General features: G+C 56.9%; 56 protein-coding genes, 1 tRNA gene and 1 riboswitch (1 of these 58 cut by a window edge). Of the genes, 33 read left to right on the plus strand and 24 right to left on the minus strand.

All coding sequences use genetic code 11. The features are described 5' to 3' along the window. The coding region (locus tag JAO32_RS11235; protein WP_334240357.1) for a dihydropteroate synthase at positions 1–268 on the minus strand (268 nt) is incomplete at its 3' end. Continuing rightward, positions 265–1,371 carry a homocysteine S-methyltransferase family protein gene (locus JAO32_RS11240; protein WP_334240358.1) on the minus strand — a complete coding sequence of 369 codons (1,107 nt, stop codon included), beginning with the start codon at positions 1,369–1,371 and terminating at the stop codon, positions 265–267. The genes JAO32_RS11235 and JAO32_RS11240, both read right to left, overlap by 4 nt. Positions 1,372–1,517: 146 nt before the next feature. Between JAO32_RS11240 and JAO32_RS11245 the strand changes: the two genes are divergently transcribed. The 3 genes from JAO32_RS11245 to JAO32_RS11255 all read left to right on the plus strand — a co-directional run bounded on the left by JAO32_RS11245 (position 1,518) and on the right by JAO32_RS11255 (position 3,925). Further along, positions 1,518–1,901: a hypothetical protein gene (locus JAO32_RS11245; RefSeq protein WP_334240360.1), complete on the plus strand. Its 384-nt coding sequence runs from the start codon at positions 1,518–1,520 to the stop codon at positions 1,899–1,901. Between the two features lie 190 nt (positions 1,902–2,091). Beyond that, a riboswitch (SAM riboswitch) is annotated at positions 2,092–2,194 on the plus strand. A gap of 155 nt (positions 2,195–2,349) precedes the next feature. Next, positions 2,350–3,642 carry a threonine synthase gene (gene thrC / locus JAO32_RS11250; RefSeq protein ID WP_334240362.1) on the plus strand — a complete coding sequence of 431 codons (1,293 nt, stop codon included), beginning with the start codon at positions 2,350–2,352 and terminating at the stop codon, positions 3,640–3,642. 1 nt (position 3,643) lies between these two features. After that, positions 3,644–3,925 (plus strand): MoaD/ThiS family protein, encoded by a 282-nt coding sequence (locus JAO32_RS11255; RefSeq protein WP_334240364.1) that lies wholly within the window; start codon positions 3,644–3,646, stop codon positions 3,923–3,925. Between the two features lie 70 nt (positions 3,926–3,995). On the opposite strand, the gene JAO32_RS11260 is transcribed toward JAO32_RS11255, so the two are convergent. Further along, positions 3,996–4,145, minus strand: coding sequence for a DUF3309 family protein (locus JAO32_RS11260; protein ID WP_083345151.1), 150 nt, complete (start codon positions 4,143–4,145; stop codon positions 3,996–3,998). 192 nt (positions 4,146–4,337) lie between these two features. Between JAO32_RS11260 and JAO32_RS11265 the strand changes: the two genes are divergently transcribed. Further along, positions 4,338–4,481 (plus strand): hypothetical protein, encoded by a 144-nt coding sequence (locus tag JAO32_RS11265; RefSeq protein WP_156785087.1) that lies wholly within the window; start codon positions 4,338–4,340, stop codon positions 4,479–4,481. A 63-nt stretch (positions 4,482–4,544) separates the two neighbouring features. On the opposite strand, the gene lon is transcribed toward JAO32_RS11265, so the two are convergent. Then, positions 4,545–6,971: an endopeptidase La gene (gene lon, locus JAO32_RS11270; protein WP_334240369.1), complete on the minus strand. Its 2,427-nt coding sequence runs from the start codon at positions 6,969–6,971 to the stop codon at positions 4,545–4,547. A gap of 159 nt (positions 6,972–7,130) precedes the next feature. Further along, positions 7,131–8,411, minus strand: a complete 1,281-nt coding sequence (gene clpX / locus JAO32_RS11275; RefSeq protein WP_334240372.1) for an ATP-dependent Clp protease ATP-binding subunit ClpX — start codon at positions 8,409–8,411, stop codon at positions 7,131–7,133. A 253-nt stretch (positions 8,412–8,664) separates the two neighbouring features. Between clpX and JAO32_RS11280 the strand changes: the two genes are divergently transcribed. Both JAO32_RS11280 and JAO32_RS11285 read left to right on the plus strand, forming a co-directional pair. Then, positions 8,665–9,129: a nuclear transport factor 2 family protein gene (locus JAO32_RS11280; protein WP_334240374.1), complete on the plus strand. Its 465-nt coding sequence runs from the start codon at positions 8,665–8,667 to the stop codon at positions 9,127–9,129. Positions 9,130–9,154: 25 nt separating this feature from the next. Next, complete coding sequence (locus tag JAO32_RS11285) at positions 9,155–9,775, plus strand: FMN-binding negative transcriptional regulator (protein ID WP_334240376.1); 621 nt, start codon at positions 9,155–9,157, stop codon at positions 9,773–9,775. 44 nt (positions 9,776–9,819) lie between these two features. Here the strand turns inward: JAO32_RS11285 and clpP are convergent, their stop codons facing one another. The 3 genes from clpP to JAO32_RS11300 form a co-directional block, all read right to left on the minus strand. Then, positions 9,820–10,416: an ATP-dependent Clp endopeptidase proteolytic subunit ClpP gene (clpP, locus tag JAO32_RS11290; RefSeq protein ID WP_047488661.1), complete on the minus strand. Its 597-nt coding sequence runs from the start codon at positions 10,414–10,416 to the stop codon at positions 9,820–9,822. 162 nt (positions 10,417–10,578) lie between these two features. Further along, positions 10,579–11,943 (minus strand): trigger factor, encoded by a 1,365-nt coding sequence (tig, locus tag JAO32_RS11295; RefSeq protein WP_334240381.1) that lies wholly within the window; start codon positions 11,941–11,943, stop codon positions 10,579–10,581. Between the two features lie 143 nt (positions 11,944–12,086). Next, positions 12,087–13,184 (minus strand): hypothetical protein, encoded by a 1,098-nt coding sequence (locus tag JAO32_RS11300; protein ID WP_334240383.1) that lies wholly within the window; start codon positions 13,182–13,184, stop codon positions 12,087–12,089. A gap of 90 nt (positions 13,185–13,274) precedes the next feature. Between JAO32_RS11300 and JAO32_RS11305 the strand changes: the two genes are divergently transcribed. The 7 genes from JAO32_RS11305 (at position 13,275) to JAO32_RS11335 (ending at position 18,961) form a co-directional block, all read left to right on the plus strand. Continuing rightward, positions 13,275–14,006 (plus strand): uracil-DNA glycosylase, encoded by a 732-nt coding sequence (locus tag JAO32_RS11305; protein ID WP_334240385.1) that lies wholly within the window; start codon positions 13,275–13,277, stop codon positions 14,004–14,006. 128 nt (positions 14,007–14,134) lie between these two features. Next, positions 14,135–14,497, plus strand: a complete 363-nt coding sequence (locus JAO32_RS11310) for a YtxH domain-containing protein (protein ID WP_334240387.1) — start codon at positions 14,135–14,137, stop codon at positions 14,495–14,497. A gap of 117 nt (positions 14,498–14,614) precedes the next feature. Continuing rightward, positions 14,615–14,824, plus strand: a complete 210-nt coding sequence (locus JAO32_RS11315) for a hypothetical protein (RefSeq protein WP_334240389.1) — start codon at positions 14,615–14,617, stop codon at positions 14,822–14,824. Further along, positions 14,763–15,710: a sulfate adenylyltransferase subunit CysD gene (gene cysD, locus JAO32_RS11320; RefSeq protein WP_334240391.1), complete on the plus strand. Its 948-nt coding sequence runs from the start codon at positions 14,763–14,765 to the stop codon at positions 15,708–15,710. Before JAO32_RS11315 ends, cysD begins: the two co-directional genes overlap by 62 nt. A 1-nt stretch (position 15,711) precedes the next feature. Further along, positions 15,712–17,301, plus strand: a complete 1,590-nt coding sequence (gene cysN, locus JAO32_RS11325; RefSeq protein WP_334240393.1) for a sulfate adenylyltransferase subunit CysN — start codon at positions 15,712–15,714, stop codon at positions 17,299–17,301. Continuing rightward, positions 17,301–18,131 carry a phosphoadenylyl-sulfate reductase gene (locus tag JAO32_RS11330; protein ID WP_334240395.1) on the plus strand — a complete coding sequence of 277 codons (831 nt, stop codon included), beginning with the start codon at positions 17,301–17,303 and terminating at the stop codon, positions 18,129–18,131. Before cysN ends, JAO32_RS11330 begins: the two co-directional genes overlap by 1 nt. Positions 18,132–18,199: 68 nt before the next feature. Next, positions 18,200–18,961, plus strand: coding sequence for a sulfite exporter TauE/SafE family protein (locus tag JAO32_RS11335; RefSeq protein WP_334240397.1), 762 nt, complete (start codon positions 18,200–18,202; stop codon positions 18,959–18,961). A gap of 88 nt (positions 18,962–19,049) precedes the next feature. Here the strand turns inward: JAO32_RS11335 and JAO32_RS11340 are convergent, their stop codons facing one another. Beyond that, positions 19,050–19,643, minus strand: coding sequence for a hypothetical protein (locus JAO32_RS11340; protein WP_334240399.1), 594 nt, complete (start codon positions 19,641–19,643; stop codon positions 19,050–19,052). A gap of 97 nt (positions 19,644–19,740) precedes the next feature. Between JAO32_RS11340 and JAO32_RS11345 the strand changes: the two genes are divergently transcribed. After that, positions 19,741–20,718 carry a glycosyltransferase family 2 protein gene (locus JAO32_RS11345; RefSeq protein WP_334240401.1) on the plus strand — a complete coding sequence of 326 codons (978 nt, stop codon included), beginning with the start codon at positions 19,741–19,743 and terminating at the stop codon, positions 20,716–20,718. 65 nt (positions 20,719–20,783) lie between these two features. Here the strand turns inward: JAO32_RS11345 and JAO32_RS11350 are convergent, their stop codons facing one another. Both JAO32_RS11350 and JAO32_RS11355 read right to left on the minus strand, forming a co-directional pair. After that, positions 20,784–23,363, minus strand: coding sequence for a TonB-dependent receptor (locus JAO32_RS11350; protein WP_334240403.1), 2,580 nt, complete (start codon positions 23,361–23,363; stop codon positions 20,784–20,786). Positions 23,364–23,453: 90 nt separating this feature from the next. Next, complete coding sequence (locus JAO32_RS11355) at positions 23,454–23,816, minus strand: hypothetical protein (protein WP_334240406.1); 363 nt, start codon at positions 23,814–23,816, stop codon at positions 23,454–23,456. Between the two features lie 81 nt (positions 23,817–23,897). On the opposite strand from JAO32_RS11355, the gene JAO32_RS11360 reads away from it, so the two are divergent. Genes JAO32_RS11360 through JAO32_RS11370 form a run of 3 tightly spaced genes read left to right on the plus strand, consistent with a single transcriptional unit; the run spans position 23,898 to position 26,943 of the window. Beyond that, a complete protein-coding gene (locus JAO32_RS11360; RefSeq protein ID WP_334240408.1) occupies positions 23,898–25,319 on the plus strand; it encodes a hemolysin family protein in 1,422 nt (473 codons plus the stop codon). Continuing rightward, entirely contained in the window at positions 25,316–26,266 is a 951-nt protein-coding gene (locus JAO32_RS11365) for an ABC transporter permease (protein WP_334240410.1), read from the plus strand. The genes JAO32_RS11360 and JAO32_RS11365 overlap by 4 nt, the downstream gene beginning before the upstream one ends. A gap of 26 nt (positions 26,267–26,292) precedes the next feature. Further along, complete coding sequence (locus JAO32_RS11370; protein ID WP_334240412.1) at positions 26,293–26,943, plus strand: hypothetical protein; 651 nt, start codon at positions 26,293–26,295, stop codon at positions 26,941–26,943. 5 nt (positions 26,944–26,948) lie between these two features. Here JAO32_RS11370 and JAO32_RS11375 read toward each other — a convergent pair whose 3' ends face one another. Continuing rightward, on the minus strand, positions 26,949–27,419 hold the full coding sequence (locus JAO32_RS11375; RefSeq protein ID WP_334240414.1) for a metallophosphoesterase family protein: 471 nt from the start codon (positions 27,417–27,419) through the stop codon (positions 26,949–26,951). A gap of 97 nt (positions 27,420–27,516) precedes the next feature. On the opposite strand from JAO32_RS11375, the gene JAO32_RS11380 reads away from it, so the two are divergent. The 4 genes from JAO32_RS11380 to secA all read left to right on the plus strand — a co-directional run bounded on the left by JAO32_RS11380 (position 27,517) and on the right by secA (position 32,774). Beyond that, positions 27,517–28,458 (plus strand): tyrosine recombinase, encoded by a 942-nt coding sequence (locus JAO32_RS11380; protein WP_334240416.1) that lies wholly within the window; start codon positions 27,517–27,519, stop codon positions 28,456–28,458. Further along, positions 28,455–29,444 carry a tyrosine recombinase XerC gene (locus tag JAO32_RS11385; protein ID WP_334240418.1) on the plus strand — a complete coding sequence of 330 codons (990 nt, stop codon included), beginning with the start codon at positions 28,455–28,457 and terminating at the stop codon, positions 29,442–29,444. Before JAO32_RS11380 ends, JAO32_RS11385 begins: the two co-directional genes overlap by 4 nt. Before the next feature lie 55 nt (positions 29,445–29,499). Further along, a complete protein-coding gene (locus JAO32_RS11390) occupies positions 29,500–29,796 on the plus strand; it encodes a hypothetical protein (RefSeq protein ID WP_334240420.1) in 297 nt (98 codons plus the stop codon). 95 nt (positions 29,797–29,891) lie between these two features. Further along, positions 29,892–32,774: a preprotein translocase subunit SecA gene (gene secA / locus JAO32_RS11395; protein WP_334240422.1), complete on the plus strand. Its 2,883-nt coding sequence runs from the start codon at positions 29,892–29,894 to the stop codon at positions 32,772–32,774. A gap of 84 nt (positions 32,775–32,858) precedes the next feature. Here secA and JAO32_RS11400 read toward each other — a convergent pair whose 3' ends face one another. The 4 genes from JAO32_RS11400 to JAO32_RS11415 all read right to left on the minus strand — a co-directional run bounded on the left by JAO32_RS11400 (position 32,859) and on the right by JAO32_RS11415 (position 36,030). After that, entirely contained in the window at positions 32,859–33,647 is a 789-nt protein-coding gene (locus tag JAO32_RS11400; RefSeq protein ID WP_334240424.1) for a hypothetical protein, read from the minus strand. 520 nt (positions 33,648–34,167) lie between these two features. Continuing rightward, positions 34,168–35,007, minus strand: coding sequence for a hypothetical protein (locus JAO32_RS11405; protein ID WP_334240426.1), 840 nt, complete (start codon positions 35,005–35,007; stop codon positions 34,168–34,170). An 80-nt stretch (positions 35,008–35,087) separates the two neighbouring features. Continuing rightward, positions 35,088–35,348: an anti-sigma factor family protein gene (locus JAO32_RS11410; protein ID WP_334240428.1), complete on the minus strand. Its 261-nt coding sequence runs from the start codon at positions 35,346–35,348 to the stop codon at positions 35,088–35,090. 52 nt (positions 35,349–35,400) lie between these two features. Beyond that, entirely contained in the window at positions 35,401–36,030 is a 630-nt protein-coding gene (locus tag JAO32_RS11415; protein ID WP_334240432.1) for an RNA polymerase sigma factor, read from the minus strand. 141 nt (positions 36,031–36,171) lie between these two features. Here JAO32_RS11415 and JAO32_RS11420 point away from each other — a divergent pair. The 4 genes from JAO32_RS11420 to JAO32_RS11435 all read left to right on the plus strand — a co-directional run bounded on the left by JAO32_RS11420 (position 36,172) and on the right by JAO32_RS11435 (position 40,853). Then, positions 36,172–36,263: transfer RNA gene (locus tag JAO32_RS11420), tRNA-Ser, on the plus strand. Between the two features lie 314 nt (positions 36,264–36,577). Then, a complete protein-coding gene (gnd, locus tag JAO32_RS11425; RefSeq protein ID WP_334240434.1) occupies positions 36,578–37,594 on the plus strand; it encodes a phosphogluconate dehydrogenase (NAD(+)-dependent, decarboxylating) in 1,017 nt (338 codons plus the stop codon). A gap of 73 nt (positions 37,595–37,667) precedes the next feature. Continuing rightward, positions 37,668–39,203, plus strand: a complete 1,536-nt coding sequence (locus tag JAO32_RS11430; protein ID WP_334240437.1) for an APC family permease — start codon at positions 37,668–37,670, stop codon at positions 39,201–39,203. Positions 39,204–39,233: 30 nt separating this feature from the next. Next, positions 39,234–40,853: an amino acid permease gene (locus JAO32_RS11435; protein ID WP_334240439.1), complete on the plus strand. Its 1,620-nt coding sequence runs from the start codon at positions 39,234–39,236 to the stop codon at positions 40,851–40,853. A 54-nt stretch (positions 40,854–40,907) separates the two neighbouring features. On the opposite strand, the gene nth is transcribed toward JAO32_RS11435, so the two are convergent. Both nth and JAO32_RS11445 read right to left on the minus strand, forming a co-directional pair. Next, a complete protein-coding gene (nth, locus tag JAO32_RS11440) occupies positions 40,908–41,675 on the minus strand; it encodes an endonuclease III (protein ID WP_334240441.1) in 768 nt (255 codons plus the stop codon). 100 nt (positions 41,676–41,775) lie between these two features. Continuing rightward, positions 41,776–42,588, minus strand: a complete 813-nt coding sequence (locus tag JAO32_RS11445) for a chlorite dismutase family protein (protein WP_334240443.1) — start codon at positions 42,586–42,588, stop codon at positions 41,776–41,778. Positions 42,589–42,660: 72 nt separating this feature from the next. Between JAO32_RS11445 and JAO32_RS11450 the strand changes: the two genes are divergently transcribed. Then, positions 42,661–43,302, plus strand: coding sequence for a DedA family protein (locus JAO32_RS11450; RefSeq protein ID WP_334240445.1), 642 nt, complete (start codon positions 42,661–42,663; stop codon positions 43,300–43,302). A 5-nt stretch (positions 43,303–43,307) separates the two neighbouring features. After that, complete coding sequence (locus tag JAO32_RS11455) at positions 43,308–43,736, plus strand: secondary thiamine-phosphate synthase enzyme YjbQ (RefSeq protein ID WP_334240448.1); 429 nt, start codon at positions 43,308–43,310, stop codon at positions 43,734–43,736. Here JAO32_RS11455 and JAO32_RS11460 read toward each other — a convergent pair. Genes JAO32_RS11460 through JAO32_RS11470 form a run of 3 tightly spaced genes read right to left on the minus strand, consistent with a single transcriptional unit; the run spans position 43,705 to position 45,617 of the window. After that, positions 43,705–44,577: a flagellar motor protein MotB gene (locus JAO32_RS11460; RefSeq protein WP_334240450.1), complete on the minus strand. Its 873-nt coding sequence runs from the start codon at positions 44,575–44,577 to the stop codon at positions 43,705–43,707. The two genes, JAO32_RS11455 and JAO32_RS11460, sit on opposite strands and share 32 nt — an antisense overlap. 2 nt (positions 44,578–44,579) lie before the next feature. Further along, positions 44,580–45,341 carry a flagellar motor protein gene (locus tag JAO32_RS11465; protein ID WP_334240453.1) on the minus strand — a complete coding sequence of 254 codons (762 nt, stop codon included), beginning with the start codon at positions 45,339–45,341 and terminating at the stop codon, positions 44,580–44,582. Positions 45,342–45,365: 24 nt separating this feature from the next. Further along, complete coding sequence (locus JAO32_RS11470; RefSeq protein ID WP_334240454.1) at positions 45,366–45,617, minus strand: flagellar FlbD family protein; 252 nt, start codon at positions 45,615–45,617, stop codon at positions 45,366–45,368. Between the two features lie 220 nt (positions 45,618–45,837). Between JAO32_RS11470 and JAO32_RS11475 the strand changes: the two genes are divergently transcribed. From JAO32_RS11475 to JAO32_RS11495, 5 genes are all read left to right on the plus strand, one after another. Beyond that, on the plus strand, positions 45,838–47,037 hold the full coding sequence (locus tag JAO32_RS11475; RefSeq protein ID WP_334240456.1) for a flagellin N-terminal helical domain-containing protein: 1,200 nt from the start codon (positions 45,838–45,840) through the stop codon (positions 47,035–47,037). A 121-nt stretch (positions 47,038–47,158) separates the two neighbouring features. Continuing rightward, positions 47,159–48,520 (plus strand): flagellar filament capping protein FliD, encoded by a 1,362-nt coding sequence (fliD, locus tag JAO32_RS11480; protein WP_334240458.1) that lies wholly within the window; start codon positions 47,159–47,161, stop codon positions 48,518–48,520. Positions 48,521–48,534: 14 nt separating this feature from the next. Beyond that, on the plus strand, positions 48,535–48,999 hold the full coding sequence (fliS, locus tag JAO32_RS11485) for a flagellar export chaperone FliS (protein WP_334240460.1): 465 nt from the start codon (positions 48,535–48,537) through the stop codon (positions 48,997–48,999). Between the two features lie 305 nt (positions 49,000–49,304). Beyond that, positions 49,305–49,703: a hypothetical protein gene (locus JAO32_RS11490; RefSeq protein ID WP_334240462.1), complete on the plus strand. Its 399-nt coding sequence runs from the start codon at positions 49,305–49,307 to the stop codon at positions 49,701–49,703. A gap of 127 nt (positions 49,704–49,830) precedes the next feature. Next, the gene (locus JAO32_RS11495; protein WP_334240464.1) at positions 49,831–51,411 is read left to right on the plus strand and encodes a UbiD family decarboxylase; all 1,581 of its coding nucleotides are present in this window, start codon (positions 49,831–49,833) and stop codon (positions 51,409–51,411) included. Between the two features lie 213 nt (positions 51,412–51,624). Here the strand turns inward: JAO32_RS11495 and JAO32_RS11500 are convergent, their stop codons facing one another. Further along, entirely contained in the window at positions 51,625–54,111 is a 2,487-nt protein-coding gene (locus JAO32_RS11500) for an ATP-dependent Clp protease ATP-binding subunit (protein ID WP_334240466.1), read from the minus strand. A 338-nt stretch (positions 54,112–54,449) separates the two neighbouring features. Continuing rightward, positions 54,450–55,151: an ABC transporter ATP-binding protein gene (locus JAO32_RS11505; RefSeq protein WP_334240468.1), complete on the minus strand. Its 702-nt coding sequence runs from the start codon at positions 55,149–55,151 to the stop codon at positions 54,450–54,452. Positions 55,152–55,185: 34 nt separating this feature from the next. On the opposite strand from JAO32_RS11505, the gene JAO32_RS11510 reads away from it, so the two are divergent. Continuing rightward, the gene (locus JAO32_RS11510) at positions 55,186–55,452 is read left to right on the plus strand and encodes a hypothetical protein (RefSeq protein ID WP_334240470.1); all 267 of its coding nucleotides are present in this window, start codon (positions 55,186–55,188) and stop codon (positions 55,450–55,452) included. Positions 55,453–55,482: 30 nt separating this feature from the next. Here JAO32_RS11510 and JAO32_RS11515 read toward each other — a convergent pair whose 3' ends face one another. Further along, positions 55,483–56,092, minus strand: partial view of a Gfo/Idh/MocA family protein gene (locus tag JAO32_RS11515; RefSeq protein WP_334240472.1) — the end only. It continues 746 nt past the right edge of the window; only the last 610 of its 1,356 coding nucleotides appear in the window; the start codon falls outside the window, past its right edge — the gene reads right to left on this strand; its stop codon occupies positions 55,483–55,485.

The following is a 56,092-nucleotide window of genomic DNA, read 5'->3' on the forward strand; positions in this document are numbered from 1 at the left end:
GCTCGCTGGCAAGGAGTTGCAGGAAGCGAGTCATGGCTGCGACGCCGTCGATCATGCCTTCGTCCATGCAGATATCGATGACGTTGGCGCCGTTCTCTACCTGCTGGCGTGCGATGGCTACGCCTTCTTCGTACTTGCCTTCCTTGATCAGCTTCGCGAACTTCGGCGAACCGGCAACGTTGGTGCGTTCGCCGAGCATGATGAAAACACCAGGCTGTTGCGTGAATGGTTGCGATCCAGAGAGGCGCAGGGGACGTTGTTCGATCATTGTGCGCCTGCCAGTTCCAATGCGTATTCACGCGGGTACTTGCCGTCGAGGGCTTTCGCAATGGCGGCGATGTGTTCCGGTGTGTTGCCGCAGCATCCGCCTGCAATGTTGATGAGGCCGTTCTTTGCGAAGTCTCCGAGAAAGCGCGCCATATCTTCCGGCTCCAGATCGAAGCCGGTGGGCGACAGGGGATTTGGCAGCCCAGCATTCGGATAAGCGCTGATGGCGGTGTGTGCCTTAGCCGCGAGTTCGCTGAGGAACGGGAACATCAGATCCGGGCCGATAGAGCAGTTCAGACCCACGGACAGTGGGTTTACGTGGCTTACGGCATTCCAGAATGCTTCTACGGTCTGCGCGGAGATCATCGTCTCGCCACCGCGGCCTACTGCTGCGGAGATCATTACGGGGAGTTCGACTTTGTCTTCGTCAAAGACTTCGCGGATGGCCACGAGTGCGGCCTTCGCATTGAGTGAATCGAAGATCGTTTCCACGAGCAGAGTGTCAACTTTGCCCGCAATCAGGGCTCGCGTCTGCAGCTTGTACGCTTCGCGGACCTGATCGAAGGTGACGACGCGAAAGCCGGGATCGTCGGCGTCCGGAGAGTTGGAAAGCGAGACTGTCAGTGGTCCGATGGCACCTGCAACGAAACGCTGACGGCCTGTATCGCTGGCCACATTGTCAGCCCATTCACGGCACTGCAGCGCGGAGACTTCGTTGATCTCCCATGCGAGATCGTTGAGGAACTTATTTTCAAGGATCTGTTGATAAAACTCAGGATCCTTACGGCCGCCGTGTTCGCGCGGATCGTCCACGAAGAATTCGCTCTGGGCGATGCCGGTAGCGGAAAACGTATTCGTTTCTACAATGTCTGCGCCTGCAACCAGGAAGCGGCGATGGATGTCGCAGATCATCTTCGGCTGCGTGAGTGAGAAGAGGTCGCCGTTATTCAGCAGGTCTTTCGGGGCATCTTTAAAGCGTTCACCGCGCATGTCGGCTTCCGTCATCCCGTAGGTACGGATGGTAGTGCCCATGGCGCCATCAATGATGGCGATGCGCTCCTGAAGGACTTTACGCAATGGATGCTGGTTGCTGCTGGAAAACATGGTAAGGATTCGATGATACCGGAGTGCAAAGGGACGCGTATGTGGGCCTTTCGTTTCTGGCAGCGGCTTTGTACACTGAAGCTGCACCGTCGCTGGACGCATCTTCTCGTCGCGTAAGGAGGCGAGCGGGGCAATGTTATTTCGATATGCCGCTGATTCCTGAAACTCCGACCAAAAATATTCTGCATATCTGCTCGCGTGAGACGTTACGTCCCCTGCGTGACCAGATTCTTCGACTTTCGGGTTTTGACGTGGATTCCACGCTTTCTACCGCAGAAGGTCTTTCCATGTTCTGGAGCAAGCAGTACGATCTGGTGCTAATCGATGTCGAGGGAGAGCAGAAGATAAAGGCTGCCGAAGCAATGTGCTCCGAAATCAAGACAGGGCAGCCGGAGCAGATTGTGGCATTCGTTTGCAATTGGCGTGTTGCGGTGATGACCGATTGCCCGGACGAAATCCTTCGCACGGAGTTTGATCCGCAACGGTTTGTATCGGGTGTTCGCACGATCCTGTCTCACTCTGAGAAGTAGGCGGCTCACTCCCAACCTCACTGGAGTTGCCGAACTGATGATTCCGCGTCTGTAAAGAACGGAACTGCTTCAGTATCAAGCCTTTTGAATCAATAGGCGGAAATAGATCTACGTCCTTGGTTGCACAGTGCCCGGCGCATTGATATAAAGAAGCAACATCCTTTTCTGCAATGGCATCACGCAGATTCGGATTTCATGAAGAGTGGCTGAGGGACGAGCCCTGCGACGCCACGACAACCGGACGAAGCTGTACCGGTGTCAACTCTCTCCTGGGGAACCGGGGAACATGAGATTCGGGATACAGCTTCTCCGCACCTTGGTCGGACCAGCAGTATGACCGTCTAATCAGACTTCCTTCCGCGCGGCGTCGTCCATCGCCATGGAACGCGCCAAATCCAAAGAGAGCGTCGCATGCAGTGTCTTTCTTCCACACTTGGAAGAGGGTTCTATGTCGTCTGCGTGTACACCGTATGAGCTTTACTCGAAGGAATCGGGCAAGAGCTATGGCAACCAGCCGCTGAGCATCTGCGACGAGTCGTTTACTCCGCTGGAAGTGCGCTACGACCTTGAGGCTGCAAAGCCGCTGTTCACGAAGAAGATTGTCGAAGCAGGCCCGGATAACATGTGGCGTTATCGTTCACTGCTACCCATTCCTGAGGGATTTGAGCCTGATCTGCCGGTTGGATTCACGCCGCTGGTGCGCGCGAAGAACCTGGGTAAACGCCTTGGTTCACAGAACCTGTATGTGAAGAACGATGCCGTATGCTTTCCCACGCTGAGCTTTAAGGATCGCGTGGTGGCCGTTGCCTTGGCGAATGCACGCGCGTTTGGCTTTGACGTGGTCGGCTGTTCATCCACGGGCAATCTGGCGAACTCAGTGGCAGCGCAGTCGGCACGGCTTGGCATGAAGGCTTGCATCCTGGTTCCTGCTGATCTTGAGCCTGCAAAGATTCTGAACACGCTGATCTACGGTGCGCGTCTGGTGCGCATTGACGGCAACTATGACCACGTAAATCGTCTGTGCAGCCTGATTGCCGACCAGTACAACTGGGGCTTTGTAAACGTGAATCTGCGTCCTTACTACGCAGAGGGTTCGAAGTCGGTGGGCTTTGAAATCGCTGAGCAGCTGGGTTGGAAGCTTCCGGATAACGTTGTGGTTCCGATGGCCGGTGGATCGCTGATCCGCAAGATCAAGAAGGCGTTTGATGAGTTGGTCTACCTTGGCCTGGTGGAGAAGAAGCATGTCCGCTTCTTTGGTGCACAGGCAACAGGATGCTCGCCTATTGCGCAGGCCGTGAAGAACAACACAGAGACGATCACACCGCAGAAGCCTTCGACGATTGCGCGTTCGTTGGCGATTGGTAATCCTGCGGATGGTCCATTTGCATCGCGCATGATTCGCGAGACAGGTGGATGGGCTGAGGATGTTTCTGACATCGAAGTCGTCAGCGGCATCCAGGAGCTTGCAGAGACAGAAGGCATCTTTACGGAGACAGCAGGTGGCGTTACGACTGCTGTAACCGCGAAGCTGATTGCGCAGGGACGTATTGCGGCAGATGAACTGACTGTCGTCTGCATCACGGGCAACGGCCTGAAGACGACCGATTGCGTTGCAGATCGCTTTACGCTGGGCCGTGCGGTGCGTCCGCGCCTTGCGGACTTTGAAGAGTACATCAATGAGCTGGACGGAGTTGCTGCATCTGCTGCAGAGCCGGAACTGGCGCTTGCAGGAGGAAACTAAGTTGGCAATTCGAGTAATGCTTCCAGCCGCCTTTGCGCGGCATACAGAAGGAACCAAGCAGGTGCAGTCTGAGGCAGCCACGCTGCCCGCGCTGGTGGATGATCTGGGAGCGAAGTTTCCGGAGCTGGGCGCGCACATCAAGGACGAAGACGGCACGCTGCGTAAATTCATCAACGTGTATGTGAACGATGAAGACATCCGCTTCCTGGGCGGTGACACGTACCAGTTTCAGGATCGCGATGAAGTTATGTTCATCCCTTCCATCGCTGGTGGCTGCAGGTAGCATCTCTTTCTTCAGACAGAAACGGGAGCCATTGGGCTCCCGTTTTCTTTTTGGGCAACTTGCGTCGGACTTAGACGCCGTGCATCAGCAGGACGATCAGAACAATGATGGCCAGCAGACCGAGTCCGCCGCTAGGATAGTAGCCCCAACCACGGCTATAGGGAAGGATGGGGGAGGTGCCGAATGCGAGCAGAAGAAGAATGATGAGAAGAATCAACATGGGGGAAGTCTCCTTTCAAAATCGTGTGCGCAAGTTGCGCGACAGGAGACTAGATGCGTGGCGATTTGATTTGCGTTTGCTGGCAGCATGCAATTTGATTTTGTGAACATGGCAGACAACCACAACGATTCCTTCTGCCTCTATTGCAGGTGTCAACTCCGTGAATGATATGCGGGGTAAGGAAAGGGGCTTATGTTTCTTGCGATTGCAGGTGTTCTGTTTTTGATCTGGCTGTTGGGCGAAATCTTCACGCATGGTGCGAGTCTGGCGATTCATATCCTGGCCATTGTGTGGGTGATTTCGTTGATTGGTGGCCTGTTTAGCAGCAAGAAGTGATGCGGCGAGAGACATAGAAAAGGGGCCGACATTCGTCGGCCCCTTTCTGATTGCTGTTCCTGATTACTGCCGCGCTTCCGTAGCAGGGTGAAGCGTGTTTGGTGGAGGCATCTTCGGATTGAGTGCTTCCGGCTTCTCGTCTTCCAGCTTGGGCAATGCGCCTTCCAGGGCAAGCTTCAGGACGTCGTCCATTTCCGCGACGAAGTGCAGCTTCATCTCATCCTTGATGAGTTGAGGCAGCTCGGCGTAGTCCTTTTCGTTGTCCTTTGGCATGACGGCTTCACGGATACCCGCACGATGGGCTGCCAGCAGCTTCTCTTTCAATCCACCGATCGGCAACACCTTACCGCGCAGCGTGACTTCGCCGGTCATGGCGATGTCGCGACGTACAGGAATCATGGTCAGCGCAGAGGTGAGCGCCGTGGCCAGCGTGATGCCAGCGGACGGGCCATCCTTGGGGATAGCGCCTTCCGGAACGTGTACGTGGATGTCGATGTTGCGATAGAAGTCCTTGGGTAGGCCGAGGTGCTGCGCACGCGAACGTACGTAGCTTAGCGCAGCCTGAGCCGACTCCTGCATCACATCGCCAAGCTGGCCGGTGGTGGTCAGCTTGCCCTTACCATCCAGAACCTGTACTTCGGTCTGTAGGATGCTGCCGCCTACTTCTGTCCACGCCAGGCCGGTGACGAGACCGACTTCGCTCTTCTCCTGCATGAACGAATCGCGGAACTTCTGTGGGCCGAGGTAGTCGGCGATATTCTCCGCAGTGATGGATTCCTTCTTGTGCTTTGTGCCTTCCTTCACCACGCGACGGACCGCCTTGCGGCAGACGTTGCCAATCTCGCGTTCCAGATTACGGACGCCAGCCTCGCGGGTATAGCTGCGGATAAGCTCCTTCAGCCCCTCTTCCGTGAACTCGATGTTGTCCGCCGTCAGGCCGGTGGCTTCCATCTGCTTCTTCACCAGGTAGTGCTTGGCAATCTCCAGCTTTTCGACCTCTGTGTAGCCGTGCAGACGCAAAATCTCCATACGGTCCTGCAGCGGGCCGGGGATCGTATGCAGCACGTTTGCGGTGGCTACAAAAAGTACCTGCGACAGGTCATATTCCACGTCGAGGTAGTGGTCCTGGAATGTGGCGTTCTGCTCTGGATCAAGAACTTCAAGCAGCGCCGCGGACGGATCACCACGGAAGTCGCTGGCCATCTTGTCGACCTCGTCGAGCATGATGACGGGATTCTTCGTTCCAGCTTTCTTCATCGACTGGATGATCTGGCCGGGCAGGGAACCGATGTACGTACGACGATGACCGCGGATCTCGGCTTCATCGCGCACGCCGCCAAGGGACATGCGGACGAACTTGCGTCCGGTGGCCTTGGCAATGCTCATGCCGAGCGATGTCTTACCGACGCCCGGAGGTCCGACGAAGCACAGAATCGAGCCCTTAGGATTCTTCACTAACTGTCGTACTGCGAGGAATTCAAGGATGCGGTCCTTGATCTTCGGCAGACCGTAGTGGTCTTCGTTCAGGATGGTCTCCGCGTGTTCAATGTTGCGGATGTCCTTGGACTTCTTCTTCCACGGCACGGCCAGCAGCCAGTCCAGATAGTTGCGGCTGACAGTGGACTCTGCCGACATGGGTGGCATGGCTTCCAGCTTCTTCAACTCCTGGATGGCCTTGTCAAAGGCTTCCTTCGGCATGCCGGCGGCTTCAATCTTCTTTTTCAGCTCGTCCCACTCGGATTTTTCGCCGCGGCCCAGTTCCTTCTGGATGGCCTTGATCTTCTCGTTGAGGTAGTACTCTTTCTGCGCGCGCTCCATCTGCCGCTTCACGCGCGATTGCACGGTGCGATCCATGTTGAGCTTTTCAATTGCGATGTCGAGTACGTCGGCGATCTTGGAGAGGCGCTGCGCGGGGTCGAAGAGATCGAGCAGTTCCTGCTTCTCTTCAATGGAGAGCTGCAGGTTTGCTGCGATAACGTCTGCCAGCTTGGTGGGATCATCCGTGCGGACGCTGGCCACCATCGTCTCGTAATTGAGGCTCTGCTGCAGCTTCAGATGTTGCTCAAAGCGCTGTTGAACAAGCTGCATCAACTGCTCAATCTGCGGCGTGACAACGAGTTCTGTCTTACCGGTGCGCACCGTCGCGACGAAGAAACCGTCCTCGTCGTTCAGTTCCATGGTGCGTGCGCGTTCTACGCCTTCCACCAGGACCTTGATATTGCCGTCCGGCATCTTCACGGACTGCACAATATTGCCGATGGTGCCGGTCTCGTAGATGTCGTCAGAGGTGGGTTCGTCGATGCTAGCGTCGTGCTGCGTGGCGAGGAAGATTTTGCGGTCGCCCGTGAGTGCTTCATCCAGCGCACGTACGCTGGATTCGCGACCTACGACAAACGGGGTCATCATGTGGGGAAAGATGACCATGTCGCGGATGGGCATCATAGGGAGCTTACGTATTTCGCCGTGGGGCTGTTCAGTCTGTTTCGGCATGGGTCTCCCTCATTAGACGTTGCAACACCGCGCAGGATGCGCGTGTATGGGACGCTTCCGGTGATTGTACTGCCTTTGTGGTGTGCAAGTTCGCGCAGGAAATCACATACAAAACAGAACGCGGCGACCGATGTGGTCGCCGCGTTCTGTTTTTAGAAATCAGCCAGCTTTTTCAAGCGGGAGGGGCAGAGCGACGGTACGGTTCTTCACCATTTCAGCCGTAATCTCCAGTTCCTTCACCTTCTTGTTCGTGGGAACGGTGTACATCAGGTCCAGCATCAGCTCTTCCAGAATCATGCGCAGACCGCGTGCGCCCACCTTGCGGTTCAGAGCCTCATGCGCAATGGCCTGTGCGGCTTCCGGGGTCCAGGTGACCTTGACACCTTCAAACTCGAATAGCTTTGCGTATTGCTTCAAAATGGCGTTGCGCGGACGGGTCAGGATGTCGATCAGCGCTGCTTCATCCAGTTCGTCCAGAATGCCCAGTACAGGCAGACGGCCAACAAACTCAGGGATCAGGCCATACTTCAGCAGATCCTGCGGTTCTGCCTGGCGTAGCATTTCTGTATCGCGCTGCGGACGGATCGGAGTAACTTCTGCTTCCTTGCCTTCGACCGTTGTCTTGAAGCCAAGCGCCTTCTTGCCAATACGGCGTGCGATTACCTTTTCCAGACCGACGAATGCGCCACCGCAGATGAACAGGATGTTCGTCGTATCGACGATGGTGAACTCCTGGTGTGGATGCTTACGGCCACCCTGCGGCGGAACGTTGGCAACGGTACCTTCCAGCATCTTCAGCAGCGCCTGCTGCACGCCTTCGCCGCTGACGTCACGGGTGATGGATGGGTTCTCGTCCTTGCGGCCAATCTTGTCGATTTCGTCGATGTAGATGATGCCCTGCTGCGCGCGGGTAACATCGCCGTCGGCAGCCTGCAGGAGCTTCAGGATGATGTTCTCTACGTCCTCACCCACGTAACCAGCTTCAGTCAGCGTGGTGGCGTCGACGATTGCAAAGGGAACATCCAGCATCTTGGCCAGCGTCTGTGCCAGCAGGGTTTTACCGCTGCCGGTAGGGCCAACAAGGAGAATGTTCGACTTGGCAAGCTCGACATCGTTACCGCGTGTGCGGTTCATCTGGATGCGCTTGTAGTGGTTGTAGACCGCTACAGCGAGCTTCTTCTTGGTGAGATCCTGGCCGATGACGTACTCATCGAGAAATGCCTTCACCTCATGCGGCTTCGGCAGATGGGCCGGGGCCGATCCAGGCGTGGTCTCCGCGCGGTCATCTTCCAGAATGGAGTTGCAAACAGCAACGCACTCGTCGCAGATGTACGCACGCGGGTAATCCGATGGGGAAGAGATCAGCTTCGCTACTGCATCCTGCGACTTGTGGCAGAACGAGCACCGTAGCGAGTCGTCAGTACCCTTGGAAGTCTTCATCGAGTCGAGAACTCCTTGCCAGGGGAAATAGCACCTGACAGAAATTCAGTTTACACCCCGTCCACAAAGCGCGCGGGGGCCTCATTTACCTGTCCTGACGCCATTTCGAACGAGAAATCCACACATTTCCGGTAGCTTAGGCACCAGAAACCGTAGTGAATCCTCGGCATGGGAGCCGGCGTCCAATAAAAGTGCCCGGAACCAAACTACGTCATTTCACGTATCTGTCCGGGTGCATAAGAGGTCGAAGAAATTGAAGCGAATCAAGGGACTACTTGCTGTTCTGATGTTGACCGCCGTAACCAGCGCCCACGCGGTGCCGCGCGTTGGTGACGATGCGGTGGTGAAGCAGCTTGTCGATAACTTCCTGAAGGCAGAGCAGAGCTACGATGCGACGTCACTGGCGCGCATGATTAGCGAAAGTTACGTGGAAGTATCGCCTGCAGGCGAAGTGGATGAACATGATCGCTTTTTGAGCTTCTACGCGCCCGAAAAGAAGACAGATTGGCCTCCCATGTCCACCAGCGACATTAGCGTGCGCATGTTTGGCGATACTGCGATTGAGATTGTGAAGTTCACGTACCAGATGCCGCAGCCGGACGGTGGTACTCGTTCCATGGAGATGCGCGGTTCATTTATTGCGCAGCGAGAGAACGGTACCTGGAAGCTGTTGGGCGCACATTACACGGGTATTCGGACACCGCATTCGAAGTCGTAACCACCGCACTTCGTATAGTGAATACATGTATTTACCGCCCCATTTTGAGATGCGGGATCTGCCTGCAATCCATGAGGCCATGGAAGCAGTCGGTCTTGCGAACCTGGTGACGTGGAATGGGACGGAGCTGCTTGCGACGCCGTTGCCATTGATTCTTGTGGGCGACGAGGGCGAGTTTGGAACGCTCTACGGGCATCTGGCGAAGGCAAATCTGCAAGGAAGCGCTCCGGTAGTCGGAGAAGCTCTCGCACTGTTTTCTGGAGTGGACGCTTACATTACGCCAAGTTGGTATGCCACCAAGCAGGAGACGGGCAAGGTGGTGCCCACCTGGAATTACGAAACCATTCATGCCTACGGTGCGCCGGAGTTTTTTCAGGACGAGGCGCGTCTGCTGGATCTGGTGACGCGGCTGACGCAACACCATGAAAGCAGGATCGGTGGCGAGTGGCAGGTGAGTGATGCACCTGAGGATTTCATCCGCAGCCAGTTGCGCGGCATTGTTGGTTTCCGTATGGCGATTACACGGCTGCAGGGGAAGCGCAAAATGAGTCAGAATCGTCCACTTGCTGACCGCGAGGGCGTAGCCGCAGGGTTGCGGCAACAGGGCAGGGATGATGTTGCTGACTTTATTCCTTTGAGCAAATAAGAAGGCCCGGCAATTGCCGGGCCTCTTCGTTTCTGCGATCTAAACTACGACCGCGGACGCGTGATGATGTCGTCGATCAAGCCGTAGTCCTTGGCCTGATCCGCGCCCATGGTGAAGTCACGGTCGGTATCGCGTTCGATCTGGTCGAAGCTCTGGCCGGTGTGCTCCGCCATGATCTTGTTCATGCGCTCGCGCAGACGCAGAATCTCGCGTGCGTGAATGTCGATCTCAGTGGCCTGACCCTGAATGCCGTGACCCATGATCAGCGGCTGATGGATGAGGATGCGCGAGTTCGGCAGAGCGAAACGCTTACCCTTCTTACCAGCCATCAGCAGAAAGGCGCCCATGCTGGCGGCCTGGCCGATGCACAGCGTGGAAACATCGTTCTTGATGTACTGCATGGTGTCGTAGATGGCCATGCCTGCGCTGACCGATCCACCCGGAGAGTTGATGTAAAGCTGGATGTCCTTTTCCGGATCTTCACCGGACAGGAAGAGCAACTGCGCAATGATCAGGTTTGCAACGTTGTCATCGATCGGAGTTCCCAGAAAGATGATGTTGTCGCGCAGCAGACGGCTGTAAATGTCATAGGAGCGTTCGCCCCGGCTCGTCTGCTCGAGCACCATTGGAATCAGACCCATTATCTCCTCGTTTCCGTTGTTGCTCTTGATGCTTCGCGAGTCACATCGACTCACGCTTCGCCGCATTTCGCTGCGTGCCAAAATGCGTGTCCATAGAATAACGGCTTTAGCCGCTGAGGGAATCTTCCCGCAGTTGCTAAAGCCGTTTTCTTTTAAATCAGGTTAAGCCAGCTTTTCGTACAGAGCGGTCGCAGTGGCTTCGCGACGCATCTGCTCACGCATACGCTGCAGCGAACCATCCTGCGTCATCTGCTGACGAAGAACGTCCTGCGGCTGACGCGTCTGGAAGCTGAGGATCATCAGCTCGCGCTCCACGTCGTCTTCCTTCACCTGCACATTGGTCGCTTCTGCGATCTTGTCCAGGATGAGCGATGCCTTCACTTCCTTGATGGCTTCATCACGCTGTGCAGCGCGCAGGCTGTTGAAGTCCAGCTGCTGCATCTGCTCACGCGTCATGCCCTGCTGGGCAAGTGCGCGCAGGCCGCGATCCAGGCGAACGTCGATCTGCTGCTGGATGAACGCTTCGGGAACGGGGAAGGTGAACTTCTCAACCAGGGCGTCAACCAGCTTGCCCTTGTCTTCGTTCTCCGCATTCTGCTTCTTGCCTGCCGTTGCGTTCTCACGAAGGCCGGTCAGGAAGGCATCCCAGGTCTCGTAATCGCCAAGCTGCTTCGCGAATTCGTCGTTCTTCTCAGGGTAGACCTTGCGCTTGATGGACTTCAGCGTGACGCTGTAGTCGATCGTGAGGCCAGCCAGGCGAACATCGCCGAAGTCGCTGGGGTAGTTCACTTCCAGCTCAAACTCCGCGCCGACCTTCTTGCCGCGCAGGGCATCGCTGAAAGCGGGCAGGGTGTTCTTGCCGCCGATCTCCACCAGAACGTCTTCGCCGTCGATCTCGTCGGCTTCCTGCACGGTGGTGTCGCCTTCAGGCTTGCGGCGAACGCCCTTGAAGCTGATCTCGGCCCAGTCACCATCGACCAGTTCACGATCCTCTTCCACCGGCTCGATGGTGGCGTGTGCGTCGAGAACGCGATCCAGCTCGATATCGAATTCCTGCTCAGTCAGCTCAGGAGAGGACTTGCTGACAGTCACCGTCTCGTATCCGCTGATAGCGAAGCCGGGCATGACTTCAAACTGTGCACGGAAGCGCAGCGGCTGGCCTTCGTTCAGGTTCAGCTCAACGATCTGCGGCTGAGAAACGGGACTCAGACCCTTGGACTCCATCTCGGTGCGGAAACGATCCTGCACCAGCATGTCCATGACTTCCTGGCGGAGCTCACGGGCAAAGCGGTTGCGGATGGTCGCCTCAGGCACTTTGCCCGGACGGAAGCCGGGGATGCGGGCGAGCTTCTGGTAACGCTTCACCACTTTGCCGAAGGCCTTGTCCACATCGTTGGCCGGAACTTCGACGCTGATTTCCTTGGTCAGCTCGGGGTTCAGCGCGGGGCCATGGGTGTGGTTGTGACCGGCGTGATCGTGGTCATGCGTGTGCTGTTCTGCCGTCTCCACGGGGGTGGTCTCGGCCACTGCTTCTACTGTCTCGTTCGGAGTCAAAATCGGTGCCTTCTGGATGAGTCTCTGCGGCGTGCTGCGGCGGTGTGGCCGCGTGCGGATTTGCCGTCATCCATCATGGTACGGACAGTGACGAAGAGGGTCAAACGCGGTTGCGTTTAATTGCTTGTTGGGGAGTAAGAATTGTTCGGCGCCACCTGAATTCTCAGGTGCCACTGTAGGGTTTCGCCCGGTCCTACGACCGTCCTGGCTCCGTCTGGCCCCTCAGTGCTAAAGGTTACGGAAACCGCATTCCCATCCTGAGGGACATCCACCCGGAAATTCCGAATGCTGGGCGTAAGCGCCATCAACCGTAAGGTGTACGCGTCCGCCAGGTTGTGGAGCCGCAGCTCAGGGCCAGCGCTCAAATAGGAGTACTTCAGGCCTTGCCACGTCCGATGGAAATTCGGCGTAGCGAGTGAAATTTCCGAGGCTTTGTCTGCAATTTCAGCAGTTTCCGGCGGGGTAATGTGCAGGCTGCTCAGCCCCTTTGCAGGAATGGCAAACTGCGCTGTCCAGGAAAGCACCATCGACTTTGCTTCGCCAGAGGCATTTTTTGCTGTGATCGAAAGGTCGTAGCCGCGGTCCGAGATGGTTGCCGACACTTTCGTCTGAACACCGGACGGAGGTGGCGCAATCCCGTCCGGGCCTGGCGCCGGAGCGGCCGCGAAATCGCCACTGGCACCGGCGCCGCCAGGTGTCATGTCATTGCGGGCGTCCTGGGCTGGCTGAGTACCCAGAATTTCCTGCCCCTCGGAGGCACCCGTCACGGGGAAGACCTTCAAGGAAATAGGTGAGTATTTCAACGATGCTTTGGGCGCTCCCGTGTTGGGCTGCAACATCGGCCCCATGGAAGTAATGGGGGTTCCCACAAGCAGATCCTGCGGATCGCGCCCCGGAAGATCCAGTGACAGCTGCAGAATCCCCATGCCTACACCGGGCATTACCGTAAGACCAACGAACTGTGGTGTGACTCCGGAAGCGGGTGAGATGCGGTGGACTTCTATGACGTCCTGTCCGCCGGGACGGGGTAACACTGCGTTATCCGGGGGGACTTCAACGGTGCTGAGTTTGTGAAGTCTTCCATGCAGATGCGCTACCCAGACAATGCCGAGGACACCGAGTACAACCGCAAGGATTAGAGCTGTCAAAAGGCCGGAACTGGCCAGGCTAAATCGCTTTTTGCGCTTTCGTTCGCCGCCGTAGGAACTGCTCACAGTATTCCTTTGCTCTGGGGATGCGCCGCGTTTCTTGAAGGCTCCGGACGCGGGCGTGTCACCAATCACGCTACCATCATGTGGTCTGCCATGCCATCCAAGCTCCAGAAGCCCGTACGTTCCAGCCGTTCCGCTGCCGCCGATTTCACCGTTTTGAATGAACAGATTGTTTCCTGCGCACGCTGCCCTCGTTTGCGGGAATACTGCACCGCGTTAGGCGAAACGAAACGACGCGCTTACATGGACTGGGATTACTGGGCGCGCCCGGTGCCTGGGTTTGGTGACGCGAATGCGCGCGTTCTGATTGTGGGACTTGCGCCGGGAGCGCATGGAGCGAATCGCACGGGACGCCCGTTTACCGGCGATGGCGCGGGTTATTTCATGTATCCCGTGCTGTATGAGACGGGATTCGCCACTCAGCCAGATGCAACATCGCGGAACGACGGTTTGAAGCTCCGCGGATGCAGAATCTGTTCGATCTGCCGTTGCGCGCCACCAGGAGACAAGCCGACGCCGCAGGAGATTCGCAATTGTGCGCCATTTCTGGCAACAGAGATTCAGACGTTGCGTAAATTACGCGTCGTTGTGGCTCTTGGACGGATTGCGTTTGATGGCTATCTGAACTTTCTGATCGCGCAGGGAGTCATCACGTCACGTCGCGAGTATGGCTTTGCTCATGGTGCGGAACACAAGCTGCCGAATGGCATTACATTGCTTGCCAGTTATCATCCTTCGCTTCGCAACACGAATACCGGAAGGCTGGATAAGGCGATGTTCACGCGCATTTTTGTGCGTGCACGCGAGCTTGCGGGGCTTTCATGATCCGTTGCCAGAACAACCTGTGCCATCGGTTGTTCATCACACGATAAAGGAACGGATATTCACGAATTTTGCTGCAATCGGATGTGTGCAGTGCAGCAGACAAAAAGGGAAGAGAGGCACTTTCGACCATGAACAATAAGAGTTTCTGGGCAGCCTTCATCACCGGTCTTACTGTGGGCGCAGTGGTGGCCTTGGTATACGCGCCGCATGACGGGAAGACCACGCGTAAAAAGATTGGCCGCGCGTACGACGATGCGGAAGATGCATTGGAAGATGCGACAGACTATGTGAAGGACAGGGCAGAGCGGCTGTCCAAAGAAGCATCGCACGCCTACAAGAAGGGCGTGAAGCAGCTGGATCAGGTGTATTCCAAGGCATCCGACGCATTGAACGATGTCTACGGGGAGGCGAAGGAACGGCTCGCGTCAGCCGCAGATGCGGCGATTGATGGTGTCGAATCCGCGTCGAAGAAGGTTCGCGCCCTGGTGTAGTTCCTGTTGATTTAACGCAAGTGCAATCGAGCCCATCGCTTCGGCGGGGCTCGATTGCTTTTGAATCGATTCGGACTCTCTGTTAATCTCATAGATACGCATGCGCGCTTGTTGTCAATGCCGCAACTGTTGTCCGGCCTGCCCCGTGGCCGTGTGTTGTCGCGCGCGATAGATTTCCCCTTCTCGCTGGAACGCATCACCCCCACACTCAAAGCACTGAATCGCACGGTTTCGCCGCGCATATTTCTTGTCACACAGGAATTCAATGGGAACAGCTTCACTGGTATCGCCACAGGCTTCCGCACCACCGCAATCGCCGCGGCTTAGTCATCTGCGCTTATTGGAGGCGGAAAGCATTCACATCCTGCGTGAAGTAGCCGCAGAGTTTGAAAAGCCGGTCATGCTGTACTCCATCGGTAAGGATTCGTCGGTCATGCTGCGGTTGGCGCAGAAGGCGTTCTATCCCGGTCCCATCCCTTTCCCCTTACTGCACATCGATACCGGTTACAAGTTTCACGAGATGCTTGAGTTTCGCGACAACATGGCGAAGAGCATTGGTGCAGAGTTGCTGGTTTGGCGCAATGAGCCTGCATTGGCTGCTGGAACAAATCCCATCGTGTTGGATACCAAACGCTGCTGCGGTCTGTTGAAGACGCAGGCATTGCTGGATGGCCTGAGCCACTATGGCTTCACGGCGGCTTTTGGCGGTGCTCGTCGTGATGAAGAGAAGTCTCGCGCCAAGGAACGCATTTATTCGTTCCGCGATAAGGCTGGTCAGTGGGACCCGAAGAACCAGCGGCCCGAGCTTTGGAACCTGTACAACTCGCGCATTCATCCGGGCGAAAGCATTCGCGTGTTCCCGCTCAGCAACTGGACAGAGATGGATGTGTGGCAGTACATCCACGAAGAAAACATTCCAGTGGTAGACCTGTACTTCGCGAAAGAGCGTCCCATGTATGTGCGTGGCGATGCGCTGCTGCCCATTGAGCAGGACTTCGTTGCACGACCGGGTGAGAAGCCGCAGATGGTGAAGTGCCGCCTGCGTTCGCTGGGTTGCAGCCCATGCACTGGTGCCATTCGCAGCGAGGCTGACACGATCCCTAAGATCATCGAAGAGATTCTCGGCTTTAAATCGTCGGAACGCGCAAATCGCGTGATTGACCACGATCAGGAAGGTTCCATGGAGATCAAGAAGCGCGAGGGGTATTTCTAAAATGAGCGCTCAGAATAACCTCGTGGAATTGGCTGCCAACGGTGCACCTGCTGGTGAGCCAGAAGTCTGGAATGAAAACGTGGCTGTGTATACGCCACTGAAAGGCCATACACCGGAGCCTGAGCCGGTAGTGGTATCACCGTCATTTGCTGAGAACTTCAACGTAGAAGACTACCTGGCAGAAGAACGTGGCAAGGATTTGCTGCGTTTCTCCACTGCAGGTTCTGTCGATGATGGAAAGTCCACGCTGATCGGGCGTCTGCTGTATGACACGCAATCGGTTTACGACGACCAGGTACGTTCCATTGAAGGCAAAGGAACCACGGCTCCTGGCGTTCTCGATCTTGCGCTGCTAACGGATGGTCTGCGCGCAGAACGCGAACAGGGCATCACGATTGACGTTGCCTATCGTTACTTCTCTACGCCCCGCCGTAAATTCATCATTGCGGATACGCCGGGCCACGAACAGTACACGCGCAACATGGCAACAGGCGCCAGCACGGCAGATGTTGCCGTAGTGCTGGTGGATGCGCGTAAGGGCGTGCTGGTTCAGTCACGCCGCCATGCATACATCACCGCTCTGCTTGGTGTACGGCATGTGATCGTTGCCGTAAACAAGATGGACCTTGTGGATTACAGCGAGGCTGTCTTCACGCAGATCACGCAGGATTTCCGCGACTTCTTCCGTGCCCTGGATATCGATGGTCACGACGATACCGTGTTGCACTTTGTGCCGGTCAGCGCGCTTGAGGGTGACAACGTGGTTCACGTCAGCGCGAAGACGCCGTGGTATAGCGGCCAACCGCTGCTTGGATTGCTGGAGTCCATCCCGTCGTCGCAGGTGATTACTGAAGCGCCTTTCCGCATGCATGTGCAGCGAGTGGTGCGTCCGAACCTTGATTTCCGTGGCTTTGCGGGGCAGATTGCTTCGGGCACGATTCGCGTTGGCGATGAGCTGGTCGCTCTGCCTTCGGGCAAGAGAAGCCGCGTAAGCCGCATCGTTACCTTCGATGGCGATCTGGCAGAGGCATTTGCGCCACTGTCGGTCACGGTGGTATTGGAAGACGAAATCGACATCAGCCGCGGCGATCTGCTGGCTGCTTCCGCAGCGCTTCCGCATGTTGCTTCGCGATTGAATGCAGCACTGGTATGGATGAATGAGACACCGCTGGACACCACGCGTCGCTACCTGTTGAAGCAGGGAAGCCGAAGCGTTCCGGCGCGTGTTCCGGAAGTGTTGAGCGCCGTCAACCTGACGGATGCTTCGGCATCGCAGACCGAAAGCGCATCACTCCATCTGAACGGTATTGGTGCGGTTGTGGTGGAGACGCTGCAGCCGATCGCATTCGACAGCTACTCTGCCGATCGTCACACTGGCAGCTTTGTGCTGATCGATTCGCAGAGCAATGCGACGGTGGCTGCGGGCATGATTCGCGGCGCTGCATCGACCTCGTCAGCGCATGGCGCACACCATGTGACAGACGTGATCCTGAAGCCAGCACATGCGTTGCGTTTGGAAGGCACACGCGAAGCACTTGACCTTGCACTGGATGCGCTGCGTCAGACAGGCGTGCTGAAGGAGGATGCGTAATGGACACCACGAATCCCGGCATCGTTTCGCGTGAGCATGAGAAAGAGATCCTTCGCGCTGAGCGCGAGACAGAGCGTCATGGTGGTGCGCCCGTAGTTACAGGCGATGGCAATCTTCCAGAGTTGCGCCCTGAGTTGCTGGCACAACTTGCGCATGTGCGTGAGTTGCTGCGCACGGAGTTGGAAGGCATCGGAGAAGGCGAAGCGTGCCTGACGTGCTCTTTCCAGGCAGAAGATGTGCTGCTGTTGCATCTTGCGATGGAACTGCGTCCGAACATCCCAGTGCTGTTCCTGGAAACGGGCTATCACTTCCCTGAGACCTACGAGTATCGCGACCGCATGGCGCGTGAGTGGAACCTGAACCTGACGAATCTGCTGCCGAAGAAGACAGTTGCAGAGCAGGAGTCAGAGTTTGGTTTGCTCTATCAGACGGAGCCGAATCGCTGCTGCGGTTTGCGCAAAGTGGAGCCGCTGTTTGATGCAGTTGCGAACTACAAAGTGTGGCTTACTGGCTTGCGTCGTGAACAGGCGCGCAGCCGTACTGCATTGAAAGAGATTGATGATTTTGCTGTGAAGCCGAACATCATTGTGCGCAAGCTTAGTCCCTTTGCGGACTGGACCACGCGCGATGTGTGGCAGCTTAGCGCGCACTTCAATATTCCTCTGCTGCCCCTGTATGACCTGGGGTATACGTCCATTGGATGTCAGCCATGTACCACCCTCCCCACGGACCCGAACGATCCTCGCTCGGGCCGCTGGGGAGGAAAGAAGGTGGAATGCGGCATCCACATCCAGGCCACGGACACGGCCAATCCGGATGCTGCGCACTGATTCCTTAGGAAGACGAACGATTTTCCTGGCTGCGTGATTCTTCCGCAGTCTGTTTACGAAAGCAGACGATGCATTACCTGATTGGATTTGTCATTGCGATGTTTATCGCACTGACCGGCGTGGGAGCAGGCACCATCACCACGCCGTTGCTCATCCTGTTCCTTGGAGTACCAACCGCGGTTGCCGTTACCACTGGCCTTGTATTTTCGGCTGTTGTAAAGCTGTTTCTGGTGCCAACGCAGATCGTTCGCAAGCAGGTGAACTGGCGTGTGCTGGGATGGATGCTGCTGGGGGGATTGCCCGGCGTGCTGCTGGGCTCGCTGTTCCTTGCGCACCTGGTGAGCAAGGGCTCGCAACACATCATGAATGGTCTGCTGGGAGCGGTGCTGGTACTGACGGCGATCTATCAGATCATCTTTTCCTTCCGTCCCATCTCACAGCGCGAAAAGCCGCGTGATTGCCGCTTCTGCATGCCGCTGCTGATGTTTCCTGTGGGTGCGGAAGTTGGATTTTCGTCTGCTGGTGCAGGCGCACTGGGCACTGCGGCTCTACTATCGCTGACGAGCCTTGCGCCTGCTCAGGTTGTGGGTACGGATATTCTGTTCGGCTTTGTACTGTCGCTGGTGGGTAGTGGAGCGCACATGTTCAACGGAGCGCATGATGCGGCACTGTTAAAAGAACTAGTGATTGGTGGCATCTTTGGCGTGTTTGTGGGAACGTGGTCTGCGAAATTTATCCCCAAGCGCCCGCTGCGTTTCGCGCTATGGGTTTGGCTGCTGATTATCGGTGCGCAGTTCATCTATAACAACGCGATTCATCCCATTCGCTAAGTCACTTCGCGGGATAACTTTTAAAGGGCATGGCTTTCGCCATGCCCTTTGATTGATGCGCAGCAAGCTAAAGCCCGCTGATATATCCCTAGGTGTTATTGCAGCCGTGTTGGTAGACGATCGGCTTGCGCCACTCTTCCATGGTGGCGAACAGGATGCAGGTGCGACCTGTTTCCGTATCAACCCGCCAGGTCAGATTGCCTTGGCGATATACCTGATATTTTCCGCTGCCAGTGAATGCCATGCCATTGGTGGGGTTTGCAGAAATGCTGTCCGTCGCAGGTGCTGTGGCTGCGGGAGCAACGGCGCTGGTAACACTGCCTGTCATCGGCGGCTGCACATTCGTAGTGGGCTGCACGATGTTGCGTTTGGTGGTGTCAGAGGGCGTTGTGACGATGCTGGAGGATTCTGACGGCGTGGACTTCGACTCGTCTGTCAGGGCGCTCGTATCGTCAAACCGGATGCTGCCATCGCCTACCTGGCTGGCATGTCTGCGATAGGCGTACCACGCTGCCGCAGCGATCAAAACGATAACGATGATGCCGACAAGCTTCTTACCCATATCGCTTCCAAGGTACCACCGTCGGGCCGTTGGCGGGTCATGGAACTCGTCAGCAGCGACCGTCTCTTTCGAGTCGCCACTTACTAAGACAGGCTCTTCCGTATAGGGCTGCGTCGCCATCTGTCATCATCTTGTGGGTGAATGAGATACAAGTCGATGGAGAACTGCGTGGAGGAATCCGAGAAGATTCCCCTTGTACGGGGCGTAAAATCGGGATGTGTTCAAGTATTCCATCGTCGTTCCATTTCACAATGAAGAAGAGAATGTAACCGCGCTTTATGACCAGTTGAAAGATGTCATGGAGCACGTGGGAGATAGTTTCGAATTCATCTTCGTGGATGATGGATCGCGTGATCGCACGTATCGGCTGCTGGAAGAGATTGCGGCCGTGGACAGCCGCGTTCTGGTAATCAAGCTTCGCCGTAACTTCGGCCAGACATCTGCGCTGGCTGCCGGTTTTGATAATGCTCAGGGTGATTATGTGCTGGCCATGGACGGCGACCTGCAACATGACCCACGCGAGATCCCAACCTTTCTGGCCAAGCTGGAAGAGGGATACGACGTTGTGAGCGGTTGGCGTGCGCAGCGTGCAGATAACTTCGTGATGCGTCGCATCCCATCGCGCGTGGCGAACTGGATGGTGGCTAAACTAAGCGGCGTGAACATCCATGACTTTGGAACGACGTTTAAGGCGTACCGCCGCGAAGTAATCCAGAGCATTCCGCTGTATGGACAGATGCACCGCTTCATTCCAGCATTGGCATCATGGTGGGGCGCGTCTATCTGCGAGATTCCTATTTCGAATCCACCGCGTGGCGCGGGGAAAAGCCACTATGGCATTACGCGTACCTTCCGCGTGTTTTTTGATCTGCTGACAATCCGTTTTCTGTTGAAGTACATGACACGGCCGCTGCACTTCTTCGGCAGCTTTGGCGCCCTCAGCGTGCTGGTAGGCATGATGATGTCGCTGGGATTGCTGATGATGAAGATCGTGCGCGGCGGCGAGATCCTGCATCAACATGGGCCGTGGTTCATTGTGGCTTCTGTGTTGATCCTGGCAGGCGTGCAGTTGATTGGAATTGGCCTGCTGGGCGAACTTCAGGTGCGGCATTTCTATTCGCCACAGAATCGCGCGCCGTATGCAGTGGAACGCATGGTGCGGCTGCGTTCTTCGGAAGAAACAATGCTGTCGTAAGCAAAAGTTCAAAGCAAACAAAACGTCCGCGAATCATTCGCGGACGTTTTTGTTTGAGAGGAGCTTTAGAAGTTGAAGGAGACTTGTCCGGTCACCGTTCGCGGCGAAACATAATGCGTTCCGCTGAAGGTCGACAGGAAGTTGTACAGAGCTGTTTTGTTGGTGAGATTGGTGGCCGTAATGGAGAGGTTCGTCTTGAGACGGTCCTTATGCAAGACGTTGTCCCAGCCAAGCTGACCATCGAACAAGGTACGGGGAGCAATGCGCGGCGGGTTCTTGTCGTCGTTCTCCGTACCGGGAGCCGGAATCTTTACCAGCGGCGAGTAGAGCTGACCAGGGGAGCAGCTCGTGATGGGATTGGCCAGGGTCGCACGAACATTACCGCAGGTGAGCTGAATCTGCTGCTGCTGATCCGGCGTGAAGCCAAGAGCGGTCTCTGGATCAGTTACCGCGCCAGCCACCAGACCGCTTTCATAGCGCCAGGTCAGGCCAAAGTAAGGGCCATGTTTGTACTGGTACTGCAGGTTGGTGGATTGCTGGAAAGCCTGGTCGTGGTCGATACGGAAAACGCTGCTGGTGTTGATGGTGGGATCGTTGGAGAGCACGCCGCCAACCTCAGGACCAAAGAAGCGGGAACGCGTGTGTCCCAGCACCGAATATGCGGAGACGCCGTGGTATGCCGGCATGGTGACCTTGATACCGAAGCCGTCGATCTTTGATTTCTGCCACTGAATAGGGAAGGCAAGCGGCGAATTCAGGACCACGTCAAAGTCGAAGTCGCGGTCTGTGTACTTCCAGAAATACTCACCGTTCACAACCAGGTAGCGACCAAAGGACTGCTCGAATCCTGCGGTGTACTGGTTGCGTGCAGCGGGCTTCAGCGCCACGTCCTTCAGCTGATCGCCTGCCGTGCTCTGCAGGCCACCGACGCCGGTGGTGCTGCTGACGATCAGGTTCTCGTTATACGGCGTAAGGAAGAACTGGCCCCAGCCTAAACGCAGAACCGTGCCAGAAGCATGGACGTGATACGAAGCGTTGATACGTGGCTCGACTTTGGAGCGGCTGCTGATGCCGTTGTAGTTATCCGCACGCAGACCCAACTGAACATTCCAGTCGTGCCAGAGGATGTTGTCGGAAACATAGACGGCTTCCTGCTTGATGTCGGTATGGCCGTGGAACCGGTAGATGGAGCCGTTGCGGGTTAGATCGTACGGAGCAAGGCCCGCTGCATAGCTGTCATTCGCCGTGTAGTTATTACCAACACCGCATTGCGAGGGGCTCGTGATGGACGGGTCTGTAACCGGATCGCCGTTGTCATCAAGGCACGGTGCGTTGAACGTAGCGTCAGTAACTCCAAGGCCGAATCCTTCTGTAAGGAAGGTGTGGTACCAGGTGGCACCAGCTTTCAACGTGTGAATACCTTTGCTCAATGTGTAATCAGCGCGTAGGCCAGCGTTCTGAAGCCGGCGCGACTGCGACAGCGTGACCGGCGTGTCGTCGAAGACGTCGTTGCTGGGGTAGTAGTGGAAGTTATCTTGCCGCAGGTAAGGCGAAACCGTTATCAGGCTGTTCGCGTTGAAGGTATGTGTCCAACTCGGCGCAATGTTGAAAGAGATGATCTTTGCGCGCTGATCCTGATTGGGCTGGTCGTACTGGTTTGGCTGCTGGAACCACGAACGCGAGAACGACAGATTCAACTGCAACGCGTCCACGTCTGTGGGGTGATAGTCGCTGCGGTTGAAGATGTTGATGCTGTTGCCAACGTCATGTATGGGGCGATATTCCGGGCTATCCAGATAGCGACCGCTGCGGTAGCCATCGATGGAAAGAAAGTCGCCAAGAGTCTTGCCGCCAAAGCCAACTGCGAGTGATGGGGTGACCGAACCGAAGGTGCCGTAGCTTAGTCCCACTGTGCCCGTAGGCTTTGTCAGGCCCAGGCCAGAACGCGTCGTCGTTTCCACCACGAGGCTGGTCTTATCGCCATATTCTGCGGGCGCAATGCCGTTGATGACATTGACCGACTGAATGATGTTCGGCGATGGCTGATTGCCAAAGACGCGGCTTTGCTGGTCGCTAATGGGCTGACCGTCGATCGCGAAAGTCGTGTCGGCATGTTCGCCGAGCGGATGGAAGAGGCCGTTCGAATCTGATGCGATGCCAGGCGTGCTCAGCGTGACCAGGCTGGACAGTGGCGACGAGGTGCTGACCAGCGGCAGTTTCGTAAACAGGTCGCGGTCAATCGTGGTGGACTGCTGTGCGGAGGTATTCAATACATCGTCTGACTCAACAGTGATTTCCTGGGACGCTGCCCCAACCTTGAGTTGCAGATCGAGTTGTGTCGCGTTGCCAGTGCGGACTTGCACGTCGCCAGTGGAGCTGGAGAATCCCGGTGCTGAGACTTCCATGTGATAGCGATTGAAGGGCAGATTCGTGAATGCGTAATGGCCCGCGGCATCGCTGGTAACGGTACGGCGGAGGCCGCTGACCGGGTTTGCGATGAGCACAGTTGCGCCTGGGACGGCTGCGCCACTGGCGTCGGTGACGGTGCCGGTAACCGTACCAGCAGTGGATTGAGCAACGGCAGGAACACCGGAAGCGATGGCGACCGGAAGGGAGAGCATGAGGGCAAATGAACCCACGCGCATGGCGAACTCCTCAAAATGTTGAAAGCAAATCAGCGTAAATGCTGCATCAGGGCAGCAAAGCGGCAACGGTAAGCTGCCGGGCAACGCGAATTAACGGGCTGGAGGAGGCCGCGAGAATAGGGAAGGGTGCCATCCGGTTACGGTTCCGGAAAGCTGTAACAGTACGGGGGGCCGCGGATGCGCCTGGCGCGGCGCGGCGATCGCCAGTACCGCCAACACCACAATGGTGGTGATAGCCACGCAAAGGGCGCAGGTGTCTGGCGTATCCGTTGTCAGCGCATGCAGAACGGGATTGCCAGACGGCCCATTGGCACCTGCCAGCGGTGCCCTCAAGGCATCCGAGTGGCCAAAGGCCGTGTGTGCAACGGAGAAGAGCAGGAGAAACAGGCACAGCACAGCGCATACGCGTTGAAAACGCGTGGTGCCGTTTGCGACTTGTAATCCTGTCATCATCTTCGTGTGATTGTAGATTAACGCAACGCGTGGGTGTGGCTATTCGGTCCGCCTAACTTTCCGTCCAGTACACTCGACTTCATGCTCGAATCGGCTCTGTTCCGCCTGATGACCGTCGCCATTTTGATCCTGGCGAACGCGTTTTTCGTTGCGGCGGAGTTTGCCATTGTGTCCGTGCGCGAAACGCGGCTGGAACACATGGTGCGCACTGGGCGCATCGGCGCCGCCACGGCGCTACGGCTGAAGCAGGAGATAGACGATTTTCTGGCGGCAAATCAGCTTGGTGTGACGCTGTGTTCGCTGGCGCTTGGCTACCTGGGTGAGAGCGCCGTAGCGCAGGTGTTAGAACAGCTTTTTGGACAGGCGACTTTCCTGCAGCAATGGAAGGTGTTCGCGTTGCACCAGACCGCCATTAGCCACATTGTGGCGATTGTGCTGGCGTTTTCCATCATCACCTACCTGGAAGTGCTGTTGGGCGAGCAGGTGCCGAAGTCGATTGCGCTGCAACGCAGCGAACGTCTTGCGCTGGCAACGGCCGGCCCGATGGACGTTTTCATTCGGATTACGCTGCCTGCAGTGCGCCTTCTGAAAGGCTCCACGGCGTTGGTGCTGCGCATGTTCCGTATGCCGTTGCGCAGCGAAGGTGGCGAAGTGCATTCGCCGGAAGAACTGAAGATGGTGGCTACGGCAACTCGTCGCAACGGCCTGCTGCCTGAGTTTCAGGAACAGATGATTCATCACGCCATCGACCTGAACCATGTGACCGTGCGTGAAATTATGACGCCACGCGGACGCATTTTTGCATTACCTGCGGATATGCCGGTGGAGCTTGCGTCCGCACGCATCATTGAGGAGCAGCATTCGCGCGTTCCGGTATACGACCCCGTGCTGGGGACGGAGCACATCATTGGCGTGGTGTACTCCAAAGATATTTCGCGACTGATGCACTATCGCCGTGACAACCGTCTTCCTGCTGCCTTGCAAGCTCCTTCTGTGCCGCTGCGCAATGTGGTGCGTGATGTGATGGTGGTGCCTGAGACGAAGCTTGCCGTTGAGGTTTTGCAGGAGTTCCAGCAGCGTCGGCGGCAGATAGCGATTGTGGTGGATGAGTTTGGTTCCACAGTTGGGCTGGTTACTGCGGAAGATGTGTTGGAACAGGTCGTGGGAGAACTGCAGGACGAGTTCGATCTTGCGGCGCGTAATCTTCCCACGCCGGATCAACACGGCAATGTGGAGTTGGATGGCACGGTGACACTGCGCGATTTGACCACGCAACTGCATTGGCACTTTCCGCGGGAGGCAGGCATTGAGACGCTTGCGGGCTTTATGCTGGCGCAACTTGGCCATCTGCCCAAAACTGGCGAGGAAGTGGCTTACGGTGGTCATGTGTTTCGCGTGTTGGAAATGAATGGTCGTCGTATCAGCCGTATCCGCGTGCAAACCACGCCGGAAGCACTGCAGGAAGCTGTTGCATCGGTGCAGGAAGAGCGCAACGAGGCATGAAATCGCTGTGGCCCATAGTGAAGCGAGTGCTGCTCACCCTGCCGGTGTTGTGGATCATCGTGTCGTTGGTTTTCCTGCTGATTCATCTGGTGCCAGGCGATCCCGTCGCGCAGATGATGGGCGAGGGAGCGAGTTCCACGGACCTGTCAGCCTTTCGCCACCAGTTAGGGCTTGATCTGCCGCTGCACACGCAGTATCTGCTGTATTGGAAGGGCGTTCTGCATGGTGATCTTGGCCGTTCCATTCGGCTGAAGGATTCCGTGACAGCGCTGGTGCTGGCGCGTTATCCGTACACGCTGCTGATGTCGTTGACGTCGCTGCTGCTGGCGATTTTGCTTGCCGTGCCCGCTGGTGTTGGATCAGCGTTGCATCGCGGCAAAGCTACTGACCGCATTCTTGGTGGCGTTTCTCTGGTGGGATTGTCGTTTCCCAACTTTGCTCTGGGGCCAATTCTGATCCTTGTCTTTTCCATCGCGTTGGGATGGCTGCCGGTTTCCGGTGCTGGCACAGGACCACTGCTTGGGCCGAGTACGCTGCTGCATCTTGTTTTGCCATCGATTACGTTGGGTCTTTCATTGGCCGCTATTCTCACCCGCATGGTGCGCACCTCCATGCTGGAAGAGCTTGGGCAGGACTACATCCGCACTGCTCGTGCAAAGGGATTGCCGGAACGCACTGTGGTTTACAAGCATGCGCTGCGTAATGCACTGGTGCCGGTGTTGACGGTGGTGGGGTTGCAGTTTGGCTCGCTGCTGGCGGGCGCGATTGTGACGGAAACGATCTTCTCGTGGCCAGGCATCGGGCGTTTGACGCTCTCCGCTATCTCTAATCGAGACTATGCGTTGGTACAGGGCTGCACGTTGACGATTGGCCTGACGTATCTTGCAGCCAACCTGCTCACTGATCTGCTGTACACGCTGGCCAATCCGCGGCTGCGACGCTCGTAGCTGGAAGCCGGTAGACTCATCCACGTATGCGTTCTTCTATCGCAGTCGCGGTCGCTTTGTTGCTTCTCTCGTCTTCACTTATCGCGCAGCAGGCAAAGCCGAATAGTTCGCAGAATCTGAAGGGATTTACCGTGCCCGACGAGCCTGCCAACCCGCAGCCTGCGGCACTGGTCTTTCACGATTCGAAGTACCACGTTTCCTATAACGTTCCGGCGGGATGGGATACGGAACGCAAGGATGGCGTTTTGTCTGATCTGGCGAAAGATGTTCGCAGCGCGAGCAGAAGCATGCAGGTGCGTGGCGTTTCGGCTATCAACTACAACCCGTATCCACCAACAACCTTTTCGGGTGCGTTGTTTTATTACTCCGTCGTGCCGAATGCTAACGCGCAAAGCTGTGGGGCGCTGGCAACCACAGGAAAGCTAAAACCGAAGACGGATGCGACGATTGCTGGCATTACGTTCAAGCATGGGCAGGACCAGCACGGCGCTATGTGTACGGAGTCGCGCGATGAAGTTTTCACCACACTGAAGGGCAACACATGCCTGCGCTTTGACCTGGTGGTGAACACCTTCTGTGGAGAATCCAGCGGTGCGGTGGAGATAAATTCGCAGCAACTTGGTGATGTGAATACGCGGCTGGCAAACATTCTGGGGTCGATTCACATCGATCGATAAGAGAACTAACTATCCAGCGTGACGAACTCCACGCGCGCGTCATTGCCGTTCAGGTGAAGAATGGCCATCGAGACAGGCAGGCGAAAACGCCGTGGGCCGATGCTGCCGGGGTTCAGATACAGCACACAATTACGTTCTTCTGCTGCGGGCTTGTGCGTATGGCCGCTTACGACGACGCGAACACCGGCTGCTTCCGGCTTGATGTCCAGGTCGTGGATGGAGTGCACCATGTAAATGGATGTACCACCGATTTCGATCAGGTCTGTGGCGGAAAGTGCTGCGCATGGGCCGGAGGTATCCACATTCCCTCGGATCGCTGTAACGGGTGCGATGAGAGCGAGGCGGTGAAGAATATTGATATCGCCCACATCGCCCGCGTGCAGTATGTAGTCCACGCCCTCCAGCAGAGGAGGGACTTCCGGGCGTAGGAGTCCGTGTGTATCAGAAATCACGCCCACGCGGACCGTTCTGCTCATGATTTCAGTGTGATGCATAGGTGGCCCCGGTGGTTATGACGAGTTAGGTTCCGGCCTCTCGCCCTGCGGCTGCGGCAGACCCATAATCAATGATGCGATGCAGCCGTCCACGACAAGCAGCCGCAACTCCCAGCTCCTGCGCGAATACATGACCATGCTGCGCGTGGAAAAGGGCCTGCGCCCGCTGACCTGTGAGGCGTATCTGCGTGATCTGGAACAGTTTTGCGAGCATCTGGAAGTGAGCGATAGTCTTCTGGCCTCAGCCAAACGCGAAGACGTGGCGGCGTGGATGGAGCATCTGCGTACGCATGACCGCACGGATCGCTCCATTGCGCGTAAGTTGAGCTGCCTGCGTGGTTTCTACAAGTGGATGCTGCTGGACAAGCGCATGAGCCACGACCCCACGGTCAACATTGAAGCGCCCAGCACATGGAAGGTGTTGCCGAAGTCGCTGGCGGAAGATGAAGTGTCGCGCATGTTGGAGATGACCGGTGTGGCGGCGCACCATCCTCAGGCCGATGCGCTTTCGCTACGTGACCATGCCCTGATGGAACTGCTGTACGCGGGAGGTCTTCGCGCCGGTGAGATTGTTACGTTGCGCGTGGAAGACCTACATCTGGATCAGCAACGCGCGCAGGTGCGCGGCAAGGGTGACAAGGAACGGATTGTGCCGCTTGGCGCGACTGCGTGCCGAGCCCTTGAAGAGTATTTACAGCGCGGGCGTTCCAAGCTTGCAGGGAAAGGACTGCAGCGCACGCTTTTTCTGTCGGTACGCGGTAAGCCGCTGACGACGCAGGTGGTGTGGTCGATTGTGAAGTCGACGAACTCACATGCCAGCCCGCATAAACTTCGCCACAGTTGTGCAACACATATGGTGGAGCATGGCGCTGATCTACGCAGCGTGCAGACGTTGTTAGGCCACGCTGACATCAGCACCACGCAGGTCTACACACATCTGGCACTTGGGCGTTTGAAAGAGGTGCATCGCCTGCACCATCCGCGCGCCCGCCGGCACGGTGCGGAGGCGCGTGCGTCATGAGCCTGTCCGACCTAAGCAGTCGTTACGTCACTGTCCTTGAGAGCGAACGCGGAGCCAGTGAACACACTGTCCGCGCTTATACGCGTGAGGTACAGAATTTTGCAGCCTGGTTGGTAGAAACTCTTGGTGAAGAGGGCGACATCCGCAGTGTGGAGCACACACATGTGCGCGCGTATCTGGCAGTTTTGTATGACCGCGGATTGACGAAGGCGTCGGCAGCGCGTGCGCTTGCGGCAGTTCGATCATGGTTTCGTTGGATGGCCAAAGAAGGCATCGTGGAACAGAATCCCGCAACTCTGGTCGCCACGCCGAAGTTACCCAAGCATCTGCCGCGTGTTCCGTCCGCCGAAGAGGTCAATCGCGTTCTCGATGCCATTGAAAATGTAAGCGCAAAGCCCCCCGCGGCGAAGAAGGCTGGCAAGAAATCCGCAAAGTCGGCTGATAAGGAATACACCGGCTGGCCTGAGCGCGACCGCGTGATCTGGGAATTGCTCTACGGTTGCGGGATTCGTAACTCGGAGCTGGTTGGCATCAATCTGCTCGACATCCATTGGTCGAATGACGCAATCCTGGTTCGAGGCAAAGGCCGCAAAGAGCGCTATGTTCCCTTAGGCGACGCTGCGGCGGAAGCTGTACGCGCCTACCTGCCGCATAGGGAAGCAAAACTGCGGAATGGGAAAGCAGCCCTTATCGCAGATGGCCCGTTGCTCATCAATCAGTCTGCACGTGGTTCGGCACGCTTAACGACGCGTTCCGTGGGACGAATCGTCAAGGCCATCGCGATCCAGCGCGGTTTACCGGCGGACGTTCACCCGCACACATTACGCCACGCCTTCGGTACCCACATGCTGGAGGAGGGAGCCGATCTGCGGGCGATTCAGGAACTCCTTGGCCATGAACGTCTTTCCACTACGCAGAGGTACACGCAGCTCACCGTGGGGCAGGTGCAGCAGGTGTACGACGAGACGCATCCACGGGCGAATTAGCTTCCAGGGCCGGGCAGATGCGCCAAGTCCGGCGTTCGTCTAAACTAGGAAGCACATGCGTTCCCGCGCCGTACATCTCGCGTGTCTGTTGCTGCTGCTTTCGAGCCTGGCAGTGTCTGACGCGCGTGCCAGCAGCGTGGAACCCACCCGGACCCCCGGCGGCGTCTTTGTGCGCAATCTGCTACTGCAGGCGGCGATTGAAGAGACTGAGCCTGTTACGTCCGGTCCGGCGAGCGCAGATCCCTTGGACTTTACGGTTTCGGTATCATCCGAACACCGCGTCGTGCGCCCGGTGCACGATGCCGTGGCGCAGACCGCGCACGTACACGCTGTGACGGGAAGCAGCCTGTAGCGCGCTGCTGATAAGAGTGCACTTCTTTATCGCGGCTGCTGCTGCACCGCGCCCTCTTGATCGCGCTATTTTCCGTATCAGCAAGGACGACCCCTGTGTTTAACAAGACTCTCGCCAAACTGTTTGGCACCTCCAACGAACGCGCTGTGAAGCGCATGCAGCCCATCCTCGACCAGATCAATAGCTTCGAACCTGCTTTGCAGGCGCTGACCGACGAACAGCTTCGCGCCAAGACGGTGGAGTTCCGCGAACGCATTGCCACGCGCACCGCTGACATTGCCGACCGCGACGAACGCATCGCTGCAGAGAAGGTGGTTCTGGATGAGCTTCTGCCGGAAGCCTTTGCAGTGGTTCGTGAAGCAGGCCGCCGCGTGGTGGGCATGCGTCACTTCGACGTGCAGATGATTGGTGGCACAGTGCTGCATCAGGGCAAGATTGCCGAAATGCGTACCGGTGAAGGTAAGACGCTGGTCGCCACGCTGCCTTGCTATCTGAACGCACTTGCCGGCCGCGGTGTTCACGTCGTTACCGTGAACGATTACCTGGCCAAGCGCGACGCCGAGTGGATGGGCAAGATTTACGGCTTCCTCGGCATGACCGTTGGCGTCATCGTTCATGACTTGGACGACCGCGAACGTCGCGCAGCTTACGCCGCGGATATCACCTACGGTACGAATAATGAGTTCGGCTTCGACTACCTGCGCGACAACATGAAGTTCGAGTTGAGCGAACTGGTGCAGCGCGGCCACTATATGGCTATCGTCGACGAAGTCGACTCCATTCTGATCGACGAAGCGCGTACGCCGCTCATCATCAGCGGCCCCACCGACCAGACCACGGACAAGTATGAGCGCGTGAATGTGATCATTCCTCACCTTGAACTGGGTGAGTTCACGGAGACGCTGGAACAGAAGATTTACACCGGCGACTTTACGGTGGACGAGAAGGCGCGCTCCATCACCGTGACGGATGAGGGCTGGGAAAAGATCGAAGGCCTGCTCGGCATCGGCAATATCGCTGATCCTGAGAACTGGGACCTGAAGCACCACGTGGAGACCGCCATCAAGGCCCACAATCTCTACAAGCGCGACGTAGAGTACGTGGTGAAGGACGGCGAAATCATCATCGTGGACGAGTTCACGGGGCGCCTGATGCCGGGCCGCCGCTGGTCCGATGGTCTGCACCAGGCAGTGGAAGCGAAGGAAGGCGTTAACATCCGCAAGGAAGACCAGACGCTGGCCACCATCACCTTCCAGAACTACTTCCGTATGTACAAGAAGCTGTCCGGCATGACCGGTACGGCCGAGACGGAAGCCGCCGAATTCGACAACATCTACAAGCTCGAAATCACTGTCATTCCGACCAACCGGGTGATGCAGCGCATCGAGTATCCAGACATTGTGTATCGCACGGCGAAGGAAAAGTACTTTGCTGTTGCCGATGAGATTGAGCGTCTGCACGAGAACAAGCAGCCGGTGCTGGTGGGTACGACTTCGATTGAGAAGTCGGAAGTTCTGAGCGAAATCCTGAAGCGCAAGGGAGTGCGGCACGTTGTTCTGAACGCGAAGTTCCATGAGCGCGAAGCAGAGATCGTTGCACAGGCCGGACGTCTGGGCATGGTCACCATTGCTACCAACATGGCAGGCCGTGGTACCGACATTCTGTTGGGTGGTAACGCTGAGTTCATGGCGCGCCAGGAACTGGCGAAGAGCGGTGTTGCGAAGTCGCTGGCTACCGTGGAGGGAACGATTGCTCCCGTCGCTGCGCCGGGCATGTACCGCTTCTACTACCAGAACGAAGAGCACGAGTGCACGCAGGCTGAGTGGGATAGCGCGCTGGATCACTTTGCTACGGATTGCAAACGCGAGCACGAGGCCGTTCTGGCGGCGGGTGGTCTCTTCATCATTGGTACTGAGCGCCATGAGAGCCGCCGCGTAGACAACCAGCTTCGTGGACGTGCAGGTCGTCAGGGCGATCCCGGTGCAGCGCGCTTCTATCTGTCGCTGGAAGACGATCTCATGCGTATCTTCGCGCGTGAGTGGGTCAGCACGCTGCTGCAGCGCCTTGGTATGGAAGAGGGCGTGCCCATTGAAAGCGGCATGATCACCAACCGTATTGCTGCTGCGCAGAAGGCCGTGGAAACGCAGAACTTCGAATCGCGTAAACACGTTCTGGAATACGACGACGTAATGAACAAGCAGCGTGAAGCAGTGTATGGCCTGCGTCACAACCTGCTTGAAGGCGTGGACCAGAAGGATCTTATCCTTGAGGATTACACCGTCACCGCGCTGTCGAACATTCTGGATGAAACGGCTCCCGCCAACGTTCATGCGGATCAGTGGAATGTGACTGAGATGAAGGCAAAGCTGGTCGACATCTTTGGCACCGACTTCCCGCAGGTGGATTTTGCGGCGTTGAACCGTCACGAGCTTGGCGACACTCTGTTTGAGGGACTGAAGCAGCGCTTTGAGGTGAAGGAACAGATCCTTGGGCCGGAGACGCTGCGTTACCACGAGCGCGTGATCATGCTCAGCACGCTGGATGGCCTGTGGAAGGATCACCTGCTTGCGATGGACCATCTGAAGGAAGGCATCGGCCTGCGTGGTTACGCGCAGCAGGATCCGCTGGTGGCTTACAAGAAGGAGTCGTTCGAGATGTTTGAGGCCATGATGCAGCGCTTCCAGGAAGACACGCTGCGCAACCTCTATCGCATGCAGATCGTTGGCCCGGATGGTATTCCGATTGAGTCGCTGGAGCAGCTTGAGGCGCTTCGGAGCATGGCGGCACAGCCGGTAGCGCCTCCTCCTCCGCAGCTTCCGCAGACTCCACCGCCCATGCGTATGAGCGGTGGAAGCGAAGTGGAAGAGCAGCCGCGTCAGCCGGAACAGCCGCAGTTCCCAACGAGCCGCGGGCCGCAACGGCAACAATACGCGCCCCAGAAAGCAACCAGCGGACAGAAACCGAAGCGCCGCCGGTAAGAGTGAAATAAGAAACGCCGCAAGCATTGCTTGCGGCGTTTCTCATTTGCAGGAAATGTTCCTCTTATCGACACTACGCGAACGCTAATGCGTGACCTTCTGGCGTTGCGTCGTCTTTCGTTGAGGAGAGTTTACAATCCGCATCAGATCGAGCACGGAACGGGCAGAAGCTGTTCTTTCCGAGGATGGAGCCAGTTGCTGGTAGACGTCCTGGATCTGTTGCTGCGTCATGCTGAGCGTGACGTGCAGATCGTCGTAGATCGACAGGACGTGGCTGTCCGGACCATACATCTGAAGTAGTCGCCATGCCTGGTACGCGGCATCTTTTCCGATGCCTTCTTTTTCGGCCTCGTCACGAAAACGTTCCAACGGAGCCTTGCGGCGTTTGGCTTCGCGTTTCTGTGCATCCTGCTCGCTACTGACAGCCAACGTTTCTACACGGTGCTTTGTGCGTCGAAGCCCGATCATTCCGGCAAGAATCCACAAGACAATTCCCAGCAGGAGGATGAGCGGGAGCAAGGGAAGCCACGGCAGCATCGATTTAATGAAAGCGGGCATGCTCTCCGAATTCACGATGAGGCGATCCACTTCGTTTTCAATGCTGCCGACGGCAAAGGAATACGCCACCAGAATGCACGAAAGCACGGTAAGAGCAATGCCTGCGGGAATCTTCCGCTTGCGTGTGCTGCGACGGCTTGTGCCCTTTGCGACACGGCTTACGGATGCAGAGGAAAGCGTATCGTCGTTGCGAGCGTGAATCGATGTCCGACTCGTTACGCTCCGTATTTCGCTTTGGCGTACTTGTGGGATCGAAGCAGAAACAGGATGTTCTACAGAAACACGAAGAGGTGTGGCCTCTTGTGCTGCTGGCACTTCACGGCTGCGGGTTTCTCGGACTGCGGGAACACCGACCGCGGGGCGTGCAGCAGAGACACCTGAACGTCTGGATGGTCGTGATCGCGAAGCGCCAGACAAACGTGCATAGCCGGGTTTGGGGTCGTCGTTCGAGGGACGATTCGGCCGACTTTCTAATGCTGGAACGGGGGAAGTTTCGGGCGGGGCTTGCTCCCGCGGTGTACGGTCCACAATCGGCGTGGGCTGCACAATCTCTGCGCTCGGCGGCAGATCTTGCTGCTTGATTAGTTTTGGAGAAAGCGGTGTGACGCTTACGTCTGGTTGGAGCGGAGCAGGTGTCTCGATATCTTCCGCGAAGTAAGAAACATTTGGAGCAAGCGTCGTGTCCTCCGCGAAACTTTCCGCGGGGTAAGGTTCTGCTTTGGGTTTTCGGGGGAGCCTGCGCGGCAGGGAAGAACTTGGTTGGGTCGTATCCATGTGGGCGCAGAGGTAGAACCTCTTCTGAACGTATCAGACCTCGGGCCACTTGCACACCGGCTTACTGGGATGCCGTAAAGTCCTTGTCGTTGTCCTTGGCAGCAGCCTGTGCTCTACGAATCCCTGAAATGCGTACAACGGGCCGCATCACGGAATCCATAAGTGAATGGCGTTTTGCCGACTGCACTGCATTCAGCAGATCCATCACCGAGAGAATGCTGGGTTGTGCCCCCGGAGATTCCTTGCGATCCGTATTGCGCAGAAGATTGCCGTATATGTCCTGCACCTGCTCTGGCGTCATATGCAGATCATCAATCAGGTGATCATCCAGCCGGGCACGCATGCTGCTGGCGTAGTAGGGCAGAAGGAGCTGGTACGCCTGTGTTGAAATCCTTGGGCGAATGCCTCGGGCCTCCGTGATCTTGCGGAACTGTTCCAGCGTGATGACTTCGCGACCTGCCAGCTTGCGGGTCTTCTTGGCGCCGCGAATGCTTCGATACAGAAACCGCAGAATGCTAAACAAAATCAGGGCCGCTACGATGAGTCCGATCGCAGGGTAAACCAACTCCATGATTTTGACGACGTCATCGTTCTCGCTTTGCGCGGAGGTGTTCAGGTTTGAAAAGAAATGATCAGCGGCGGTGGCAAAACCTGACACATTGAAGACGTATCCCAGAAACAGCACGGCAATCACAGTTGTGATGAGTGCACCAAAGGCTGATTTTCCGGATTTATGGTCTTCGCGGCGACGTCGGATCTGCGGGTCGGTGCTGCGGCGTCGCGGCGCACTATCCATATCGCGGCGACCGGAATGATGTGCGGTCGACCAGTCAGTAGAGCGGCGTCCCCCATGGGGAGAGACACGACGATCACGTGCAATCGGTGGGTCAGGCAGAGACATGAACAACCCTCTCAGGAGGGAAAGCGTGATACCAACACGCAAACCCTACGCGAAGGGAAATTCAATGTAAAGAGAAAAGGCTACCTCTGGTCGGGTGCGGAAATCGACTTGCGTCCCGTGCACGCGGCAAGAATCCGCTGCACCGTACGCTCTCGCACTTCTTCCGTCAGATCGTAAACCTGGTGATTCTTATAGACACGAATGGTCTGCCGAGTGGTGTCCACAAGGATCTCGCAGTGGTGGCACTCGCAGAGGTGCGACTGAATTTCCGACAACAGCTCGGGCTCGACCTGTCCGTCGAAATAATCCGTCATTTGAGCCAGAAATTCCGTGCAGGTCATCGGACGCCTCCACGGGCCTGTGCGTGCGTATCGATTTGACCAAAGAGCAGCTTCACGGTCTGACGCTCCCATCCTTGCGCTTCAGGTATCGGCTCAAACGCTCACGCAGTTGAAGCCTTGCCCGTAGCAATCTCGACTTAACCGCCGGGACGCTCAATCCGAGCGCCTCTGCCGTTTCTTCCGTCGACAAGTTTTCGATGTCGCGGAGAGTGAAAACGGTGCGGAAACCTGGCGACAAACCTGAAATCGTCTTCTGCAGGATGTCACCAAGCTCGGAAGAACTGTACTGCTGCTCGGGATCAGGTGTCCAATCGGCAAAATCGCGGGGGATGGAGCCTTCTTCCGTCTGCACATCCTGGTCCATGGAAACGGTGCGGCTGGTCTTGCGCTTCCGCAACCGCATCAGGCTCTCATTCACGGCGATACGGGTCAGCCAGGTGGAGAACTTGCTGTTGCCCTGGAACTGATCCAGCTTGCCGTACGCCTTCATAAAGACGTCTTGCGTAATGTCTTCAGCGTCTTCGCGGTTCTGCGTAATATGCTGCGCTACGCGGAAGATCTGGCGGTCGTACTGCCGCACCAGTTTTTCAAACGCGGCGTCGTCACCGTTGCGCGCGGCTTCCACCAACGCAACGTCGGGGTGAACTTCTTCTGTTCCGGTCTGTTCGGCTACCGTTGGCATGCGTCCCTGTCAGTGTACTTCGCGCCATTCGTCCCATCAACCGAACTGTTTGCAAACAAGTGGATTTCAGGCGATTTCCACGACACGGATGTGGTTGGCTTCATTGCCACTAACTCGCGTAACGACTATACTGGGGAAGTCGGAGAGTTGGCAGAGCCCGGTTGAATGCACCTGACTCGAAATCAGACATAGGAGCAATCCTATCGGGGGTTCGAATCCCTCACTCTCCGCCATTCCTTCCCCTAAGTACTTTCGATTCATGGCCGCTCAAGTTCTGAGTGGGGTACTTCCGTACGCTGACGAACCCCTGTCAGCGTAACCTGCTCCTTGGTCCTGACTCCGGCATCACCATCCGTTTCGTCGTTCAAGCGGCCTCATTTGTCGTCCGAACATATGCGGGTTGTTTTCTCGAAAAGGGGGGCGGGAATCGCGTAATCCGCCCTGGTCTACTCGGCCTAGCTGCAAAATTCACAACTTCAGCGCATCATGCAGCGCGGTCTCGTCTTCTAATGGGCAAAAGTCATTTCTCGAAAATAAGGTGGTTCTTATGCAGATCGGGATGATCGGACTCGGCAGGATGGGAAGCAACATGGTGCGGCGGCTCGTGAACGCCGGGCATGAATGTGTGATCTACGCACGAACGCCCGCCACCGTAGCGAAGGTTGCGGCATATGGTGCCACGGGTGTGGCTTCCATTGAAGAACTCGTTGAACGGCTCACCCCACCGCGCGCAGTGTGGTTGATGGTGCCTGCAGGTGCAGTCGACGAAACCGTTGCGAAAATCCTTCCAAACCTGAGCCAGAACGACATCCTGATTGATGGCGGGAACTCGTATTACGTTGACGATATCCGCCGTGCGAAAGCCGTTGCCGAATCCGGTGTGAAGTGGGTTGATGTTGGAACGAGCGGAGGCGTCTTCGGCCTTGAACGTGGCTACTGCCTGATGATCGGTGGCGACAATGCCTCCGTGAAAACGCTGGATCCTATCTTCAAGTCTCTTGCCCCCGGACGTGGCAGCGTAGATCGCACACCAGGTCGAGAGAAACTTCCCGCCAGCACAGCAGAGGATGGCTACCTGCACTGCGGACCTTCGGGTGCAGGTCACTTCGTCAAGATGATTCATAACGGTATCGAATATGGGATCATGGGCGCGTATGCCGAAGGATTGAACATCCTGAAGCATGCAAACGCAGGCAAAACGGTTGATTCAACCGACGCGGAAACCACCCCGATGCGAAATCCTGAACTGTATCAGTACGAATTCGCACTGCCGGAGATTGCCGAGGTGTGGCGTCGCGGCAGCGTCGTCTCATCGTGGCTTCTTGACCTCACGGCTACCGCGTTAGCTGCATCGCCGGAGCTGACGGAGTTCGGAGGACGGGTCTCGGATTCAGGTGAGGGACGCTGGACGTCCATTGCTGCCATTGATGAAGGCGTTCCCGCAGACATTCTCACCACGGCGCTCTATGCTCGATTCAACTCCCGCCAGAACAGCGCGTTTGCGGACAAGCTGCTATCTGCCATGCGGTTTCAGTTTGGTGGTCACGAAGAGAAGAAGGCATAAGTGGCCAGTAGCGGTCTCGCTTCCAGGTTTGGGTGGCGGATGGTGACACGCTCTGTTACAACTGAGCAACACCGTGTCCAACATTGCATCTTCACCTGAGTCGGGCCAGACGACGGAGTTCGTTAAGAGCCTTGGATTGTTCTCTGCGACGGCCATCGTTATGGGTTCGATGGTGGGCAGTGGCATCTTCATTGTGTCCGCAGATATGGCGCGGATGGTGCAGTCGCCGGCATTGCTGATCGCGGCGTGGCTGGTGACGGCAGTGATGACGCTCATCGGCGCGCTGAGCTATGGCGAACTGGCTGCCATGATGCCAAAGGCGGGCGGCCAGTATGTGTACCTGCGCGAAGGCTTGGGGCCCATGTGGGGCTTTTTGTACGGCTGGACGCTGTTCCTGGTGATTCAGTGCGGCACAATTGCCGCTGTTGCTGTGGCATTCGGTAAGTTCCTAGGCGTGTTTGTTCCCAGCGTTTCGGCCAGCAACTGGATCTGGCATATTGCGCATGTTCCAGCATGGCCCGTGGGGCCGATGGTGCTGGGCAATATGGAAGTCGGGCTTTCGACGGCAAACTTTGCTGCGATCATCATCCTGACGCTCCTGACCCTCCTGAACAGCTTTGGCGTGAAGCTGGGGGCGCTGATTCAGAACATCTTCACTTCAGCCAAGATTTTCGCTTTACTGCTAGTCGTCGGCCTTGGCTTGATGGCGAAGAACGCTACGGCCATCGCAGCAAACTTTGCCAATGGCCACTTCTGGAGCGGGGCAGGCGTGCATACGCTGCATCCAGTGCAGGTGGGCGTGGGCGGCCCGACGGCGATGGTCGGATTCCTGACGGTAATTGCCGTGGTGCAGGTGGGGTCGCTGTTCTCAAGCGATGCGTGGAATAACGTGACTTTTACCGCAGGGGAAATCACAAATCCTAAGCGGAACCTGCCTTTGTCGCTGGCGATTGGCACGGGTGTGGTGCTGCTGCTGTACATCGCCGTGAACTTTATCTATCTCGCCGTGCTTCCTCTGCATGGAGTGGCCGACGGCAGCACAATTCTGCAGCGCGGCATTCAGTTTGCCAGCGAAGACCGAGTTGCTACGGCGGTAATGGAACAGGCATTTGCCGGATACGGAGCGCGGATTATGGCGCTGGCGGTGATGATCAGCACGTTTGGCTGTGCGAATGGCATGCTGCTGAGCGGCGCCCGCGTATATTACACGATGAGCCAGGACGGCCTGTTTTTTCAGGCGGCTGGAAGTCTTTCACCCAAGTCAAAAGCGCCGGTGGTGAGCCTGTGGGTGCAGTGGGCGTGGACCTGCCTGCTCTGCCTGTCCGGGTCGTACGGCCAACTGCTGGATTATGTGATCTTTGCGGTGCTGGTGTTTTACATCCTGACGATTGTGGCGCTGTTTCGGCTCCGCAAAACACGTCCGGATGCGGAGCGTCCGTACCGGGCCATTGGATATCCGGTATTGCCGGGGTTGTACATCGTGATGGCAAGCTTCATCTGTGTTGTACTCTTGCGATATAAGCCGCAATACACTTGGCCGGGGCTGATCCTGGTGCTGCTGGGACTCCCGGTGTATTTCCTGTGGCGGGGTCGCGCTGCGACCGCGTAGTTTGATCTTGTTTCTGAGGTAACCCGACTGATGGCGAATCTTTTTGCCCGTAAAACCATGGATGTCCTGCTCGCGGAGGCACGCGAGGAAGGCTCCCATACCCTGCAGCGGTCGCTTGGGCCGTTTGCATTGACTTCGCTCGGTGTTGGAGCAGTCATTGGCGCGGGCATTTTTGTGCTTGCGGGCATTGGTGCACACAATGCAGGACCAGCCCTGATCCTGTCGTATGTTCTATCGGGCCTGGGATGCGTGTTTGCGGGGCTCTGCTATGCAGAGTTCGCCGCGATGATTCCTCTGGCCGGTTCTGCATACACCTACGCGTATGCCACGCTGGGCGAGATCTTTGCCTGGATCATCGGGTGGGATTTGACGCTGGAATACGCGATGGGTGCTTCGACGGTGTCGGGTGGTTGGTCAAACCACTTCATCGAATTCCTGAACATCTTTGGCATCAAATTTCCGCTCTGGCTGGCCTATGACCATTGGACAGGTTTGCGCACTGCGACAGATCAGGTGGCGCGTGCAATGTTGCATGTGCAGCATCCGGAACTGATTGCGGGCACCAAGGCTTTCTCGGATGCGTTGGAGGCTCTGAAGGCCTCAGCTCCGGCCGCACTGACTTCGCAAGCTCATGCGCTGCTGAATGCGCCACATGTGTTTGGCATGGAGATTGGATTCAACCTGCCGGCATTCATCATTGCGCTCATCATCACGGCGATTCTGGTAGTAGGAATCCAGGAGTCGGCGAAGTTCAATGGTGGCATTGTGGTGATGAAGGTGGCGGTGGTGCTGTTCGTCATCGCGCTTGGCTCGCGCTACATCAGCCACGCAAACTGGGGCACCGACTGGCACAGCTTCGCACCGATGGGGGTGAGTGGCATTGGCACCGCGGCTGGCCTGATCTTCTTCAGCTACATCGGCTTTGATGCCGTTTCGACGACGGCGCAGGAGGCAAAGAATCCTCAGCGGGATCTGCCCATCGGCATTATTCTTTCGCTGATCATCTGCACGATCCTGTACATCGGTGTCGCGGGTGTTCTGACCGGAATGGTTTACTGGCCAGACATCAACATCGAAGCCCCGGTAGCTCGTGCGTTCCTGTCGCACAACCTGGGATGGGCGGCGGACATCATCACGATTGGCGCGCTGGCTGGTCTTACAAGCGTGATGCTGGTGATGTTGCTGGGCCAGTCGCGCGTGCTGTATGCCATGGCCAAGGATGGTCTGTTGCCGAACAAGTTCTTCGGCTCGATTCATCCGAAGTTCCGTACGCCGTGGAAGGCAACGATTCTGGCGGGTGTACTGGCGGCAATCGTTGGGTCGGTCACTCCCATCGACGATATCGGCAAAATGGTGAATATCGGTACGCTGCTGGCGTTTGTGATCGTCTGCATTGCGATCATGATTTTGCGACATACCGACCCGGACCGTGAGCGCCCGTTCCGCGCTCCTTTGGTATGGCCAATCCCGGTGGTGCCAGTGCTCGGTGTATTGTTCAACGGCTACATGATGTACAAGCTGGGCATCTGGAACTGGGTGCGTCTGATCGGGTGGCTGCTTATCGGTATGGTGGTGTACTTCACTTACTCGCGCAAGAACAGCCGCGTGCAGTTGGGCCTGCCTGATCCGGAGCCGGTGGATCATCTGTAAGCTTCATTAACGACTGCAAAGGGCTCCTCATTTGAGGAGCCCTTTCACTTGTTACTAATGCGAAGCCCAGGTCTTGTCGCTGGAATTACAGAGGGTTTCTAAGGAGCAATCGGCACACTTCGGTTTGCGTGCTTCGCAGGTCTGGCGACCGTGGTAGATCAGTTCGTGCGAGAAGCTGATCCAGTGATCCTGCGGAATGATCTGCATGAGGTCGCGTTCGACTTTCACTGCATCATCGTTCGTGGTGAGTTCCAGACGGCGCGACAGGCGCAGAACATGTGTGTCCACGACAACGCCAGTGGGAATGCCAAACCATGTTCCCAGGACGACGTTGCTGGTTTTGCGTGCAGCGCCGGGGATGCGGAGCATCTCTTCCATCGTCTGCGGAACGTGACCGCCGAATTCTTCCGAGACGAGCTTTGCTGCGCCTACGAGTGATTTGGCTTTCATTCGGAAGAAGGACAGGGAAGCGATGATGGGCTGAATGGCTTCCGGCGTTGCCTGCGCCATGTCGTGCGGTGTGGGGTACGCATGGAAGAGAGCTGGTGTGACCATGTTTACGCGTACGTCTGTGCATTGCGCAGAAAGAATCGTGGCGACGAGCAGTTCCCACGCGTTGTGGTGATTCAGAGCGCAGGTAGCGTTGGGGTAGGTTCGATCCAGCGCGTCGATGATGGCGTGAACGCGTTCCGGTGCGAGCGGGTTCTTCGTCTTGCCTGAAGCTTTCTTGGCTGAGACAGGTTCGCTGGCAGCGATCTTACGTGCGGCAACGGCTTTGGTTGCGGACTTCTTTGCCGGGGTCTTCTTGGCGGCCTTGGTCATGTTGGGGATTGTAGCGGGTTGATCTGCTTGTTGAAATGAGAAGCCCCGCCTGTGATGGATTCACCAGCGGGGCTTGCGGACTTTCGTGCAATGCTTTGATTTAGCCGATGTGGTTAAGCATCTCTTCCGGCGTCATGCGGACGCAGGAGAAGATCGGGAAGTCCTTCAGCGTATACATGCTGGCTTCGGTTTCGCGGAGTTGTTGCACGAGGTCTACGAAGTCTTCGGGGAAGTTGGTTTCGAAAGCCACAACAAACTCCTGATCGTCGATACCGAAGGAGTACGTCGTGTTGAGCTTCACGCGCGGATACGCGAGGCCGACGCGGATGTGTTCGTCCATCAGGCGACGGCGCTCTTCCATCGACAGCATGTACCACGGACGCGTCTTCCAGAAGGGATAGACGAAGATGTACTTGTGGCCGCCGGGGCGAATCGCGCCGCGGCTTTCTGCTTCGCTCTCATCTTCGCGATCAATCTGGTACTGCGAACGCTTCGTCATGGAGAGGAAGTGGTGCGGAATTTCCAGGTAGCCGCCGAGCGGGGTTGCAAGCAGCTCGCTGCGCATGCGGTTCATCTCTTCTACGGAGTAGCAGATGGACCAGACGAGCATGTCCACGTCGCCACGCGTGCCTACGGTGGAGTAGGTCAGGGTGAGGAACTCGCCGGGCTTCTGCCACTTTTCAATCACTGCGGTGAAGGCAGCCTTGTGCGCGGCCTTTTCGGCAGCGGGAAGGCGCTTCCACTCTGGCAGGATGCGGTAGAAGGAGAAGGCAACAATCTGGCGTTTGACGGGCGCTCCGCCGCCGTGTGTGTGCTGCGGACGGCCTGAGGGCTGCGATCCGTAACCGGCCGGAGGTCCGGCAACGGGGGTGACGGTGTGGGTGGTTGTTTCGGGTGCGTTCGTCTCTGCCATGCCTTAAGAATATCAGCCGGGTATACTCAGCGAAGTTTCCCCAAACTCGCGAGCCATTGAAAGAAAGCCGACATGACCGAAAAGATCATTGACTTCCTATTGCCCTACGTCACACACCTGATCACCGCGATTGGATATCCAGGCGTAGCGCTTCTGATGGCGATTGAGTCCGCCTGCATTCCGCTACCAAGCGAAATCATTATGCCGTTTGCCGGATATGTGGTGAGCCTGGGCAAGATGAATCTGTACCTGGCAGCGACGGCTGGTGCGATCGGCTGCAACATCGGTTCGGTGATTGCGTATTGGATTGGCGCGCACGGCGGGCGTCCGCTGGTGGAGCGGTTTGGCCGCTACGTGTTGATGAGCCACAAGGATCTGGACCGCGTGGATCACTACTTCCAGAAGTATGGCGAAATCACCGTGCTGATCGGACGTCTGCTGCCGGTAGTGCGTACGTTCATCGCGCTTCCTGCGGGGATTGCGCGTATGCCGCAGCTTCGCTTCCACATCTACACGTTTATTGGTTCGTGGCCGTGGTGCTTTGCGCTTGCCTACGTGGGAATGAAGGCTGGTGCAAGCTGGAACGATCCGCATAGCCCGCTGAAGCAGATTCTGCATAAGGCAGATGCGGCAATCATCGCGGTGATTCTCGTTGCGATCGTGTGGTTTGTGTGGACGCACCTGAAGAACCGGAACCTGCCTGCGGGAGCTTAATTGCGATGGCAGGCATGAAGGCTCACACAGAGTATCTGACGTTCAACACGCGTGAGCGATATGAGATGGTGCACATCACAGATGTGGTGGAGCGCATTGTGCGTAACAGCGGCATCGACGATGGTCTGTGCTTTGTTTCGCCAATGCATATTACCGCTGCGGTGTATGTCAACGATCACGAAAGCGGCTTGATTGAAGACATTGGCGAGTGGTTGCAGAAGCTGGCTCCGCGTGGGCCGGACTATCAGCATCATCAGACGGGTGAGGATAATGGCGACGCGCATTTGAAGTCGCTGCTGTTGCACCATGAGACAACGCTGCCAGTGACGCATGGGCGACTTGATCTGGGTACGTGGCAGCGTGTCTTTTATGCGGAGTTTGATGGGCAGCGACCGAAGCGCGTCATTGTGAAGGTGCTTGGTGTGACGAAATAGTCTTCATCGCAAGCGGTAGTGGAGGAGCCTCGTGGGCAGAGATACTGCGAGGCTTTTCTATTGCATTGAGCTTGTCGCTGGTGACGGGCATCGTTGTTCTGGTTCGCAATAAAACAATGTCGACGCGGCGATTGGTAGCGCGCCCTTCGGCGGTGTTGTTGCCTGCGATGGGATGAAATTCGCCGTAGCCAGCAAGCGAGAAGTTCGCTGGAGAATTGACGCTACTCATCATCAGCACCTGTGCGATGGATGCAGCGCGTGCCGTGGAGAGTTCCCAGTTGGAGCGGAACTGCGCGGTGTGTATCGGCTGATTGTCCGTGTGCCCTTCAATACGCATGGGCCCATTGGGGAGTGCCTGCGCGATCCTCGTAAGGATTGCAAGCGCGGAAGGCATCACTTCCGCACTGCCTGAGTCGAAGAAACCGGCGCTGTCAAGTGACAGTGTTGTCCCTTCGTCATTGTTGCGGATGGTGACCATGTGTCGTCGCACTGCAAGTGCGAGTGCGTTGGCAATTTCGTTTTTCATGGCATCACCACTGACTTCATTTTTGCTGCCCTCAATGACGGGTGTTTCGAGGGGCATCTCCAGCGGCATGGGAGCACCTTCGCCAGTGCCTGCTCCTGGCGCGAGTGGTGGTGTCTTCGCATGTGCTTCGAAGACAGCCGTCTGTTGAAACGCAGTCTGCATGGCTGCAGCCATCTTCGCTGCTTTCTTTTTGTCGCTGGAACTGGATGCAAACATAACAACGAAGAAGGCGAAGAGCAGCGTTAAAAGATCTGCCCAGGAGACGAGCCAGCGTTCATGATTGACGTGTTCCGCGTGTTTCTTCTTCTTGCTCATGATCAAGCCGCCTCTGCACGGCCGTTTGCCAGGAAGGTCTTCAGCTTGGTTTCGATCATGCGCGGATTCAGACCTTCCAGGATGCTGATAACACCTTCCAGCATCATTTCCTGCATCATCAGGTGTTGCTTGTGACGAATCTTCAGTTTGCCCGCGGCAGGAAGGCAGAAGAGATTCGCAAGAGACACACCGTAGATGGTGGCGACGAAGGCGACGGCAATACCTTTGCCTACTTCATCGATGTTGTCGAGATGTTGCATAACCTGAATGAGACCAAGCACAGCACCGATGATGCCGACGGTAGGCGCGAATGCGCCAGCGGATTCCAGAACGGCAGGAATCTTCTCTTCCATCTCACTCTTGTTGTCGATTTCAAGCTGCATGATCTTGCGGACTTCACTGGACTCTGTGCCATCGACTGCAAGCATGAGTCCTTGCTTTAAGAAAGGATCTTTAACAGAGGCGAGATCGGCATCGAGTGAGACGATGCCACTCTTGCGCGCCTTGTTCGCAAATTCCACGATCTGTTTCAACACTGCATCTTCATTCGCGCCTTTGTGTAGAAAGACGCCGACGATACCTTTCGCAGACGCAATGAGGATATTGAGTGGGAACTGTACAGCGCATGCGCCGATGGTGCCGCCGAGCACGATCATGGCAGCCGTGAGTTGGGTAATCTGGCCCAGGTTGCCGCCTTCCATGATCATGGCGCCAAGGATGGCAACGAGGGCGATGACAATGCCTCCGATGCTTGCGATATCCATTGTGTGTCTCCGTCTCCGAAAAAGTTAGGAGTGATGCTGTGCTGTGTGCAGAGCAAGGTGCGCACTGATCGCAGCATCAGCAGAGGGCCATGCGTTGTGCAATACGTTGGAGCGATAGTGCAACGTACGTGTGAGTACGTCGGAGCAGGTTTCCAGAACGACGATCTTCTCGCCGGTTACAAGTGTGAGTGTGGTGTCGGGGATGGCCTCGGCCAGTTTGATCAGGTCGCTATTCACGACAAAGGTGTGACCGTTAAGGCGTGTGAGTTCAATCATGGCAACCTTTTGTATTCGTTCTTTGTATCGGCAGAAGGTGGAGGGAGATGAATTTCCTTCAGACATATATGCAGTGAGAGAAGCACACATGCTGTAGATCGAAGACAGGCAAACTTTTTTCTCAAGGGATATGCGGAGGGGCCGATGAGTGTGTTGAGCGTCAGGGAAACGGCATCAGAAACCCGCTTCCCAATCTCGCTGAATCAGGAGAAATGCAGACATGTCCCTCGGTGTACTGAATAACATCTCGGCTATCTATGCTCAGAACAACCTGAGCGCAACCCAGAACAACCTTTCCAAAACGCTGCAGCAGTTGTCGTCGGGTTCGCGCATTAACAGCGGCGCAGACGATGCCGCTGGACTTGCGGTCGCCGATGGTCTTGCTGCAAACGAAACGGCACTGGCACAGTCCAGCCGCAATGCAAGCGATGCTACGGGCCTGTTGCAGACCGCAGACGGCGCGCTGTCGCAGGTAACTTCGCTGCTGAATCGTGCTGTCACGCTGGCAACGCAGGCTGCGAACGGCACGCTGAGTGCCGCGCAGGTGTCCTCTGCAAACCAGGAATATCAGAACATTCTCACGCAGATTAACAACATCGGCACCACCACGAACTTCAACGGAACGTCTGTGTTTTCCAGCACGGCGCGGAACTTCTTCGTATCCGACGGCACCACCGCCGGCTCAGCAACCTACAGCGATACTGTGGGCAATCTGTCTACAAGCAGCGTAGGAACATCCGCAGCAGCGGCAACTTCCTCGGCGGTTTCGTTGACCTCGCCAACGGCATCGTCTGCTTCTGCTGCTTCCACCGCCACGCTGACGCTGGGATCAACATCGGATACCGTATCTGGAACGCTTGCACTTGCTGTGGGCACCGGCAGCTCGCACAGCATCACGATTGCGTCAGGCACAACCATGTCTGCGCTCGCTACGCAGATCAATGCTGACTCGACCTATCAGACCGCCGGTATCACGGCTGCATATGACTCCACCACAGGCGCGCTAACCATCTCCGGCCCGGTGGCGGCATCGAGCGACCTGGATGCAACCGGTACCACCCTGAGCGATACGACCTCCGCCACCACCCCCGGTGCAGGCGTGGACTTCACCGCTTCCACGGTGAACTCGCTGACGGCAAGCTCGGCAAAGAATGTGCTGACTGCACTGACGACGGCAATCGGTGATGTGGCCTTCCAGCGTGGCACCATCGGCGCAAACATCAACCAGCTCGCTTCGGCGCAGTCCGTTGCGAGCAATGAACAGACCAACCTGACGGCGGCTGAGGACAACATCCGCGCCACCGACTATGGTCAGGCTGCTTCCAACCTGTCGAAGTACCAGGTGCTGTCGCAGACCGGTATCAGCGCTCTGGCTCAGGCCAACAGTGTTCAGCAGGAAGTGACGAAACTGCTGCAGTAATCGCAGCAAACGCGTGGCGCGGGCAGTGTAACTACTGTCCGCGCCATTCTTATGCACGGCTAAGAATCACTGCCACGTGTGTGGCCTTAAGCGTGCAATCGCTCGATTGAGGAGGTGCTGCGTGTCTGTTGTTGGGATCAGTTTTGGATCGGCTACCAGTGGCGATGGTTTTGATGTGACCAGTACGGTGAACAGCATCATGACGAACATGCGTGCGCCGGAAACCGCATGGGCCACGCGCACCACCGCGCTGCAGGCACAGGACACCGTGTTGAGTACGCTTGGGACAGATATGTCGGCGCTCTTAAGTGCGCTGGCAACACTTACTTCGTTCGACGGTGCCTTCGCTCAAAAGGAAGGCGCAACGAGTGATAGCAGCGTGGTTTCGCTCACGGATGCGACCTCTATTTCCGCGGCGGGAACGCATACTCTGACTGTTTCGCGACTGGCAACGACGAGTCAGCAACATTCCAATGCGGTGGCATCGGGCGCAACACTTAGTGGCTCCCTGAGTATCCAGGTGGGCGGTGGCACAGCCACCACCATCACCATCGATTCAACAAACAACACGATGTCCACATTGGCGAAGTCGATCAATGATCTGGACGTAGGTGTGACGGCGACGGTGATTACCGATAGTTCAGGTTCTTATCTTTCGCTGACAAGCAATACAAGTGGCGCAGCTGGCAACATGACATTGGATACGTCAAACCTGACCGATTCCAATGACAACAGCATCTCCATGACGGCAACGGCCACCGGTGCGGATGCGGCGTATACGCTGGACGGCATTTCGTTGACGAGCAGTTCGAATACGGTAACCAGCGCGTTGCCGGGCATTACGTTTCAGCTTGTGGGTACATCGAGCACGAACGTGACGATGGAGATTGTGAATGATACGGGCTCGATCTCTACCGCTCTGAACAACTTCATCTCTGCATACAACACGCTGAGCTCGGCGCTTTCCGGTCAGGAGACGAAGGATTCTTCTGGCAACGCAGAGCCTTTGTTTGGTGATCAGATTTTGTCGTTGATTCAGTCGCAGCTTTCCACTGCGTTGGCGTTCTCGACAGGGAACAGCGGCAAGACCAGCAACTTGGCACAGCTCGGTATTACGGTTGGCACGAACGGGCAGTTGAGCCTGGATACGTCTGCGTTGAGTAGCGCACTTGCCAGCAATTTCACCGGGATCTCAAACTTCTTCATGAACGTGGGGGACTTCGGACAAAACCTTACGACGGTGTTGAGTGGGTTAGGTAACAGCGGCAATGGTGCGCTGACACTGCGCACGGCGCAGAACACTTCCGAAGAATCGACGCTGGCAGATAACAAGACAAACCTTGAGACGCGACTGGCGACCTACCAAACGTCGCTTACGACCGAACTGAATGCAGCGAACGAAATACTGCAGGCGATTCCGCAGCAGTTGAATGAGATCAAGCAGATTTACGCTGCCATCACCGGCTATGGCCAATCGACCTAAGGAGAATTACGGAGATGAATTATCAGGAACAGGCGCTCTCTGGAGCTACCGGAGTGGAACTGATCGTGGCGCTGTACGACGGCTGGATTCGCTTTTTGTATCGGGCGGCGGCAGCGTGTGAGGCGGACGACGTGATTGAACGCCGCTATGCGGTAAAGCGAGCGTTGGACATCCTGATGTACCTGGAGGCGCGACTGCGGCCGGATATCGGCGGCGAACCAGCAAGAGCACTCTCGGATTTCTATGCAGCCATGTTCACCATGACCTTGGAAGCCTCGCATTCGGGATCGGCAGAGGAAATGCAGAAAGTAATCGCCTGCGTTCGCAATGTGAAAGAGGCCTGGGTCGTGGTTGCGAAGGATCCTGCGGCGAATCGGGCGCTTCCGCGGGAATTACGGACGTCCTCGGAACGCCGTGGAGTTCCAGTCATCGTGCCGCAGCAACCCGTGGCGGGCGTTTCTGCTGGGTGGAGTGCATAATCTCTCATTTCAGAGAGATAAGGTGCTTCACAGGGCGATTTGAAGCCTTTCGGAGAATCCTGGCGGTTTCGCGATGGCGGTAAAATCCATCGATTTCCGGTGACAAATCAAGCCAAAATGGTAGTCTTCATCCTGAAGTGGGGCGTTTTATACGCCTCCCGGATGACGTTTTAACACTGTTTGGCTCGAAATGGCCCGTTGACGGCATAAAAATGCCATTAAGCCACGAGAGAAACTTAATAGGTGCTTAGCGCGTCTGACATTATGACCGGTTTTGACCGGATCCGGCATGTAGAGGTGAAGTTTTGAGCAAAATGCTGAGTTCGTGGAAAGAGATTGCCCACTTCTTTGGAAAGGGCGTTCGTACCGTCCAGCGGTGGGAGAAAACTCTTGATCTGCCAATCCATCGTCCGCCGGGCGCGCCCAGCAACGTGGTTCTGGCACGGACCAGCGACCTGGAAGAGTGGATGCACCGCGGTTCCGTGTCGCGTACGGAACTGGAGGGCGCACCATCTACCGGATCGGTTGTCGGTTTGTCTGCATTGGAGCGTGAAGTAACGCGTCTGGCCAGCCTGAATGGCATTGCCAATGAGCGCGTGGATGCCAATGCCAGCACGGAAGAGCGCGTCGCGTCGATGACGGGCGTGGTGTCGAAGGTGAATGAAAAGCTGGCCTCTGGTTCGGCTGTTCACCGCGCCGCTTAAGCTTAGCGTTTGGTTGGGAAGATGAAGGTGCTCGCTTCGGCGGGCATCTTTTCGTTTTGGGCTTATCTGCGCGATACCATGAGACTTGTTCGGGCCGCCTGGAGCGGTCCAGGGGAGTGACTGTCGCATGGCTTATCGCGACCTGCGTGAGTGGTTGACGCGCCTGGAAAAGAGCGGGGAACTGAAGCGTGTCCGCGTAGAAGTGGATACCGACCTGGAAATGGCGGAGATCGCTGACCGTGCCGCGAAGATGAATGGCGGCAAGGGAGGTCCGGCGTTGCTGTTTGAGAACGTAAAGGGCTACCCCGGCGCGAAGGTGCTGATGAACCAGTTCGGCAGCCTGCGCAAGATGCAGATGTCGCTGGAGTGCGATTCGCTGGATGACATCGCCGACCGATTGCAGACGCTGCTGAAGCCCGAAGTGCCGACCGGCTTCATGAACAAGCTGAAGATGCTGCCGATGCTGGCAGAGGTGGGATCATTCTTCCCAAAGGTTGTCGACCGCAAACAGGCGACGTGCAAGGAAGTGGTGAAGACGGGGGAGGACATTGACCTGTCTGAGCTGCCGATTCTGCGGACGTGGCCGGGTGATGCAGGGCGATTCATTACGCTGCCGCTGGTCATGACGCGTGATCCACGTTCTGGCAAGCGCAACGTGGGCATGTATCGGATGCAGGTGTATGACGAGCGCACCACCGGCATGCACTGGCAGCGACAGAAGAATGCTGCAGAACATCTGCGAGATCGTTTGCGAGCCACAGCTACCACTGATGCAGCGCGCGTGAAGTTGATGGCGATGACTGCAGGCGGCACCACTGCAGCGGAAGACTCCACATCGTTGAATGGTGTGACGCTTTCTAAGATCCGTGGCGAACGGATGGAAGTAGCTGTTGCGATTGGCGCTGATCCGGCGTTGACCTTCAGTGCAATTGTGCCTGCACCGCCGGAGATTGAAGAGTTTCTTATCGCTGGATTCCTGCGCGGCAAGCCTGTGGAGTTAGTGAAGGCAGAGACGGTTAACCTGGAAGTGCCCGCACATGCGGAGTACATACTGGAAGGCTATGTCGATCTTGCAGAATTGCGCATGGAAGGGCCGTTTGGCGATCACACTGGCTTCTACACCATGCCGGAGGAATACCCTGTATTTCATCTGACAGCGATTACGCATCGCAGAGACCCGATCTACGCGGCTACGATCGTTGGTAAGCCGCCGATGGAAGATGCATGGATGGCGAAGGCTGTGGAGCGCATCTTCCTGCCACTGATTAAGCTGACGATGCCGGAGATTGTGGACATCAACCTGCCGCCCGAAGGCGTCGCGCATAACCTGATGCTGATCTCTATCCGCAAGAGCTATGCGGGACAGGCACGTAAGGTGATGAACGGCATCTGGGCGCTGGGCCAGGCGATGTTTACCAAGTGCATCGTGGTCGTCGATGAAGATTGCGATGTGCAGGACGTTGGTGAAGTGGTGTTGCGCGTGGCAAACAACATTGATCCGGAGCGCGACATTCAGTTCACGCTGGGGCCAGTGGATTCGCTGGATCACGCATCGCGCCTGCCGAACTTTGGCAGCAAGATGGGTATTGATGCCACGCGGAAGTGGGCTGCAGAAGGATTCACGCGCCCATGGCCGGAGATGCTGGAGATGCCACAACCCGTGAAGAAGAGAGTGGATGAAATATGGCGTTCGCTTGGACTCGAGTAGGTCGACCTCTGTAGCAAGAGCGGTCATTCTGCGAAGCTAAAACGAAACGCCTTCCCAGCCTGCACTTCTTGGGCTGGAAGACGTTTGCTTCTTCGGTTACACAGAAGATGTTGAGATTCTTCGCTTCGCTCAGAATGACGGCGATGGACGTAGAGATTGTTACAAAGAGAAGGGAGGCCTTGCGGCCTCCCTTCTTACTTGGTGTGATGCAACTTACATGATCGCGAGTGCTGCGCCGTCCGCTTGCTCTTCACCTTCCTGGGCCACAGGACGGTAGAAGAGCTGGTTGTTGTCGAGGTAGACCTCGAGGAACGATGGACGCTGCGTGATCTGGCCAGCGATGAGCGCTTCCGATAGCGGGTCTTCAATGTAACGCTGCAGGGCGCGGCGGAGCGGGCGTGCTCCGTAGCTGCGGTCTGTAAGCGTCTTGTCGAGAATCCACTTCTTCGCTTCGTCGTTGACGCTGATGGTGATGGCCTTGTGCACCAGATTGGTGTTCAGGGTCTGCACCAGCAATTCCAGGATCTGCATCAGGTCGCTGTCAGAGAGTGCCGTGAAGACGATGATCTCGTCGAGACGGTTGATGAATTCAGGGTTGAAGGTGCGCTTGACTTCGCCCTTCACCATCTCTTCCATCTTCTCCAGAACAACTTCTTCCTTGTTCGAAGCGAAGCCGAGTCCCTCACGTTTCATGAGGTGCTTGGCGCCGATGTTCGACGTCATGATGAGAATCGTGTTCTTGAAGTCGACCGTGTTGCCGAGGCCGTCCGTCAGGTGGCCGTCTTCAAAGACCTGCAGCAGCAGGTTGAAGACGTCCGGGTGCGCCTTCTCCACTTCGTCGAGCAGGACGACGGAGTAGGGCTGACGCTTGACGCGTTCGGTGAGCTGACCGCCCTCCTCGTAACCGACGTATCCCGGAGGCGAACCGATCAACTTGCTGACAGAGTGCTTCTCCATGAACTCCGACATATCGAAGCGGATGAGCGCCTTGTCTGACCCAAAGAGGAACTGGGCCAGGGTGCGTGCCATCTCCGTTTTGCCAACACCTGTGGGGCCGAGGAAGAGGAACGAACCGATGGGGCGCGAGGGGTTCTTGAGACCTGCACGCGAGCGACGGATCGCGCGGGAGAGGGCACTGATGGCCTTGTCCTGCGAGATGACGCGCTTGTGCAGTTCTTCTTCCACGCGGAGCAGCTTCTGCTGCTCTTCTTCCTTGAGCGAAGTGATGGGCACGCCGGTCCAGCGGCTGACCACGTCCTCAATATCTTCCTTGGTGACAACGCCTGCGGAGGAGTCGTCAAGGTGATAACGCTCGCGGAGTGCGCGGAGGTTTTCACGCTCCTTGCGTTCCTCGTCAGAGTAAAAGCGCGCCTTTTCGAACTCGTGATTCGCGATGGCGTTTTCCATGCGGTGCACGATGAACTTGATGCGCTTCTGCACTTCCGTGAGTTCGTCAGGCAGCGTAGTCTGGCGCAGCTTCACGCGGGCACCGGCCTCGTCGATAAGGTCGATGGCCTTGTCCGGCAGGAAGCGGTCGGGAATGTACCGATTCGAGTGTGTAACGGAGTAAGTGATCGCGTCGTCGGTGTAGGTGACGGCGTGGAACTTCTCGTACTTCTCCTTGATGCCCATGATGATCTTGATGGCATCTTCTTCGTTGGGCGGCGGCACTTTGACGGCCTGGAAGCGGCGCTCCAGCGAGCGATCCTTTTCGATGCTCTTACGGAACTCCGCGGGCGTGGTGGCGCCGATGCACTGAATCTCGCCGCGCGAGAGTGCCGGCTTGAGGATGTTCGCGGCGTCGAGCGAACCCTCTGCAGAGCCAGCGCCAACGAGGGTATGAAGCTCATCGATGAAGACGATGGCGTTCTGGTTCTCCATCAACTCTTTCATGATGGTCTTCAGGCGCTCTTCAAACTGACCACGATATTTGGTGCCAGCCACGATGAGCGAGAGGTCCAGCGAGAGGACGCGCTTGTCCGCGAGGAAGCTGGGGACTTCACCGTCTGCAATCTTCTGTGCGAGACCCTCGACGATGGCAGTCTTACCGACACCGGGTTCGCCGATGAGCACCGGGTTGTTCTTGGTGCGGCGGCAGAGGATCTGGATGACGCGCTCCACTTCGCCATCGCGGCCCACTAGCGGGTCAAGCTGCTGGTCCATGGCAGCCTGTGTCAGGTCGCGCGAGAACTCGGCCAGCATGGACTGCTCCCCGTTCTGCTGCTGTTGACGCTGCTGCTTGCCAGAGGATGCCTGTGGTGTGGGCTTTTCCTGCGTGGTGCGCTGCAATTCCTCGCGAATGGTGGGCAGGCGCAGGCCGCGCTCCATCAGGATTTCCGCGGCGAAGCACTTCTCTTCGCGCAGCAGCCCCAGGAGCAGATGCTCCGTGCCGATGTGCTTGTGCGAGAGGCGCTCAGCTTCTTCCGCAGCGTAGGCAAGGACGCGCTTGCACTCATTTGAGAGCGGCAGATCGACCGATGTCGACACCTTCTCGCGAATGGTGGTGTGGCCTTCAATCTGCTTGCGGATGGATTCCACCGATGCGTGCGAACGGAGGAACCGGTTGGTCAGCGCCTTGTCTTCGCGGAGCAGGCCCAGAAGCAGGTGCTCCGTTTCAATGTAAGGTGAGCCGAACTGGCTTGCTTCATAACGCGCAAAGAAGATGACGCGCCGCGCTTTTTCGGTATAACGCTCGAACATGCTCCCCCTAGCCCCTCCGTCGTGACGTGCTGCCACGCAGAAGGCCATTGGTTCACTGCCCGTTCCCGCATCCGCCAAAAAGCGCCATGATGCGGGAACCCCTGGAACAAACCCCTGCGAATGCACGCCGCCGAGGTTATTCCCACATCTTTTGTGCATCCAGTGTACCCGACTGTCCGGTACACCGTACTGCCCTTAAACTTAGGCAAAACGATAACAGGAGAAGCACCGCTCCCGAAACGTCCTTATTGGACGCAACCTGTGGGAAAAGGGTGCAGTACTCCGGCCGTTCTCGAGGTGTTTTGCACGCGTTTCTTGCCTGGAATGAATCTTTTGCTCTAAACGGGCGTTTCCGAAGGGATCAGGCGACCCTCATGCAGAATCAGGGTGCTGTCGCAGCGGGCGGCAATCTGGTGGTTGTGCGTGACCATGACAGTAGTGGTGCCGTGGGTGGCGTGCAGGCGACGCAGTAGATCGAAGATCGCGTCGCCGGTGGCGGCGTCGAGGTTTCCTGTGGGTTCGTCCGCCAGCAGGAGCTTGGGTTCTGTGACGAGGGCGCGGGCCAGGGAGACGCGCTGTTGCTCGCCACCAGAGAGTTCGCCGGAACGGTGGGTAGCGCGCGCTGCAAGGCCCACTTCCGCCAGCCAGCGACGCGCTTTCTCGCGGGCTGCTGGCTGCGATTCGCCACGGGCCAGCAGCGGCATGGCTACGTTCTCTTCCGCAGTGAATTCCGGCAGCAGGTAGTGCGCCTGCCAGACGTAGCCGATCGTGCGGTTGCGGAAGCTGGCTTGTTCCGTGGGTTTGAGCGAGGCGAGGGAAGTGCCGTCAATCAGGACGTCGCCGGAAGTGGGGCTATCCATGGCCGCCAGCATGTGTAGCAAAGTGGATTTGCCTGCGCCGCTGGCGCCGATGATTGCCAGCATTTCTCCGGTGGCGACGGTGAAGCTGAGGTCGCGGAAGAGAGTGAGTGTGCCGGTGCCTGTGGGGTAGCTCTTGGTGAGGTCTCTCACGACGACGATCGGGTTGGCAGCGGCTTGCATCTATTCTCATCCTATGCGGAATGTGGATGAGTTTGTGGCAGGGTCTTTAGACGAAGTAAAAGGACATGCACTGCGGGCGCTTTGGCATGCGGCGCATGGCGATTGGAATGCCGCGCATGAAGAGGCGCAAGAGGGCGAAGATCGCGACTCGGCCTGGGTACACGCGCTGCTGCATCGCGAAGAAGGCGACCAGGGAAATGCCGAGTATTGGTATCGGCGGGCTGGTCGCCCTGTGTTTCGCGGTTCAATTGCGCAGGAGCGGGTAGAGATAATTTCCGCATTGCTCAGTGGCTCGCTTTGAGCGTTTGAGCTTCGCTGGTTACTCTCGTGTTTATGAGTAGGTGGCGATCTGCGATGCGGTACGCATCTGCCATTTACCGCGAGTGAAATCGGGGACATCGACCGGTGCGCTACCGCGTGCGACAGACTGCACGCTGAGGGGATAGATGCAGCCCCATGCGGCGCAATCGTAAACGTCCATGTCCGGTACAAGACCTTGCTTCAGGCATTGCACTATGCGGTAGAGCATGATGTAGTCCATGCCGCCGTGGCCACCGGATTTGCGTGCGGCGTCGCCTTCCTTGCTCCAGAGCGGATGCTCGTACTGCTTCCATGCGTCGAGCGTGCCGTAGGCTTCGCCGCCTTTTTGACCTTCGACATAAATGCGTGGCGGGTAATCCTCAAAGACGCCCTTGGTGCCTGCGAGCATGTTCACGCGGCTGTAGGGACGCGGATTCACTACGTCATGCTTCACGGTAATAGTGCGACCCTTTTCCGTCTTGATCATGGAGACATTCATGTCGCCGCAGACGTACTTCTCTTTCCACTTGGGATCGTTCGCAGGGATATGTTCCTTGCGATAGATCTCGAGGCCGCGCTGCATGGTGCTCATGCTGACCAGATGGTGGAAGCGGTCGCCACGCTGCACCTGCATACAGTTG

It is taken from the genome of Terriglobus sp. ADX1, from assembly GCF_036877645.1.
Taxonomy (GTDB): Bacteria; Acidobacteriota; Terriglobia; order Terriglobales; family Acidobacteriaceae; genus Terriglobus.

What these genes read in the sequence shown, in the direction of transcription:
- clpP (WP_047488661.1), bottom strand. Translation starts at nt 10,416, where the DNA reads ATGGGTCTGATTCCAATGGTGCTCGAGCAGACGAGCCGGGGCGAACGC.
- JAO32_RS11455 (WP_334240448.1), top strand. Translation starts at nt 43,308, where the DNA reads ATGGCAGGCATGAAGGCTCACACAGAGTATCTGACGTTCAACACGCGT.
- JAO32_RS11465 (WP_334240453.1), bottom strand. Translation starts at nt 45,341, where the DNA reads ATGGATATCGCAAGCATCGGAGGCATTGTCATCGCCCTCGTTGCCATC.
- JAO32_RS11310 (WP_334240387.1), top strand. Translation starts at nt 14,135, where the DNA reads ATGAACAATAAGAGTTTCTGGGCAGCCTTCATCACCGGTCTTACTGTG.
- JAO32_RS11260 (WP_083345151.1), bottom strand. Translation starts at nt 4,145, where the DNA reads ATGTTGATTCTTCTCATCATTCTTCTTCTGCTCGCATTCGGCACCTCC.
- JAO32_RS11335 (WP_334240397.1), top strand. Translation starts at nt 18,200, where the DNA reads ATGCATTACCTGATTGGATTTGTCATTGCGATGTTTATCGCACTGACC.
- JAO32_RS11245 (WP_334240360.1), top strand. Translation starts at nt 1,518, where the DNA reads ATGCCGCTGATTCCTGAAACTCCGACCAAAAATATTCTGCATATCTGC.
- thrC (WP_334240362.1), top strand. Translation starts at nt 2,350, where the DNA reads ATGTCGTCTGCGTGTACACCGTATGAGCTTTACTCGAAGGAATCGGGC.
- JAO32_RS11285 (WP_334240376.1), top strand. Translation starts at nt 9,155, where the DNA reads ATGTATTTACCGCCCCATTTTGAGATGCGGGATCTGCCTGCAATCCAT.
- JAO32_RS11475 (WP_334240456.1), top strand. Translation starts at nt 45,838, where the DNA reads ATGTCCCTCGGTGTACTGAATAACATCTCGGCTATCTATGCTCAGAAC.
- clpX (WP_334240372.1), bottom strand. Translation starts at nt 8,411, where the DNA reads ATGAAGACTTCCAAGGGTACTGACGACTCGCTACGGTGCTCGTTCTGC.
- JAO32_RS11410 (WP_334240428.1), bottom strand. Translation starts at nt 35,348, where the DNA reads ATGACCTGCACGGAATTTCTGGCTCAAATGACGGATTATTTCGACGGA.
- JAO32_RS11350 (WP_334240403.1), bottom strand. Translation starts at nt 23,363, where the DNA reads ATGCGCGTGGGTTCATTTGCCCTCATGCTCTCCCTTCCGGTCGCCATC.
- JAO32_RS11450 (WP_334240445.1), top strand. Translation starts at nt 42,661, where the DNA reads ATGACCGAAAAGATCATTGACTTCCTATTGCCCTACGTCACACACCTG.
- gnd (WP_334240434.1), top strand. Translation starts at nt 36,578, where the DNA reads ATGCAGATCGGGATGATCGGACTCGGCAGGATGGGAAGCAACATGGTG.
- JAO32_RS11445 (WP_334240443.1), bottom strand. Translation starts at nt 42,588, where the DNA reads ATGGCAGAGACGAACGCACCCGAAACAACCACCCACACCGTCACCCCC.
- JAO32_RS11460 (WP_334240450.1), bottom strand. Translation starts at nt 44,577, where the DNA reads ATGAGCAAGAAGAAGAAACACGCGGAACACGTCAATCATGAACGCTGG.
- cysD (WP_334240391.1), top strand. Translation starts at nt 14,763, where the DNA reads ATGGGAACAGCTTCACTGGTATCGCCACAGGCTTCCGCACCACCGCAA.
- nth (WP_334240441.1), bottom strand. Translation starts at nt 41,675, where the DNA reads ATGACCAAGGCCGCCAAGAAGACCCCGGCAAAGAAGTCCGCAACCAAA.
- JAO32_RS11415 (WP_334240432.1), bottom strand. Translation starts at nt 36,030, where the DNA reads ATGCCAACGGTAGCCGAACAGACCGGAACAGAAGAAGTTCACCCCGAC.
- lon (WP_334240369.1), bottom strand. Translation starts at nt 6,971, where the DNA reads ATGCCGAAACAGACTGAACAGCCCCACGGCGAAATACGTAAGCTCCCT.
- JAO32_RS11375 (WP_334240414.1), bottom strand. Translation starts at nt 27,419, where the DNA reads ATGAGCAGAACGGTCCGCGTGGGCGTGATTTCTGATACACACGGACTC.
- JAO32_RS11340 (WP_334240399.1), bottom strand. Translation starts at nt 19,643, where the DNA reads ATGGCGACGCAGCCCTATACGGAAGAGCCTGTCTTAGTAAGTGGCGAC.
- JAO32_RS11390 (WP_334240420.1), top strand. Translation starts at nt 29,500, where the DNA reads ATGCGTTCCCGCGCCGTACATCTCGCGTGTCTGTTGCTGCTGCTTTCG.
- JAO32_RS11405 (WP_334240426.1), bottom strand. Translation starts at nt 35,007, where the DNA reads ATGTCTCTGCCTGACCCACCGATTGCACGTGATCGTCGTGTCTCTCCC.
- JAO32_RS11365 (WP_334240410.1), top strand. Translation starts at nt 25,316, where the DNA reads ATGAAATCGCTGTGGCCCATAGTGAAGCGAGTGCTGCTCACCCTGCCG.
- JAO32_RS11315 (WP_334240389.1), top strand. Translation starts at nt 14,615, where the DNA reads ATGCCGCAACTGTTGTCCGGCCTGCCCCGTGGCCGTGTGTTGTCGCGC.
- JAO32_RS11370 (WP_334240412.1), top strand. Translation starts at nt 26,293, where the DNA reads ATGCGTTCTTCTATCGCAGTCGCGGTCGCTTTGTTGCTTCTCTCGTCT.
- fliS (WP_334240460.1), top strand. Translation starts at nt 48,535, where the DNA reads ATGAATTATCAGGAACAGGCGCTCTCTGGAGCTACCGGAGTGGAACTG.
- JAO32_RS11385 (WP_334240418.1), top strand. Translation starts at nt 28,455, where the DNA reads ATGAGCCTGTCCGACCTAAGCAGTCGTTACGTCACTGTCCTTGAGAGC.
- JAO32_RS11305 (WP_334240385.1), top strand. Translation starts at nt 13,275, where the DNA reads ATGCCATCCAAGCTCCAGAAGCCCGTACGTTCCAGCCGTTCCGCTGCC.
- JAO32_RS11435 (WP_334240439.1), top strand. Translation starts at nt 39,234, where the DNA reads ATGGCGAATCTTTTTGCCCGTAAAACCATGGATGTCCTGCTCGCGGAG.
- JAO32_RS11240 (WP_334240358.1), bottom strand. Translation starts at nt 1,371, where the DNA reads ATGTTTTCCAGCAGCAACCAGCATCCATTGCGTAAAGTCCTTCAGGAG.
- JAO32_RS11470 (WP_334240454.1), bottom strand. Translation starts at nt 45,617, where the DNA reads ATGATTGAACTCACACGCCTTAACGGTCACACCTTTGTCGTGAATAGC.
- JAO32_RS11380 (WP_334240416.1), top strand. Translation starts at nt 27,517, where the DNA reads ATGCAGCCGTCCACGACAAGCAGCCGCAACTCCCAGCTCCTGCGCGAA.
- cysN (WP_334240393.1), top strand. Translation starts at nt 15,712, where the DNA reads ATGAGCGCTCAGAATAACCTCGTGGAATTGGCTGCCAACGGTGCACCT.
- JAO32_RS11500 (WP_334240466.1), bottom strand. Translation starts at nt 54,111, where the DNA reads ATGTTCGAGCGTTATACCGAAAAAGCGCGGCGCGTCATCTTCTTTGCG.
- JAO32_RS11330 (WP_334240395.1), top strand. Translation starts at nt 17,301, where the DNA reads ATGGACACCACGAATCCCGGCATCGTTTCGCGTGAGCATGAGAAAGAG.
- JAO32_RS11265 (WP_156785087.1), top strand. Translation starts at nt 4,338, where the DNA reads ATGTTTCTTGCGATTGCAGGTGTTCTGTTTTTGATCTGGCTGTTGGGC.
- JAO32_RS11505 (WP_334240468.1), bottom strand. Translation starts at nt 55,151, where the DNA reads ATGCAAGCCGCTGCCAACCCGATCGTCGTCGTGAGAGACCTCACCAAG.
- JAO32_RS11355 (WP_334240406.1), bottom strand. Translation starts at nt 23,816, where the DNA reads ATGATGACAGGATTACAAGTCGCAAACGGCACCACGCGTTTTCAACGC.
- JAO32_RS11495 (WP_334240464.1), top strand. Translation starts at nt 49,831, where the DNA reads ATGGCTTATCGCGACCTGCGTGAGTGGTTGACGCGCCTGGAAAAGAGC.
- JAO32_RS11360 (WP_334240408.1), top strand. Translation starts at nt 23,898, where the DNA reads ATGCTCGAATCGGCTCTGTTCCGCCTGATGACCGTCGCCATTTTGATC.